Genomic DNA, 52,417 nt, shown 5'->3' on the forward strand with positions numbered 1-52,417 from the left:
CATCACCCTGGCCACCGACGCCTACGGCCCCGTGGCCGACAACGCCGGCGGCATCGCCGAGATGAGCGGCCTGGGCGCTGAGGTCCGCACCCGCACCGACGCCCTGGACTCCCTGGGCAACACCACCGCCGCCACCGGCAAGGGCTTTGCCATCGGCTCCGCCGCCCTCACCGCCCTGGCCCTGCTGGTCAGCTATGTGGATGTGGTCAACGTAAAGCTGTCCACCATGGGCAATGGCCGGGTGCTGGACCTTTCCCTCACCAACCCCGCCGTGCTGGTGGGCATCTTCATCGGCGCCATGCTGACCTTCGTGTTCGCCGCCCTCACCATGAGCGGCGTGCAGCGGGCCGCCCAGTCCATCGTGGTGGAGGTCCGCCGCCAGTTCAGAGAGATCGCCGGCATCATGGAGGGTAAGGCCGACCCGGACTATGCCTCCTGCGTGGACCTGTGCACCCGGGGCGCTCTGCATGAGATGGTGGCCCCCTCCCTTCTGGCCATCGTGGTGCCCGTTGTCACCGGTCTGATCCTGGGCGCTGAGGCCGTTGTGGGCCTGCTGGGCGGCATCACCGTCACCGGTTTCGTGGTGGCCGTGTTCATGTCCAACGCCGGCGGCGCCTGGGACAACGCCAAGAAGTACATCGAGGGCGGCACCCACGGCGGCAAGGGCTCTGACTGCCACAAGGCCGCCGTCATCGGCGACACCGTGGGCGACCCCTTCAAGGACACTTCCGGCCCCTCCCTCAACATCCTCATCAAGCTCTGCTCCACCGTGTCCATCGTGTTCTCCGGCCTGATCGTCAAGTTCTCCATCTTCGGATAACCCGCCCATATAAAAAGAGCGCCTGCTGTGCAGGCGCTCTTTTTTGCGTTTTTCTGTTCAGCTCTTGTTCTTCTTCACCCGGATGATGACCCAGGCGACGCCCGCCGCCAGCAGCACGGCCACCACCACGTCGGCAATCATCAGCCCGGTCTCCCAGGGTGCGGCGGTGTAGGAGATGATGGTGCCGGGTACGATGCCGTTCATGGCATTGGAGTGTACCACGGTATAGAGAATGTCGTGGCAGGACTCGCGGAGGTTGTTCAGCGCCGTGGGGCTGGAGGTGTCCTCCAACCCCTTCATGGCGTCGGTGGACAGAATCAGGTCGGTGCCTGCGGCAATGGCCTGGTCGGGATACATGTACTCATACAGGTCGAAGTCGGTGATAGCCAGGCCCTCAAAGCCCCACTCGTCCCGGAGTACGGTCTGCATCAGGGCCTCCGAGCCGCCGGCCCAGGTGGCGCCCAGCCGGTTGTAGGAGCTCATCACCGCCGTACAGCCCGCCATCTCCTGCTGGGACATGGTGCCAAGCTCGTCGGAGATATAGTTCACGGTCTGGGCCGCATTCTTCACGGTGTACTCAAAGGGCTTGAGGTAGATCTCCCGCATGGCCTGCTCGTTGACCCAGGAGCTGACGCCGTTGTTGACCCGGTTGGTCTCCTGGTCGTTGACGGCAAAGTGCTTGATAGTGCAGTAGACGCCCTTGCTGCCGGCGCCTGACACGGTGGCCGCCCCCATCACACCGGAGAGGAATGGGTCCTCGGAGTAGTACTCGAAGTTGCGGCCGCCGAAGGGGCTGCGGTGGATATTTATGGCCGGGGCGTACCAGCCGGTGACACCGTTGTCAATGGCCTCGTTGCCCACCATCACGCCCATCCGGTAGGCCAGGTCGGCGTTCCAGGTGGAGGCGATGACCACCTCGGAGGGGTAGGAGGTGCAGCTGAGAGAGGTCATGTAGGAGTTGATGCCGGCAGGGCCGTCGTAGTCCTCCGTGGCAGGCTTGCCGATGGAGGACATCTCCACGGTGGCGTACATGCCGTTGAGCACCAGCTTGACCATGTCCTTCTCCTCCATCTGGTCCAGCAGCAGGTCCCAGGAGGGGTCGTCGTAGGGCAGGCCCCGCAGGTCGATGAGGGACAGGCCGTTGTCCGCGCCGGTGGTGGGCTTCTCCGCCTCCGGGTCCTGGTGGTCGGCGGCCTTATAGGCCTGGTAGCCCTCGATGACCGCGTCGCTGGCCGTCAGGTCCGCGCCGGTGGGCGCGGTGGGGAAGGTGCCGGCGAAGTCGGAGCGGCTCATGTTCTCCCTGTTCTTTCTGCTGTCCATCCTGCTGTCCAAGTTCTGCTACGACATCAGCTGGCGCGCCTGCCTGTTCTGCACCGCGGCGGGGTACACCATCCAGCACCTGGCCTCGGTGTGCTACGACCTGGCCACCACCCTGGGCGGCTTTGAGCACGCCGCCCAGTTCTACAGCGACAGCACTGTGGACATCAGCCCCTTCTCCGCCCTCATCTTTGTAGAGGTCTACGCCCTGGTGTACTGGTGCCTGTACCAGATCTTCGGCCGGAGGCTGAAAAAGGACGAGGTCATCACCATCAAAAGCCCAGCCCTGCTGGCTCTGCTGGTGCTCATCCTGCTGGTGGAGATCATCCTCAACGCCTTTGTGGTCTACCGCAAGTATGAGAGCCTGGACCTGGTGTACTACCTTTCCGGCTCCCTGACCAACATCATCTGCAGTATCTCGGTGCTGGTCCTCCAGTTCAGCCTGCTGCTCAGCAAGTCTCTGGAGGATGAGCTGGAGGTAGTCAACCAGATGCGGCGCCAGGAGCAGAAGCAGTATCAGATCTCCAAGGACACCATTGACCTCATCAACATGAAGTGCCACGACATGAAGCACCAGATCCACAACATCAGCAAGCAGGCCGCCATCGACCCCGCCGCCCTGCGGGAGATGGAGGAGACTATCTCCATCTATGACTCAATCGTCAAGACGGGCAACCAGGCCCTGGACATCATCTTGGCGGAAAAGAGCCTGTACTGCCAGAAAAACGGTATTTTTATCAGCTATATGGCCGACGGGGCCAAACTGGGCTTCATGAGCGACCCGGACATCTACTCCCTCTTCGGCAACATACTGGACAACGCCATCCAGACCGTGATCCAGCTGGAGCAGGACAAGCGGGTCATCGGCGTCACCATCCGGGCCGAGGGGGAGCTGCTGTCCATCAACTCCCACAACTATTACAGCGGCGACGTCCACATGGAGCACGGCCTGCCCGTCACCAGCAAGACGGACAAGAATTATCACGGCTTCGGCGTGAAGAGCATGGTGATGATCGTGGAGAAATACGGCGGGAGCATCTCCTTTGACGCCCGTGACCAGATCTTCAATCTTAACATTCTTCTGCCGCTCTCCGGCGGCGGCCAGGCCGTCTGAGCCGGAGACCAGGGAGGTCCCGCCATGAAAAATCTGACAAGAGAAAAGATCAGCAGGCTGCGCCGTACCCTGCTGCCCATTATGGCCCTGCTGCTGGCCCTATCCTGCACCCTGACTGCCGGCATGTACGCCAACGCCTCCACTCTCAACAGCCTGTTCGGCCGGGGCGCGCGGACGGTCAAGCCCCTGGAACAGGCGGAGGCGCTGGACGCGGACTACTACACCCAGGCGTACAGCTCCAAGTCCGAGTCCCTGGCCGCCGCCCAGGAGTTGTCCGCAGAGATCAGCGACGAGGGGATCGTGCTGCTGAAAAACGACGGCCTTCTCCCGCTGTCGGACAGCGCCGCCCTCTCTCCCTTTGGGCTGCGGTACTGCCGGCCCTTTTACGGCGGCAGCGGCTCCTCCGCCATCGGCGACGACGGTGCCCACACGATCAGCCCCGCCCAGGGGCTGCGCACCGTCTTTTCCTCCCTCAACACTGTCCTGGAGGAGCGGCTCTTTCAGGCCGCCGGGGCCTCCGAGGAGATCGAGGAGAATCCCAGCCTGACCGCCGCCACGCCGCTCCAGGCCCCCGGAAAATGGACCATTCTATACGAGTTCTCCCCCGACGTCTACACGGATCTGGCGGACACCTGCGCCGGCACGGTGGGCGTGGTGTTTCTGGGCCGCCAGACCGGCGAGGACTGTGACGCCTCCGTCTCGGTCTACGATGACGGCACGCCCCATATGCTGGCCGTCACCACTGCCGAGCAGGCCCTCATCTCCTTTGCCAAGGCCAACTGCGATGGGGTCGTGGTGGTGCTGGCCTCCTCCTCGCCCATGGAGGTATCGGAACTGGAAAACGACCCCGGCGTTGACGCCATCGTCTGGCTGGGCGGCGCGGGCAGCACGGGCTATGGCTCCCTGGCCCGGGTCCTCTCCGGCCAGGTGAATCCCTCCGGGCGGCTGCCCGACCTGTGGGCCGCTGATTTCAAGCGGTCTCCCACTTTCGCCAACCAGGACGACGGCTCCGACGCCTTTGTCTACACCAACGCCGACACCACTCTGGTCAACCGGGACAGCTGGGAGGAGCATGCAGGCGCCCCCTTCCGGGAGTATGAGGAGGGCATCTATCTGGGCTACCGGTACTATGAGACTGCCTGGGATACCGGTTTTCTGGGGGACTATTATGACCCTGTCTCCGGCGTGCTCTGCCCCTTTGGCTACGGCCTGAGCTACACCTCCTTTTCCCAGGAGATCGTGAACTTCTCCGACCGGGGCGAGGATATCTCCCTCACCGTCCGGGTGACCAACACCGGCACAAACTATGCCGGAAAAGAGGTGGTCCAGGTCTATTTCACCCCGCCCTACACCGATTTAGACCGGGAATATGCAATTGAGAAGTCCACAGCGGTGCTGGTCCAGTTCGCCAAGACAGATCTGCTGGCCCCGGGGGAGTATCAGGATGTCTCCCTCTCTTTCTCCAAGGAGGACATGGCCTCCTACTGTTATACCCGGGACAACGGCGACGGCTCCACCGGCTGCTACATGCTGGAGGCGGGGGCGTACGTCATCTCCATCCGGGCCAACTCCCACGACGTGCTGGACAGCCGGACCACCGCAGTGCCAGGCACCATCTGGTATGACAATAGCAACCCCCGCCAGTCCGAGCTGGACGCCCAGGCAGAGCTAAACGACAGCGGGGACCCCCTGTCTCTCCCCAGCAGCGGCGGACAGGCCGCGGTCAACCAGTTTGAGCAGCTCAACACCTACATGTCCGATCCGGCTGTCAGCGGCGCGGTATGCCTCTCCCGGGCCGACTGGGCCGGGACCCAGCCCACCGCGCCCACGGACGCCGACCGCGCCGCCTCCGATACGGTCAGAGCCTGGATCACCGCCGCAGACACCACCAAGCCGGACTCTGCCGGCAGCGGGGAACACGAGACGGGTTCCGCTCCCATCTCAGGGGCGGAAAACGGCCTGGTGCTGGCCGACCTGCGGGGCAAGCGGTACTGGGACCCTATGTGGACGCTGCTGCTGGACCAGCTCACCTATGACGACCCGGAGGCGCTGCGGCTGTGCCTCTTTCAGGCCGCCTACGGCACCGGCGCTCTCCCCGCTATCGGCAAGCCGGAGTCGGTGGAACACGACGGCCCTCAGGGGCTCACCATGGCCGACGTCAACGGCCAGAACTGGATCAAGGGTGTGTGCGGCTACCCCGCCGCGCCGGTGATGGCCGCCGCCTGGAATCCGGAGCTGATGTATGATTTCGGCTATATGGTGGGCCAGGAGGCCCTTCTCTCCGGCATCAACGGCTGGTATGCCCCCGGGCTGAACATCCGCCGCACCCCCTTTGGCGGCCGCTCCTCCGAGTATTTCAGCGAAGATCCCCTGCTCTCCGGTGTGCTGGGGGCGCGGGTCATCTCGGGCGCAGGGGACGCGGGTCTGAGCTGCGCGGCGAAGCATTTTGTCCTCATGGACACGGAGGCCCACAAGAATCCCCATACCTGCGTCTGGCTCACCGAACAGGCCCTGCGGGAGATCTATCTGCGGCCCTATGAGATCGCCCTCAAGACATCCCGCAAGACCATCCGCTACATTGGCGAGAAGGACGGCGTCACCCGCACCCGCACCATGCGGGCCGGCGACTTTCTCATGGCGGGGGACTGCGCCGTGGGCGCCCTGTGGTCGGCCGCCAACCCCGCCCTGCTCACCGGCGTGGTCCGGGGGGAGTGGGGCTTTCAGGGTACCATTCTCTCCGACATGCACCTGAGCGGCAGCGACAGCCAGGTGGACCGGCTCCTCCGGGCCGGGTGCGACCTGCTCATGTCCACTTCCTCCGGCACGGCACTCAATCTGTCCGACAGCCAGTCTCCCGACAGCCAGCTGCTGCTGCGCAGAGCGGTGAGAGACCTGTGCTACACCCTGGTCAACTCCAATCTCATGCAGGGCGCCGCGCCCGGGTCCCTCATTCAGTCTGCTCCCGCCCCCTGGGAGCTGTGTCTGATGGCGTTCGACTGCGCCGTCGCCCTCGCCCTGCTGGCCATGGGCGGCCTGCTCATCTGGACGGTCTGGTATGCCCACAAACGGCTTTAACTGGCAGTCCTTCCCATTCTGGACGGACTGCCAGTATTTCATTTCCGGTTCATTCCGCGTTTTAGACAAGTTGAGCCCATCGTTTTTGTGTATAAAGTTGAAAACCTCCCGGAGAGATTGACATTTTTCATACTTTATGCTACTCTTTGGCCGAGTTAAGTTCCATATAGGTGTGTTACTGGCAACAGGCACTAACCTTCTGCTATTGCATACATGTTAACGTGATATGTAATAGTTGTCGGTTAGTGCTTTTTTCGCGTAGAGCGGCCGGCAGGAACAAATCGCACTATGTGATCAGGAGGTAGCACAATGAGGGAAAAATTCTTCGGCGTACTGCAGCGGGTGGGCAGGTCCTTTATGCTCCCCATCGCCATCCTGCCGGTGGCAGGACTGCTGCTGGGCCTGGGCAGCTCGTTCACCAACGAGACCACCCTGGCCACCTACAATCTGCTGGGGGTCATGGGCCCCGGCACCGTCCCCTACTTCATCTTCTCGGTTCTGAGCAAGTGCGGCGGCGTTATCTTTGATAACCTGCCCCTCATCTTCGCCATCGGCGTGGCCATCGGCATGGCACGGCAGGAAAAGGAAGTGGCCGCCCTGGCCGCCGCAGTCTCCTTCCTGGTGATGCACTCGGCCATCTCCGCCATGATCACCCTGACCGGCGGCACAGAAAACCTGCTGGAGGGCTCCACCGCCTCGGTGCTGGGCATCACCTCCCTCCAGATGGGCGCCTTCGGCGGCATCATCGTGGGCCTGGGCGTGGCCGCCCTCCACAACCGGTTCTACAAGATCCAGATGCCCCAGGTGCTCTCCTTCTTCGGCGGCACCCGGTTCGTGCCCATCATCAGCACCCTGGTCTTCGCCCTGGTGGGCATCCTCATGTTCTTTGTCTGGCAGCCCATCCAGGAGGGCATCAACGCCCTGGGCATGGTGGTGTACAGCTCCGGCTACTTCGGCACCTTCCTGTTCGGCATGATCAAGCGGCTGCTCATCCCCTTCGGCCTGCACCACGTGTTCTACCTGCCCTTCTGGCAGACCGCCGTGGGCGGCACCATGGAGGTGGCGGGCACCGTGGTATCCGGCGCTCAGAACATCTTCTTCGCCCAGCTGGCCGACCCCACTGTCACCCACTTCTCCACCGCGGGCACCTGGTGCTTCACCGGTGAGTTCGTGCTCTACATCTTCGGCTTCCCCGGAGCGGCCCTGGCCATGTACCGCTGCGCCAAGCCGGAACGGAAAAAGCAGGTGGGCGGCCTGCTCCTCTCCGCCGCCCTCACCTCCATCCTCACCGGCATCACCGAGCCCCTGGAGTTCTCCTTCCTGTTCGTGGCCCCCGTACTGTTCGTCATCAGCTCGGTCTTTGCAGGTCTTGCCTACATGCTGTGCCACATTCTCAACATCACCGTGGGCCTCACCTTCTCCGGCGGCTTCATCGACCTGGCCCTGTTCGGTATCCTGCAGGGCAACGAAAAGACCAGCTGGCTGCTGATCATCCCCCTGGGCATCGTCTTCTTCCTGGTGTACTACTTCCTGTTCTCCTTCCTCATCAAGAAGTTCAACTTCAAGACCCCCGGCCGTGAGGAGGGCGATCAGGAGACCAAGCTGTACACCAAGGCCGACTACAACGCCCGGAAGGCCGGCGAGGCCGGCGGCGACCAGGTGTCCGCCGCCATCGCCCAGGGCCTGGGCGGCGCGGCCAACATCAAGGACGTGGACTGCTGCGCCACCCGCCTGCGCTGTACCGTCGTGGACGGCGGCAAGGTGGATCAGGCCATCCTCAAGTCCACCGGCGCGGCCGGCGTGGTCCAGAAGGGCCAGGGCGTCCAGGTGGTGTACGGTCCCCAGGTGAATATCATCAAGGCCAACCTGGAAGACTACCTGCGCAGCGGCGCGGCCCAGCAGGCCGCCCCCGCCGTGGAGACAGCCCCCGCTGAGTCCTCCGCCCCGGAGGCGCCCGCAGCCCACGGCGCCCTGGTCAAGACCATTGTCATCGGCAGCCCCTTCCACGGGGAGTCCGCCCCCATCACCGCCTCCCCCGACCCGGCCTTTGCCGAGAAGATGATGGGCGACGGCGCCACCGTCATCCCCTGCGAGGGCGTGGTCACCGCCCCCTGCGACGCCACCATCAGCTTTGTCTTTGACACCAACCACGCCATCGGCCTGGAGCTGGAGGACGGCGTGGAGATGCTCATCCACGTGGGCATCAATACCGTGGCCCTCAAGGGTCAGGGCTTCCACGCCCTGGTCAAGGAGGGCGACCAGGTGAAGAAGAGTGACCGCCTGCTGGAGTTCGACCTGGACTTCATCCGGGAGAACGCCACCTCCGTGTCCTCCCCGGTGCTCTTCACCTCCATGGAGGACAACCAGGAGCTGCGGCTGCTGAAGGCCGGCCACGTGGAGCACGGCGAGGATCTGCTGGCCCTGGATATCTACGAGTCCTGATAAAACAAGCGCGTTATCTGTGTAGGAGCGTGAGCGTGTGTACCGCATTACAAAAGTTCTCAACCACAACACCGTCCTGGCCCTGAACCAGGAGGACAACCAGGAGAATCTGGTCATGGGCAAGGGGGTGGGCTTTGGCCGCAAGCCGGGAGAGCGGGTGGATTTTGCCCCCGACGCCACGGTGTACCAGCTCTCCCAGAAGTGCGACCGGGGCAACCCCAGGGACTTGGTCAAGCGCATCGATCCGCTCTACCTCAATATCGCAAACACCATCATTCTGGACGCCAAGAACACCTTCGGCCAGGTGGATACCAGCATCCTCATCCCCATGGCCGACCACATCGCCTTTGCCGCCCAGCGTATCCGGAAAAACGCCCCCATCGGCAACCCCCTGACACCGGACATCAAGGCCCTCTTCCCCGACGAGTTTCAGGTGGCCCGCCGGGGCGGAGACGTGATCTGGGAGCAGACCGGCCTCCGGTTCAGCGACGACGAGCTGGGCTACATCGCCCTGCACATCCACTCCTCCCTGGAGTCCATGCAGGTCTCCCAGGCCATGCAGACCGCGGGCATCATCCGGGCGTGCGTGGACCTGGTCCAGCAGGCCACCGGCGTGAATCTGGACGTCAACTCCCTGTCCTACAACCGGCTGATGAGCCACATCAAATACATGGCCGCCCGGCTCCTGAAGGGCGAGCGGCTGAGCATGGACGTCAACCACATCATGCGGGTGTCCTGCCCCCGGGCCTTTGACATCTCCGAGCAGATCTGCCGCCAGCTGGAGCGCACCCTGGGCCGTCAGGTGGACGAGGCGGAGATCGGTTACCTGGCCATGCATGTGCAGCGCGTGTTCGACACAGAGGGGCGGACCGGCTCCGCCGCTCTGAAGCAATAGATGTAATCCCATATGAAATAAAACATAAAAAGGAGTCTTGCTGTTATGAAGAGCTTTACCTATGTCATTCAGGATCCCCTGGGTATCCACGCCCGTCCCGCCGGCCTGCTGGTCAAGGCCGCCAAGGAGTTTGCCGACACCACCATCACCCTGACCAAGGGGGACAAGACCGTGAAGGGCACCCAGCTGATGAAGCTGATGGGCCTGGGCGTCAAGACCGGCGACTCCATCACCGTGGAGGCCGAGGGCCCCTCCGAGGACGCCGCCATTGCCGCTATGGAGCAGTTCTTCAAGACCAATCTGTAAATTGTAAATAGACAGGTTCAGCGTCCCGCCCGCTGTCCCTCCGGGGCGGCGGGCGGTTTTGCTTTCATTTCGGAAAGGAGCACAGCATATGAAGATCTTACAGGGCCAGGGCGTGTCCAAGGGCATCGAACAGGGTACGCTCTGCTTTTATCACCGGGCCAGCGCCGTGGTGGAGCAGCAGCTCGCCCAGGACCCCGCCGCGGAGCGGGCGCGGCTGGAGGCCGCCAGAGCCCAGGCTATGGAGCAGCTGGAGGAGATGGCGGAAAAGGCCCGTGCCCAGGCCGGCGACGACGCCGCCACCCTCTTTGAGACCCACGCCATGTTTTTGGAGGACGAGGACTTCACCGGCGCCATGGACGAGCAGCTGGAGGAGGGGTACACCGCCGAGTACGCCGCTCAGCAGGCCGGGGAGCAGTTTGCCGCCATGCTGGCCGCTATGGACGACCCCTACATGCAGGCCCGGGCCGCCGACGTGCGGGACGTGACCGGCCGGCTGGTGAACATCCTCACCGGTGTGGCCCAGGGTGGCATCGACTCGGAGGTGCCGGTGATCCTGGCCGCCGACGACCTGGCCCCCTCCGAGACCATCCAGCTGGACAAGAGCAAGATCCTGGCCATTGCCACCCGGGGCGGCTCGGGCAACAGCCACACCGCCATTCTGGCCCGCACCATGGGCATCCCCGCCGTGTGCGGCCTGGGGGACGCCCTGAGCGAGGACCTGGACGGCAGAGAGGCCTACATCGTGGGCGAGACCGGTCAGATCATCCTGGACCCGGACGGGGAGACCCTGGCCGAGCTGGAGACCCGGCAGCAGAAGCAGACCGAGCTGCGGGAGCTGATGCGCAGCATGGTGGGCCAGAAGGACGTGACCCTGGACGGCCGGGAGATGATGGTCTACTGCAACATCGGCTCCCCCGACGACGTGCCCGCTGTACTCGCCAACGACGGCCAGGGCGTGGGCCTGTTCCGCTCCGAGTTCCTCTACCTGGCCGCCGACGACTACCCCACCGAGGAGGAGCAGTTCCGTGCCTACAAGCAGGTGGCCGCCGCCATGAAGGGCAAGCGGGTGGTCATCCGCACCCTGGACATCGGCGCGGACAAGCAGGTGGACTACTTCCACCTCAACAAGGAGGAGAACCCGGCCATGGGCCTGCGGGCCATCCGCATCTGTCTCAACCGGCCCGAGGTGTTCCGCACCCAGCTGCGCGCCCTCTACCGTGCCAGCGCCTACGGCAAGGTGGCCATCATGTTCCCCATGATCGCCAGCGTGTGGGAGGTCAAGGAGTGCCGCGAGATCTGCCGGAAGGTGATGGATGAGCTGAAGGCCGAGGGCGTCCCCTTCAACCCGGACACGGAGATCGGCATTATGATCGAGACCCCGGCGGCAGTGTTCATGGCCGAGGAGCTGGCCGGGCTGGTGGACTTCTTCTCCGTGGGCACCAACGACCTAACCCAGTACACCCTGGCCTGCGACCGGCAGTGCAACGACTTGGGCCGGTTCTTTGACCCCCACCACCCCGCTGTGCTGCGGGCCCTGAAGGCCACGGCCGACGCCGCCCACAAGGCGGGCATCTGGGTGGGCATCTGCGGCGAGCTGGGCGCTGACCTGGAGCTGCTGCCCACCTTCCTGGCCATGGGCATTGACGAGCTGAGCGTGAGCCCCTCCGCCGTGCTCCCCCTCCGGGCCGCCATCCGGAAGAGCACCGCCAAGGACTGCGACTTGGACCTGCTCAAGGGCTGATTGCTCTGAATCCATCAAAAATCCCCGCCGGCGCGCTGCGCCGGCGGGGATTTTTTGATTTCAAATTGTATTGTCTTGCGGTGGCATTACTGTTTGTACTTGTCCGGGTTCTTCTTCTGGTCCTTGCCGCGGACCACAATCCAGACCACTCCGGCCACGATCAGCACGCCCACCACCACGTCCAGGGCCACCATCCAGGTCATCCACAGGGGCATGATGTCCACAATAGTGGAGTTGGCGGACAGGCCGTTCATGGCGGCGCTGTGGCTGACGGTGTAGCAGATGTCATGGGCGGCGTTGCGCAGGTAGGTCATGATCTGGGGGTCGTTCTGGTAGCCGTCAATGTTGTACAGGTCCTCGCTGGTGTTCATCCACATGTCGGTACCGGCCTGGAGGCCCGCCTTGATGTCCATGTAGTCGGGCAGGCCGGCCATGTCGGTGATGACCAGGCCGTTGAAGCCCCACTCGTCCCGCAGCAGGTCGGTGAGCAGCTCATGGCTGGCGCCGCACCATTTGACGCCCACACGGTTGAAGGCGTTCATCATGGCGTAGGTGTGGCCCTCCTTCACCGCGGCCTCGAAGGGCACCAGGTAGAGCTCACGGGCGGCCTGCTCGTTGAAGAAGGTGGCGATGCCGTCCTTGGAGCCCTTGATGCCGTTGGTCTCGTCGATGACGCCCTCGGTGTCGTTGAAGGCGAAGTGCTTGACGTAGCAGAACAGGCCCTTGCTCTGGGCGCCCAGCACGGTGTTGGCGCCCATCTGGCCGCTGATAAAGCCGTCCTCGGAGTAGTACTCGAAGTTACGACCGCTGTAGGGGTTGCGGTGGATGTTCATGGCGGGGGCGTACCAGCCCTGGATGTTGGCGTACATGGCGTCGTTGCCCACGGACACGCCCATTTCATAGGCAAGCTCCGTGTTCCAGGTGGAGGCGATGACCACCTCAGTGGGGTAGGCCATGCCCTGGGTGCCGCCCACCAGGGTGGCGGAGATGCCGGCAGGGCCGTCCTTCTCCACGGTGGCGGGCTTGAGGATGTAGTCCAGGCTGGGGGTGCCGTAGCCACCCATGCGCACCATGTAGATCAGGTCGGCGGGGCTGATGGTGTCCAGCAGCTCGTCCCAGGCGGGGTCGTCATAGTCCACGTCGATGAAGTCGGCCAGGGTCAGCTGCACCTCGGGGGTGACGCCGGAGGCGGGCATGGTGTAGGAATCCTGGTCTTCGGTGTACTGGGGCTGGAGGGCGTCGATGATCTCCTGGGGCAGGTCGATATAGTGCTCGCCGGTGGTCTCGTCGGTGCTGTCGCAGAAGGCCACGGGGAAGGTGTCCACCCAGTTGCTGCGGCTCAGGTAGACAAAGTCGGAGTACTCATCATAGCTGGAGATGTCGGCATAGCCGAACAGGTTGGTCACGGCGGTGCCGGTGGCGCTGTCCACCGCGTAGGTGGTGGTGTCCAGGCTGGCGTTGGTCCACTTGGCGGTCATGGACACGTCGCCGTCGGCGGTCATACCGTCGGCAGTGGTGTAGCCCTTGGCGGCCAGGATGTTGTTCAGGGCGTCGTGGGCGTCGGTGCCAACGGTGAAGTAGTAGTCGCCGGCGTCCAGGATGAAGGTCTTGGCGGTGCGGTAGTCGTAGGACTTGAGCTGCTCCTTGGGCACGTCAATCTGGACGGTCTGGCTCTCACCGGGGGCCAGGGCGCCGGTCTTGGCAAAGCCGCACAGCTCCACGGAGGCCTTCTCCACGCCGTTGTCCATGTCGTACTGGGTGTAGGGAGACTGGAAGTAGACCTGGACCACGTCCTTGCCGGTGTAGGTGTCGCCGGTGTTGGTGACGGTCACGGACACGGTGAAGCTGTCGTCATTCTCCTCCATGGAGAAGTCGCTGTAGGCAAACTGAGTGTAGCTCAGACCGTAGCCGAAGGGGTAGAGGACGGTGGAGGCGTAGTCGTAATCGCCGGCGTTGCCGGTGCCCATGACCGCGTCCTCGTACCGGGTCTCATAGTACCGGTAGCCCACATAGATGCCCTCGGCGTACACGATGTACTGGTCGGACTCGTTGGAGAAGCCGTTGTTGATCCAGAAGTTGGCGCCCGCGTTCTGGGCGGCGGGAGAGCTGGAGGCGTCGTAGGCGTAGGTGTCCACCAGGCGGCCGGAGGGCACCACGTCGCCCACCAGGGCGTCGGCCACGGCGTAGAGGCCGGTCTGGCCCACGCCGCCGATCCACAGGGCGGCCTTGATGTTGTCATAGTCGGCCAGCCAACCCAGCTCCATGGCGTTGTTGGCGTTGATGAGCACCACCACGTTGTCGAACTGCTCGTTGACAGCGGCGAGCATATCAGCCTCTTCGGTGCTCAGCTCCAGGTAGTTGCCGGAGTTGCCCTCCACGCCCTCGGTCTCGGCGAAGTTGACGGCGGTCAGGTCGGAGCCCTCGCCGCCGGAGCGGGAGATGACCACAATGGCCGCGTCGCCGTAGTCGGCGAAGGAGCTGCCGGCGGCGGACTCCACATCAGCCCAGGGCACCTCGTTGATGGAGAACTGGCCGCCGCGCCAGTTGGGGGCGCTGCGGGTGTACCCGTCGGCGCTCTTCTGCTGGTAGAAGTCCCACAGGGTGGGGTTGACGGTGAGGCTGGCGGACTCCAGAGCGGTCTTCAGGTCGGCCACGGTGGTGGTATCCACGCTGCCGGAGCCGGTGCCGCCGTAGACCATGTTCACAGAGGAGACGGAGAACACGCTGACCTTGCTGTCCTTGGCCAGGGGCAGGCCGCCGTTGTTCTCCAGGAGGACCATACCCTCGGCCTCCAGGGTCTCGGCCACCTGGCCGCTGTGCTCGGTCAGCTCTTCCTCAGTGTCAAAGTCGCAGGGATAGTAGGTGCTGTCCTCGGTGGACTCGCCGGTCTCCACGATCTTGTAGGTGCTGTGGTTGAAGAAGGTGGAGATAAGGCCCCGGTAGTTGAGGGCCAGCAGGTTGCAGATCATCAGTGTCACAAGCACGATGGCCATGATGGGAATCAGGATGGCCATAAAACGGCGGTTGGACATCCGCTTCTTTTTCATTTCATTTCATCCCCCTTTGATATGTTTCCGCGGATGGCGCCCTCCGCGAACCTTGCACACAGTATACAAAGGGGCTCGGGCACGGTGCAACCGTTTTGACATAACTGCCCGTTTTTGCAGCATATTCCTGTTCTCGGCTACTCCAGGGGGAAGAGCAGCCTCAGGTTGAACACCTGATTTTCCACCGAGATATCCATCTCGCCGCCGTACTTCTGGGCGATCATGCGGATGCTCTTCATGCCGAAGCCGTGGTACTGCTTGTCCGCCTTGGTGGTGACGGGCAGGCCGCCGGAGAACTGGGGCGTCTGGGGGCAGTAGTTGTAGAACTGGAGGGACACGAACATGCCCTTGCGCTTGGCGATGATGCCCACCACCCGCTTCTCCTCGTCCTCCACCTGGGAGAGAGCCTCCACCGCGTTGTCGATGGCGTTGCCGAAGAGGGAGTAGATGTCCTGCTCTGCCATGAAGGACATCTCCCCGCCGTCCACGATGCAGGTGAGCTTGATGTGGTTCTTGTTGCACATGAGGCTCTTCTCGGTGAGGATGACGTCGATGGTCTTGTTGCCCGTCTCCACCGCGGAGTCGTAGATGGAGATCACGTCCTCCATCTCCCGGATGGACGCCTCGTCCAGCGAGCTGCTCCGGCCGATCTGGCGGATCTGGTGGCGCAGATCGTGGCACTTGACGTTGATGAAGTCCAGGTTTTCCTTGAACATGTCGTACTGCTTTTTCTCCTGCTCGTAGAGGCTGTTGACCGTGTCCAGCTCCCGCTCCAGCTGCCGCTTGGACAGCAGGGAGAACTGGACGTACAGGGCCAGGAGGCAGCAGAGGATATTGTAGATGGAGGCCACGCTCACGTAGAAGGAGTTGTTGTTCTCGTAGCTGTAATAGGTGACCACCGCGCTGATGACCACGTCCACCAGCACCACCAGGGCCACCAGCACCAGCATGGAGGTGCTGCGGATGCGCAGGTCCTCGTTTTTCCGGATCATGGAGCCGAAGGTGATGGTCATGAGCCAGTAGACGATGCAGTAGGCGTCCACGTACACCAGGGTGAGGAACAGCCCGGACAGCCGCGCAGCGCTCTCGCCGTACACCTCCACAGGCAGCCCGGCGTTGAGGCCGGTGACCACCACAATGAAGTTGTACAGCTCAAAGGCGATATGCTGCACCGTGTATGCCGCCACGGCACAGAAGAACACGTGGAGGAAGGGCTCCCGGAAGCACAGCATCAGCGCCCCCACCGACACGGCGAACAGGGCGAAGAAGAGCACCGAGCTGTACAGGGCGTTGTACCCGAAGATGGGCGCGGCCACCGAGGCGGCCATACACAGCAGGGCCGCCAGGGCAAAGCGGACGGGGTAGTGGTCCTTTTTCTTCAGGCGGAAGGTGAAGAGAAATTCGGCCGCCAGAATCTCGGCCATAAAGACCGACTTGTACCAGAACAACTGGGTCACTTCATACATGGCTATTCAATGCTCCCGATGTACTCATTGAGCGCGCTGAGGAAGGGCTTCCGCCTGGCGTGGCTGATGGCCAGCCAGTCCTCCCCCACCAGCACGCTGAAGTCCTTTACCTGCCGGACATAGCGCAGATTCACCAGGTAGCAGCTGTTGCACTTGGCAAAGGTCTTCTCCGGCAGAAGGGGCTCGATCTTCTTCAGAGAGCCGTATCCGGTGTAGTTGCGCTCCCTGGTATGGTAGGTCACCTGGTGCTGCATGACCTCGATGTAGGTCACCTCCGAGCACTTCAGGCACACCACCCCGTTCTCCGTGGGCACCACCAGCTCCCGCTCCTGGCGGCTCTCCAGCCGCTTGACCGCCCGGTCCAGCTTGATGGAAAAGGGGAAATAGGTCACCGGCTTGACGATGAAGTCCAGGGCGTCCACCTCGTAGCCCTTCACGGCAAAGTTGGCCATGTTGGTCACAAAGATCAGGATCACGCTTCTGTTCATCTCCCGCAGGCGGCGGGCGGCCTCCATGCCGTCCAGGCCGGGCAGCTCGATGTCCATGAATACCAGGTCGAAGCTGGCCTTGTAGCCGGTGAGAAAGTCCAGCGCATCGTTGAAAATAACGCTGTTGCAGACGAGCCCCTGCTCCTGGGCGTAGCGGTCCAGATAGGACACCAGCAGCCCCGCGGCCTGCGGGTCGTCCTCCACGATGGCAATGTTCAGCATCCCCGTTCCCCCATTTCCTCGTTTTTCTCCCGCCATGCCTGGGCACAGCCTCTTACCGGGCTATTATTCTATCACGCCCGCTTCTCACAGCGCAAACCTTTTTTCCCTTCTCTCCTCCCCCTGGGAGAAAGGCCTTGCTACACCCGCCCCCACTTTGCTATACTTACCTCACAGAGAGGAGGGCGCTCTATGGCCTTTGAGATTGTGAAATACTTTCCCGGCGGCACCAGCATCGGCTTCACCGAGGACAGGAACGGACGCTGGTGCGTCCAGGAGCGGGTTTTTCTCTGGACCCGGCGGCCCACCAGCGGGAGCTGCCTTGTCCGGCTCTCGGAGCTGGCCCAGCGGTACGGCCGGGACAAGGTCATGGCGGACTTTGTCACTGTGTACGGCGCGGTGGGCGCCAAGCCCGCCCGCGGGGATCTGCTCCCCAATGACGCCGTGCTGGAGCTCATCACCCGCCTCTCCTCCGCCTACACCGCCGCTCCCGGGGACAGCGTGCGGGCGGACAGGCTCTTCACCACCCTCTACCTGATCATGATCGCCCGGGAGAACAGGGCCGGAGACGCCCTGGGCAAGCGCGCGGAGCGGCTGGGGGCCCATCTGGTGCTGGAGGAGGGGCGCACGCCGGAGGAGGCGACCGCCTTTTCCGCCGGGAAGACGCCCCAGGACCTCAGCGCCCTGTGCCAGTCCTACGGCTTTTAAGGAGGAACATCATGTCAATCCACTGGAATCTTCCCGCCCGGATCCCCGTCCTGCTGGACGGCGACCCGGGCCATGACGACGCCATGGCCTGGATGCTGGCCAAGGCCTCGCCCGCCCTGGACATCAGAGGTATCACCTCCGTCTGCGGCAACCAGGCCATCGAAAAGACCACCTACAATGCCCTGCGGGTCATGACGCTGCTGGGCATCCACGCGCCCATGGCCAAGGGCCGCCCCGGCCCGCTGGTGGCCGAGCCCATGGCGGCCCCCAGCGTCCACGGGGAGTCGGGGCTGGACGGCCCCGCCCTGCCCGAGCCTGACCGGGAGCCGCTGTCCTGCTCCGCCGCCGAGCTGATGGCAAAGGTTCTGGCAGAGAGCAAGGAGCCGGTGTACCTGGTGCCCACCGGGCCCCTGACCAATGTGGCCTCCCTGCTCCTGTCCCACCCGGAGCTGAAGGAGAAGATCGGCGGCATCTCCCTCATGGGCGGCGGCATCTCCCACGGCAACTGGACCCCTGCCGCCGAGTTCAACATTCTGGTGGACCCGGAGGCCGCCGACATCGTGTTCCGCTCCGGGGTACCCATCACCATGGCCGGGCTGGACGTGACGGAAAAGGCCCTCATCTTCCCCGAGGACTTTGAACGGGTGCGCTCCGTGGGCAACCCGGTGGCCCTGATCGTGGCGGAGTGGCTGGTGTTCTTCTACCGCTTCCACCGGGAGAAGGGCTACGCCGGCGCCCCCGTCCACGACGCGGTGGCCGTGGCCGCTCTGGTGGCCCCGGAGCTGTTCACCGTGGAGGAGATGCACGTGGACATCGAGGTGGCCGGGGACTACACCCGGGGCGCCACCGTGGGCGACCGGTACCACATCACCGCCGCCGCCCCCAACGCCCGGGTCATCACAGGCGTGGACCGGGACGGCTTTGCCGACCTGCTGGTGGCGGCTGTGAAAACCTATGGGGAGGGACAGGCATGAACAGGAAACCCGTTATCATCGACTGCGACCCGGGCATTGACGACGCCATGGCCCTGCTGGCCGCCTTCCGGGCCCCTGAGCTGGACATCCGGGCCATTACCCCCGTTGCGGGCAACGTGCCTCTGCACTATACCGCCCCCAACACGCTGAAGATTCTGGCCCTGGGCGGACGGGAGGAGATCCCGGTGTACCCCGGCGCGGACCGCCCCCTCACCGGCCAGGTCCGGGAGGCCAGCGAGGTCCACGGCGCCGACGGCCTCATGGGCTGGCCCATGCCCGAGCCCAGGTCCGTGCTCCGGGAGGAGAAGGCCTGGGACGCCATCTACCGGGAGGCCCGGGCGCTGGAAGGCCGGCTGGAGATCGTGGCCACCGGTCCCCTGACCAACCTGGCCATCGCCTTGGCCAAGTACCCCGACCTGCCCCAATATGTCAAAAAGCTGACCGTCATGGGGGGCGGCGCCTGCTTCGGCAACGCCACGCCCGCCGCTGAGTTCAATATCTACGCCGACCCGGAGGCCGCTGAGATGGTATTCCGCGCCGGAATCCCCATTGCCCTGTGCGGCCTGGACGTGTGCCACCGTGCCCACCTGACGGAGGCGGAAGTGGCCCAGCTGGAATCCTTCGGTACGGTGCAGGCCGCCTTCTGCGCCGCGCTCAGCCGTCAGGAGCTGTCCTGGGCCGTGCCCTACGGCACCCCCGGCGCACCCATGCACGACCCCTGCGCCATGCTGTGCGCCATTGACCCCACCCTGTTCCACTCTGTCCACTGCTGGGTGGGCGTGGAGCGGGCCGGTACTTACACCCGGGGCAAGACCGTCACCGACGCCTTCAGCGACGCCAAGCGCACCCCCAACACCGATCTGGTGCTGGACGTGGACCGGCCCAGGTTTGTCCGGCGGCTGCTGGACCTGTTGAGCGAATACGGAAGATAATCAAAAAAAGGAAGGATCTCTGTGAATACCGCGCGGATTGATCGTGTATTGGAAAACATGGAGCGGGCGGGGCTGGAGCAGATCATCGTCACCTCCACCGCCTCGGTCTACTATCTCACCGGCTACTGGGTGGAGCCCATGGAGCGGATGCTGGCCCTCTATCTCCGCCGGGGCGCTGCCCCCGTGCTCTTCGGCAACGAGCTCTTCGCCCTCCAGCCCCAGGAGGGGCTGGAGCTGGTGCTCCACACCGACAGCGACGACCCCACTGCCCAGCTGTGCGCCGCTCTGGCCCCCGGCGCCCTGGGTGTGGACAAGTTCTGGCCCAGCAAGTTCCTCATGGCCCTGCTCACCGCCCGGCCCGACGTGCGCCCCGTGCCCGGCTCCGCGCCGGTGGACGACGCCCGCACCTGCAAGGACGCCGACGAGATCGCCGCCCTCCGCGCCGCCTCCCGCATCAACGACCAGGTGGTCACCGCCGCCATCGCCGCCCTGAAGGAGGGCGTGCGGGAGGACGAGATGGCCGCCCTGGTGGAGCAGCTGTTCCGGGACCACGGCGGCGAGCGGTCCTCCGAGGGGCAGCTGGTCTGCTTCGGCCCCAACGGCGCCGACCCCCACCACGGCCCCAACGGTACCCGCCTGAAGGCGGGCGACTCGGTGGTGCTGGACCTGTTCAACCCCATCGGCCGCTACTGGTGCGACATGACCCGTACGGTGTTTTTCCGCTCTGTCAGCGACGAGGGCCGCCGGGTCTATGAGACGGTCAGGGCCGCCAACGCCGCCGCCGAGGCCATGATCCGCCCCGGCGTGCTGCTGTGCGACGTGGACCGTGCCGCCCGCTCGGTCATTGAAGACGCGGGATACGGCCCCTACTTCACCCACCGGTTGGGCCACGGCTGCGGCCTGGAGTGCCATGAACCCCCAGACAACAGCCCGGTGAGCATGGCGCCCGTCCGGCCCGGCATGGTGTTCTCGGTGGAGCCGGGCATCTACCTGCCCGGGAAACTGGGGGTGCGCATCGAGGACCTGGTGCTGGTCACCGAAGACGGCTGCGAGGTGCTCAACCACGCCGGGAAAGAACTGCAAATCGTGTGAAAAAGAGGTGGAGAGCGCTGCTCTCCACCTCTTTTTATGTGTTCTGGTTCTGCCAGTCCGCCGGATAGACGAAATAGAGGAACCGGGCGTGCCCCGTCACAGAAAAACGGATGGCGCTGCCCCTGGGGATATAGATGACCTCCCCCGGCCCGGCGGACACGGTGCCCCGGTCGGTCCGGATGTCCAGCCGCCCCTCAATCACATAGTCCATCTCGTCGTAGTTCAGCTTCCAGGGGAAGGTGGTGTCGGTCATCTCCATGATGCCCGCACCCAGCCGGGGGCTTTCGTCAAGCGTGAACAGGTCCCGGGTGTATACCCTGTCCCCTGCCCGGCCGGTGTCCATCCGGTGCTCCTCCGTCACCCGCAGCTGGGGCACGGGAACTTTTTTTACCGTCTCCCCCGATGCCTCTCCCAGCTTTTCCAGCAGCACCTGGCGTACCAGGGCCTCCAGCGCCTGTTTATCCACGGTTTGCCTCCTTTCTGGTCAGCACCATGGCCACCGCCACGGCGGACACGCCGCCCACCAGCTTGCCCACGATCATGGGAAAAATCATGGACGAGTCAAAGCCGGCGGTAAAGCCCAGGTGGTCGCCGAACACAAAGGCGGCGGACACGGCGAAGGCCACGTTGATGACCTTGCCCCGGTGGTCCATATCCTTCATCATGCCGAACATGGGGATGTTGTTGGCCAGAGTGGCCACCAGACCGGCGGCGGCCATGTCGTTCATGCCCAGCAGGTGACCCAGCTTCATCAACGGCTTGCGGAACACCTTGGTGATGACGTACACCAGGGGGAACGCTCCCGCCAGCACCACGGCGATGTCGCCCACCACGGTGAAGCCCTCCTCGATGGGGGTGAGGCCGGGCAGGATGGTGATGGGGGTCAATTTCTGGACGATGGCAATGGCCAGGCCCACGGTGATGAGGATGACCACTGCCCGGCCGAACACCTGAAAGCCCTTCACCATGCCGCCCGGGATCTTCCACAGGCCGATGGCGATGAGCACGGCGATGAGGACGATGGGGATCAGGTTGCGCAGCACCATGCCGATGTTAAACCCGGCGGCCAGGCCCCCCACCAGAGCGCCCAGGGGGATGGTGACCACCCCCGCCAGCACGCCGGAGGCCAGGGCGGGCCGGTCCTCCTTTTGGATGATGCCCAGGCCCACGGGGATGGTAAACACGATGGTGGGCCCCAGCATGGCGCCCACGATGAGCCCGCCGAACTGCCCCGCCTCCTCAGTGAGGGCCAGCTCTTTGGCCAGGGGCGCGCCGCCCATGTCGTTGGCCAGAATGGTGCCCACGAACATGGCCGGGTCGGCCCCCAGGAACTGGTACACCGGCACCACCACCGGCCGCAGCACGTCGGCCAGCACCGGCGCCAGGCAGATGATGCCGATCATGGACAGCGCCAGGGCGCCCATATTCAGAATGCCCTCTTCAAATTTCTCCCCCAGGCCGAAGCGGTTGCCCAGAATCCGGTCCACCGCGCCCAGGACCATGAAGAGGACCATTAGATAGATGATGATCTCGTTGATGGACAAATTCATTGCCCCTTTCCTGTTCTCTCAGGGCTAGGTCTGGTCCACGATGCCCACCACGGCGGCGTCCACCGGGGCGTCCTTCCCGGCGGCCACACGGGCCGCGCCGCCGGTGGCCACCAGCACCCGCTCCCCCTCCCCCGCGCCCACGCAGTCGGCGCAGATGAGGAGCTGTTCCCCCACCCGGACAGTGAGAAAGGACTTGCCCAGCAGACCGGGGGACTTCTTGGTGGACCAGATGTTACCCTCTACCGTACCCAGCAGCACGGCCGCCCCCTCCTCTCCGGATACCCAGCTCCCGCAGCTCCCGCTCCATGGCGGTGAAACGGATATAGATCCCCCGCTCGGCGGTGCGGGCGTATTGCTTGTACTCCAGGGCCCCGTCGGCCAGGTAGACCCGCCGCCCCTCCAACAGGGCCAGCAGGACGGTCCGCTCCTCCTCCGTCAAGGCCACGCCCAGGGAGAGCAGTGCCATCTGCTCGATGGGGAGGCGGGTGATGATCAGGTCTCCGCCCCGCTCCTCCAGCGTCACAGGCCCTCTCCCCCTGTCACGGGGATGGCCCGGTCTCCCTTGCGGAAGCCGCAGGCGTTGGCCTCGTCGTAGTCCAGGTGGACGGCAGTGGAGAATTTGGGGGAAATGCGCACCTCCACCGCTTCAAAGGTGACGGGCCGGCTGGTGAGGGTGCGGAGCCGGATGTCCTGCTTGTCGGACAGGCCCCATCGCGCCGCATCCTGGGGCGTCATGTGGATGTGCCGCTTGGCGGCGATGACCCCCTGCTTCAGGGTGATCTCCCCCGCCGGTCCCCGGAGGATAATGCCCGGCGTACCGGCTGTGTCTCCTGAGATGCGCACCGGCGGCGCAATGCCCAGAGATACCCCGTCGGTGAGGGAGATCTCTACCTGGCTCTCGGGCCGCTCGGGGCCCAGCACCACCACGTTGCTCAGCTGGCCCTTGGGCCCCACCAGCGTCACCCGCTCGCTACAGACGAACTGTCCCGGCTGGGACAGTCCCCGCACCTTTTCCAGCCGGTGGCCCGGTCCGAACAGGGCCTCCACATGGGCCCGGCACAGGTGGACATGCCGCCCGCTGGCCTCCAAAGGCACGGTCAGCCGCTCCACCACCGCCTCCGCCAGCCGTTCCAGCGCTGTGTGTTCCATTTACTTCACCTCCCGGGGGTACTTCCCCGCCTTGAGCTTGATCATCATGATCCACATCAGGGAGGACAGGCGGTTGAGCCCCAGGATGATGTCCGTCCGCTCCACGCCGCCGGCGTCCCGGAAAGCGGCATAGGCCGCCAGCTCGGTGCGCCGAACCACGGTGCGCACCTTGTTCACCGCCAGGATGGCGGGGGAGTCGGTGTAGTGGGGCATGAAGTGGGGCTGGCCCAGGTATCTGTCCGGGTAGTGGGAGTACTCCCGCAGCTCATCCGGGCCGTACCCGCACAGTCTGATCTCCCCCACCGGCTCGTCCAGCACGTCGAAGCGGATGAACCGCCGCACAAAGGCCAGCACCTCCTCCAGCTCCTCCGCCAGGGCGGGATAGCCCGCCCCGGCGCAGGTCTGCTGGGCCAGGAGGATTTCCGCCTCCAGGCTGTCGATGCAGCCCCGGAAGGCGATGCGGGGGTGGTCCTTGTCCACCAGAATATTGCCCTTCAGGTGGGTCATGTGCTCCGGCTTCTCGGCCAGCACCGCCCCGGACAGAGTGCGGTACTTGGGGCGCTGCCCCGTCTCCCCGGAATTGCCCTGGGGGTAGACCACCTCCACCCCCTTCTCTCTCAGCCAGTCCCGGGCGGCGGGGGTGAGGACCTCCCCCGCCCGCACCACCACCGGGCCCCGTGCGCCTCCGTTCGACATCCGGCGCACGTCCTCCTCGGTCAGCAGCGCCATGGCTTACTGCCCGTCGTACTCGCCCTTGCCGTGGGGCAGGACGGAGTCCACCTCGGCGTGGGGGCGGGGGATGACGTGGACGCTCACCAGCTCGCCCACCTTCTCCGCCGCAGCGGCGCCCGCGTCGGTGGCCGCCTTGACGGCCCCCACGTCGCCCCGGACCATCACGGTCACCAGGCCGCCGCCCACCTGCTCCTTGCCCACCAGCTGGACATTGGCCGCCTTCACCATGGCGTCCGCCGCCTCAATGGCGGCCACCAGGCCCCGGGTCTCCACCATACCAAGTGCATTCGTATTTGCCATTTTCCTGTCTCCTTTTCCGTTTTGCGCCCCGCTCCGGGGACGTTCTGTATGATTCCCACTCTGGGGCACGCTCTGCCCCTCGGGTGTTTTTTCCACATCCGGCCGGCCCATGGTGGAAACAGCCGCCTTCCTGCTCTCGGGCCGGGCGGCGTTCTCCCGCTTTGCGCGGGCCTTTTTTTCCACTTTTTCCTCCGCCGCTCTCACCGGCATGTGGGGCGCGCCTCCCACCGTTCCGGCCGGTTCGCCGTTGAGGGCGGTCACCGGGTGCTCCATGGACTCCTCCCCCTCCGCCCCGGCGGGCTTGGCCGCCATCAGGCTGTTGGTCAGGTTCTGCACCTCCTGCAAAAGGTGCTCCTGGGGGTTGAGCAGCACGCCGTCGGCGTTGACCTCGCTCATACGTTCAGCCTCCTCATGATCAGGCGCACCAGCTCGTCCATGGCGGCGGCGTCAACTGTCCCCCGGGTTCCCGCGTCCGCCCGGCAGGCCTGGCCGCCCCGGAGGTCCTCCAGCTCTTTGACGCCCCAGGCCACCCGCTTGATGTTGATGAGGTCCAGGGGGCCGATGTTGTTGGAGCTGGAGGAGCCGCCCACTGCGCCGCAGCCCAGGGTGAGGGCGGGGAACAGGCAGGTGCTGGCGCCGATGCCGCCCAGGGAGGAGGGCGTGTTCACCAGCACCCGGCTGGCGGGCACGGCGGCGGCGAACTTCTTCACCACGTTCTCGTCCTCGGCGTGGATGGAGAAGGTGTGGCCCGCGCCCTCCCACTCCAGAATCTCCACGCACCGGCGGAGGGCGGCCTCCTCGTCGGGTTCCACATAGAGGGCCAGAATCAGCCCCAGCTTCTCGTTGGAGTAGGGGTAGCCGGGGCCCACGCCGGTCTCCCGTGCCACCAGCACCCGGGTACCCGCCGGGATGCCGGTCAACCCGGCCAGTGCGGCCACCTGCTCCACACTCTTGCCCACAATGGCCGGGTTCATGGTGCCGTTGGGCCGGAGGATGCACTTGGACAGGGCCTTGTGCTGCCCGTCGCTGAGGATGCAGGCCCCCTGGCGCGTCAGCTCCGCCGTAACGGTGCTCTCCATCTCCCGGGTGACCACGATGCTCTGCTCGCTGGCGCAGATGGTGCCGTTGTCAAAGGTCTTGGAGTCCAGAATCCGCTTCACCGCCATGGGCACGTCTGCGGTGCGGTGGATATAGGCCGGGCCGTTGCCCGCGCCCACGCCGATGGCCGGGGTGCCCGAGGAGTAGGCCGCCTTGACCATGGCCCCGCCGCCGGTGGCCAGGATGAGCCGGGTGTCCCGGTGCTTCATCAGGGCGCTGGTGGCCTCCATGGTGGGGGTGGAGATGCAGGAGATGCTCCCTGCGGGCGCCCCCGCCCCCTCCGCCGCCCGGCGGACCACCGCCACCGTCTCCCGGATACAGTTGAGGGCGCTGGGGTGGGGGGAGAAGATGATGGGGCTGCCCGCCTTGAGGCAGATCATGGCCTTGTAGATGACGGTGGAGGTGGGGTTGGTGGAGGGCACCAGCCCGGCCACGATGCCCACGGGCACGCCGATGTCGATGATGCGCTTCTCCCGGTCCTCGGCCAGGATACCGATGGTGCGCTCGTTTTTGATGGCCTCGTAGAGGGTGAGGGCGGCGAAGCGGTTTTTCAGCTCCTTGTCCTCCTTCCTGCCGAAGCCGGTCTCCTCCACCGCCATGGCGGCCAGCCGCCCGGCGTGTTCCGCGCCCGCCGCCGAGATGGCGGCCACAATCTTGTCGATCTGGGCCTGGTCCATCCGGGCCAGTGCCCGCTGGGCCTCTTTGGCCGTCTTAATCAGGTCCCGGACCTCCTGGACCGACTGTAAATCCTTATCCAGCTGCATGGAATCCCTCCTATATTTCCCGGGGTCTGGCCGCTACCGCCTTTACCGCCTCAGCAAAGGCGGCGCAGGCGGCGTTGCAGGCGCTCTGGGTGCCGGTGAGCAGGCCGCCGCCGAAGTTGGTCTCGCTGGGCGGCGCATAGAAGGCCGTCAGCTCCACGTCCGCCGCCTTCAGCGCCTCGTCCAGCCCCACCACCGCCTCCAGAGGCGGGGCGATGAGATAGGCCAGTGCCTCCCCCTCGGCCACCCCAGCCGTCTGGGACAGATAGGTGCCCGTGCGGGAGACAGTGTGGGCAAAATACACCACCGAGCCGTCCTCGTTGGCGGAGCGGAAGCCGCCGGCCTCCTGGAGGAAGGCCACCGCCGCCCGCAGGCCGCTCTGGACCTCCGCCGGGTTGGGCCCGGCCAGGATGCCGATGACCTCGCCCGCCAGCTTGGTGGAGGCGTTGGCCGCGCCCGCGTACAGGCTCCGGCCGTACACCACCTCCACGGCGGCGGCCTTGGTGGCCTCGTCCAGGGCGCAGTAGGTCATGTCGTCGCAGTCGGTGGTAAGAATGCCGATGGAGCGGTGGCCGTCGGGCAGGGCCAGCTGCCTGGCCAGCCCCTCGCTGACGTTGGCGATGGTGTGGGTGGCCAGTACCTTGACCGGAATCAGTTCATCAATCATGGTTTCGCCCCCTTACAGCTTCAGATCAATGCCGGAGGCTTTCTTCTCCAGCATGGTGTGAATCAATTCGGCAATATGAGCTCCTGCTTCTACCGCAGTCGTTCCCTGGCGGTGGATGTTGGAGACCACGGTGCGCTTGGACTCGGGGATGCCGATGTGGGGCTGGTAGGTGAGATAGGCGGACATGGACTCGGCGGTCACCAGTCCGGGCCTCTCCCCCACCAGCATGCACACCACCTCCGCGCCGGTCAGGTCGCCGATGTGGTCGGAGGCGCCCACCCGGCAGAACTTGACGAACAGAGCCGGGCCAACCTCCAACCCGTAGGCCTTCAGGCCACCCCGGATGGCTTCCAGGCAGTCCAGGGCGTTGGCCTCGATAGCGGCGGAGCTGAGGCCGTCCCCCACCACCAGGGCTACCCTGGGCTTCTGTCCCAGGGTCTGGCGGATGATGGCCTGGTTGGCCTCGTCAAACCGGCGGCCCTTGTCGGGCCGGGTCAAATACTCGTCCTTATCCTTGCACAGGGTCTGCACCGGCACAAAGCCGCCCTTCTTTACAAATGCCTCGTCCACCATGGAGAAGCAGGAGTCCTGGGCCGCCGCGTGGTCGGCCCGGAAGCGGAGCATGGTGGCGGTCTTGTACCGGGCGCCCGCCCGGCCCAGGCCGATGCGTGCGGGGGTCTTCTGCTTCAGGTCCAGAAATGCCCTCCCGTTTCTGGGGTTGTCCACCAGATACTGCCGCCGCAGGTCGGTCTGGGTGATATCCGGGATGGCCGCGGCAGGGTCAATGTTCCTGGCCGCCGGACGGGTCACCCCCTGGGGCTCCATGGGGTGGTAGTCGCTCCCCTTCACCTGGGGTGTGGGTGCCTGTCCGGCAACCTCGGCGATCATGCGCTCAATGAGGGCGCGCAGTTCCTTATCGTTCATATCGTCCTCACAAACTCCATATTCTTCGCCCCGCCGTAAACGGCAGGGCTCATTCATTCCGTTGTTCGTCCTCCCCCCAATGAACCCACTTTCGCTGGGCTTCGTTGGGGACCCCAGGGCCTCCTTACCCCAGCAGCACGGAGCCGTCCCCGGCCAGCTCGGTCAGTTTTCCGTCCCGCACAAAGCCCATCTTCTCCAGCCAGTCCTGGAAGGGCTTGATGGCGGTCAGGCCGAAGAGCTCCCGCAGGGCGGCGGTCTCGTGGAAGCCGGTGGTCTGGTAGTTGAGCATCACGTCGTCGCCGTGGGGGATGCCCATGAAGTAGTTGCACCCGGCGGCGGTGAGGAGGACCGCCAGGTCCTCGATGTCGTTCTGGTCGGCCTTCATGTGGTTGGTGTAGCAGGCGTCGCAGCCCATGGGCACGCCGGTCAGCTTGCCCATGAAGTGATCCTCCAATCCAGCCCGTATTACTTGCTTGGAATTATACAGATATTCGGGGCCGATGAAGCCCACAACCGTGTTCACCAGGAAGGGCTGGAACCGCTTGGCAAAGCCGTAGCACCGGGCCTCCATCACCACCTGGTCGGCGCCGTGGTGGGCCTCGGAACTGAGCTCGGAGCCCTGGCCGGTCTCAAAGTACATCACGTTGGGGCCGGTGGCGGTGCCCTCCCGGAGGGCCAGCTGCCGGGCCTCCTCGATGAGCTTGCCGTCCAGGCCGAAGGCCTCGTTTCCCTTCTGGCTGCCCGCGATGGACTGGAAGATCAGGTCGCAGGGCGCCCCCTGCCTCACCGCGTCCATCTGGGTGGTCACGTGGGCCAGAACGCAGATCTGGGTGGGGATCTCCCAGCGGGTGCGGATCTCGTGGAACCGGTCCAGCACCCGCCGCACGCTCTCCACGCTGTCGTCCACCGGGTTGAGGCCCAGCACCGCGTCCCCCGCGCCGAAGGTCAGGCCCTCCAGCAGGGAGGCCATGATGCCGTCGGGGTCGTCGGTGGGGTGGTTGGGCTGGAGGCGGCAGGACAGGGTGCCCTCCTCGCCGATGGTGGTGTTGCAGGTGGCGGTGACCCGCAGCTTTCTGGCCGCGTAGATCAGGTCCAGGTTGCTCATAATCTTGGTCACGGCGGCGATCATCTCGGCGGTCAGGCCCCGGGAGATGCGGCGGATGTCCGCGCCGGTGTGCTTCTCGTCCAGCAGCCACTCCCGCAGCTCGGACACGGTCCAGTTGCGGATTTCGCCGTAAATTTTCTCGTTCACATCGTCCTGGATGATGCGGGTGACCTCGTCCTCCTCATAGGGCACAGCGGGGTTCTCCCGCAGGTCGGACAGCAGCAGGTTGGCCGTCACCACTTTGGCCGCCACCCGCTCCTCGGCGTTCTCGGCGGCAATGCCCGCCAGCCGGTCCCCCGACTTCTCCTCGTTGGCCTTGGCCAGCACGTCCTTCACCGATTGGAATGTATACACATGGCCGTGCAGGCTGGTTTTCAGTATCATAATCTGTTTCCCCCTATTGGCTGATATTTGAAGCTCCCTGGGACTGGAAGGCCAGGGTCTTCACCACCACCGGCAGCACCGCGCCGCCGGCCACCGGCGCGCCGATGTCCAGATAGTCCCCGCTGCCGGCGCTGATGCCGTCCAGGCAGAGGATGGCCCCCTCCGCCCCCAGCAGAGGCCAGAGGGTCTGGCCCAGCACCTTGGCCATGTCCCCCTCCACCGCAATGACGGGGAACATGCCCCGCTCCAGCAGCGGCTCCATGCCGGCCCTGATGCCCCTGGCCAGGTCCTGGATTCTGCCGTAGGCCGGGTTGGGCTCCCCTCTCAGGCTGAGGGCAATCTGGGTCATGCCCCCCTGGTCGGCAAACCAGCCCGCCTTCTCCCGGAGGGCGGCGGCCAGCTTGTCCCCGTCCCGCTCCTCGTCCGCCGTCAGCCGGAGCACGGGCAGGTTTTTCAGCGGGAAGGACACATTACGGTAGAAGATGGTGGAGCCGGACACCTGGGTGGAGTGGCTGCCCGCCCCCACCACGGTGGCCCGGATGGTCTCGGCGCCACGGACGATGCCCGCCCGCTGAAAGGCGGGAGATGCGGCGATGGCTCTGCCCAGCAGGACGCCAATGTCCCCATAGGCAAAGGCGTCCCCCGGCGGCGACCAGATGCAGTCGGCCACTCCGCCGGAGAAGGACACCCCGTCCACGCTTTTGGGCGGCGTCCAGGCGGTGTCCCGGGTCATGAGGGCCTCCAGCAGGCCGTCCGGCGGTGTCAGCCCTGCCGCCTGCTCCAGGGCCCGGGTCAGGGCGGACACCACCGGTTCCAGGCCGCACTCCTCCGCCCGGTCCCCCAGGCTGGGGATGGGTATACCGGGCACCGCCGCCCCCAGCCGCTCCAGAGCTGGGGAGACGTAGGCGATGCGCCCCCGCTCGGTCTTGATGAGCCGCCCGCCCACGTCCAGGCAGCCGGTGGCCGTCAGGGTCCCATTTTCGTAGAGGGCCAGGTTGGAGGTGCCTCCGCCGATGTCAAAGTGTAATATTCTTTTGTGATGTTCCTTGGAGTATTCATCTATCCCCGCCCCGCGGGCCGCCAGAATGGATTCCAGGTCCGGTCCGGCGGTGGCCACCACAAAGTCCCCGGCGAAGTCGGACAGGGCGGCAAGCACCTGCTTGGCGTTTTCCTTCCTGGCGGTCTCGCCGGTGATGATGACCGCGCCAGTGGAGATGTCCGCCTGCCGAAAGCCCGATCTGCGGTACTCTTCCGCCACAATGGCCCGCACCCCTTCGGCGTCAATCGCCGTCTCGGAGAGAAGGGGAGTGAAGTGGATGGCGCTGCGGTAGAGCACCTCCTTCTCCCCGATGGCGATGCGGGGCACGGAGAAGGGCCCCGCCCGGTTCTCCAGGGTCAGGCGGGAGATGACCAGCTGGGTCGTAGATGTTCCAATGTCGATGCCCACGGACAGGAGCTGCTCGGGCGCCATCTACATCAGCTCCTTCAGGATGGCTTTCAAATCCTCCCGGGTGACGGGCCGGGGATTGCCCGGGGCGCACACGTCGGCCAGGGCGGCCCGGGCGATGCCGTCCAGGTCGGCCAGCAGGGTCTGGCTCTCCACGCCGCAGTCGGTGAGCTTCTCCGGCATGCCCAGCCCCGCCCGCATCCGCTTGACGCCGCCGATCAGGGCCCTGGGGCTCTTGGCCAGGCCGCACAGCCCGGCAAGCCGGGCGTACTGGTCCGCCGCGTCTTTGTCGGCGCTGTTGAAGGCCATGACGTGGGGCAGGAGCATGGCGTTGAGCCGCCCGTGGGGAATGTGATACCTGCCCCCCAGGGCGTGGGCCAGGGCGTGGCAGATGCCCAGCCCGGCGGCGTTGAAGGAGATGCCCGCCAGGCAGGAGGCCAGCAGCATCTCCCCCTTGGCGCTGCTGTCCCCGGCGTGGGCATGGCTCAGGCTGCGCCAGGCCATGGCAAAGGCCTTCTCTCCCATGGCGTCGCTGAAGGGTGTGGACCGCTTTGCCACACAGCCCTCGGCGGCGTGGGTGAGCACGTCCATGCCCGTGTCCGCCGTCACCGCCGGAGGCACTCCGGCAAGCAGGGATGCGTCCAGCACCGCACAGTCGGGCAGCAGGGCGTCGTCCACCAGGGGGTACTTGATCCCCGCGTCCGCGTCGGTGAGAACGGCGAAGGAGGTGACCTCCGACCCGGTGCCCGCCGTGGTGGGGATACACCACAGCTCCGGGGGCGGATTTCCCCCGGCGAAGTGGCGCATGGCCTTGGCGCAGTCCATGGGGGAGCCGCCGCCGAAGGCCAGCACGGTGTCCGGCCCGAAGGCCCGCAGGGCGTGGACCCCCTGGGCCACCAGTTTGAGGGACGGGTCCGGCTTCACCTGGTCAAATACGCTGATCTCACAGCCCTTCAGCCGCTCCTTTATCTTTTCCAGCAGCCCGGATTTATGGGCGAGAAATTCGTCCGTCACAATGAGCACCCGCCGCCCCGCCAGCTCCTCCAGAGCCGCCAGGGCGTCCGGGCCGAACTTGATCTCCGGCCTGATCGCAAAAAGCTCCATGTTTTCTGCCTGCCTTTTCCTCAGATGGGGTTAGTATTGCGGAATTTTCAAAAAATATAGCCCCGGCGGAAAAATTTCCGCCGGGGCAAAAACAGGAGGCCTCCAGATATCCGGAGGCCTCCTGTCACATTCTTCAATTGTCTTTACCAGGTGCAGCGCACAATGCACTTGAGGGTCTGGCCGTCCACCGTAGCGGTGACCGTGGTGGTGCCCTTGGACACGGCGGTGACCGTGCCGTCGCCGGAGATGGTGGCCACGGAGGAATCGCCGATGCTCCAGGTGGGGGTGGAGCTGGTTCCGCTCACCTTGAGCTGCCACTTGGCCCCGGCCTTGTCCAGGGTAAAGTCGGTGCGGTTGAGGGACAACGTGGTGGTGCTGCTGCCGCCCGAGCCGGTGGAGCCGCCAGAGCTGGCCCCGCTGGTGACCGAGTTGTACACTCTGCAGGTCTGGGTATACCCTCCGGCCATGGTGGCGGTGATGGTGGCGGTGCCGGTCTTGCCGGCCGGGCTCACCTTGCCGTTTTCATCCACAGTGACGATGGAGGGGTCGCTGCTCTCCCAGGTGATGGTGCCGGTGGAGCCGGCGGGAGAGAAGGTGACCTTCAAGGTCACAGGATCGGGGTACTTGTTGCTCAGACTGAACTCGCTCAGGCTGAGGGTGAAGCCGGTGGCGGTCTGTCCCTGGGGGATCTCATCGCCGCCCTCGGGGCTCTGGGACCCGCTGGGCTGGGGCTGGGCGGAGTCGGAGGGCTGGGGCTCGGCGCTGTCGCTGGGGGCGGGTGTGTTGCTGGTCACGGGGTTGGGGTCCGGGTCCACCGCCTGCTCTCCCCTGTGAATAAAGGGCCCGATAATGGTAACCACAATATAGATGGCGGCGGCGATGAGGGCCAGGGAGATGATCCAGCCCACGATCTGGAGGGGCGTGGGGCCGCCGCCGTAGCCGCCGCCCCGGGTATTGGTCTTCAGGCGCTTGCCGCCCTTGTGGCGGGGCTCGTCCTCGTCGTAGACCTCGTCCTCGTACTCCTCATCGTCGTAATCCTCTCTGGATTTGGCGCGGCGGTACTCCTCCTGCTCCTCGCAGAAGGGGCAGCGCTTATAGGTAACGGCGTAATACTCGCCGCAGTTTTCGCAGCGGACTGTCTCGTTTCTCGCCCCTGTGGGCTTCTTGGCGGCCATGTACATCCCTCCGTCATTTTGGTGTCGTAATCACCTCTAATCTTACACGCTGCGGCAGGAATCGTCAACGGTCTAACGCAAATTGTACGTTATTTTTTATATCTTATGTCTACCCATAAAAGGAAAGTCCAGGATTGATTATCCAGTCCCCATCCGATATAATGTCTGTTGAACCATTTAATGAAACAGGAGCTGAGGCCTGATGAAGGGTTCCATGACCGCTGCGGCGGTACACAAGCAGTATGAGGAGGGCATCTCCGCCCTCCGGCGTCAGATCGGGGACGGGGCGCTGCGGCAGCGCTTTGCCGCCGAGGCGGACGCCTTTTTCCGCGCCTGCGCGCTGGGCGTGTGGGGCCGGGACGGCAACGCCCTCACCCCCCGCCACGTGGAGTACTACAACGCGGTGTACACCAAGGGGAATCCGGTGCCCTCCATTCTGTTCTGGGAGCTGTCCTCCGCGGTAGCGGAGTACCCCGGCTTTCAGCCTCCCGGCTTCTTTGCCCGGATGCGGGCCAGCGACAAGGTGTCCGGCGGAAAGCTGTCCCGCCGGTTCGTGGACCTGATGACCCTGATGCTGCTGCTCTTCGCGGCGGTGGACGACATCGTCAGCGAGGAGGAGGCCGGGTTTGTCAACCACTGCGCCGACACCCTGCTGGCCCTGTGCGACCGGGACGGTCTGAAGGGGGACAAGGCCCCTCTGGACGTCAGCGACTTCATCACCCGCCGTCCCGCCGCCCCCAAGCCGGACACTCCCTCCCCCGCCGCTCAGGGCGAGGGCGCGCCCCAGGCCCAGTCCTCCGCCCAGCCCAGGGAGGAGGCGGAGCCCGCCCCCAGTCTGGAAGAGCTCCTGGCTGAGCTGGACAGCCTGTGCGGCCTGGAGAAGGTGAAAAAGGACGTCAAGAGCCTGATCAACCTGGTCAAGGTGCGCAAAATGCGCCAGGAGCACGACCTGCCCGTGCCCCCCATGAGCCTGCACCTGGTGTTTATGGGCAATCCGGGCACCGGCAAGACCACGGTGGCCCGCCTGCTGGCCAAGATCTACCACGCCATCGGCGTGCTGTCCAAGGGCCAGCTGGTGGAGGTGGACCGGTCCGGTCTGGTGGCCGGATTTGTGGGCCAGACGGCCATCAAGACCAGCGAGGTCATCCAGAAGGCCCTGGGCGGCGTGCTCTTCATCGACGAGGCCTACGCCCTGGCCAACCAGGACTCCCCCAACGACTTCGGCAAGGAGGCCATTGAGGCCCTGCTCAAGGGAATGGAGGACCACCGGGCCGATCTGATCGTCATCGTGGCCGGGTACACCGAGCTGATGAGCAACTTTATCAACGCCAATCCCGGCCTGGAGAGCCGGTTCAACAAGTATTTCTACTTTGAGGACTACAACGGCGGCGAGCTGATGGAGATCTTCCGCTCCATGTGCAAGAAGAACGGCTACACCCTGGACCAGGAGACGGACAAGTTTGCCGCCGAGGGCTTTGCCCAGCTCTACGAGGAGCGGGACGAGAACTTCGGCAACGCCCGGGACGTGCGCAACGTCTTTGAGCGGGCGGTGGCCCGCCAGGCCGACAGGGTGGCGGCCATGGAGAACCCAGGCAAGGAGGACTTGATGGCCATCACGGTCTCCGACCTGGAGGAGGATGACGAGCCGGAGGAGACCCCCGGCCAGGCCATCGCCCGGGACGCCGCCCCCCTGCCTACGGAAGACGGCGGCACAGGTGAGAGATCTTAAGACAGGATGAAACGGGGACGGGCCTGACGGCCCGTCCCCGTTTGTTCCTATGCTTGATTTTACTCAGGCCTTCTCAGACACAAAGTTCTGGAGGATCTGGGCCACCTCGGCCCGGGTGGCGGTGGCGGCAGGCATCAGCTTTCCGTTGCTGCCCTGCACCACGCCGGCGCCGCAGGCCCACTGGATGGCGGCGGCGGCGTAGGGGGAGACCTGGTCGCCGTCCTGGTAGGCGGACAGGTCGGCGGCGGCGGACACGTCCTGGCCCTTGTACTTGGCGTAGCGCCACAGCATGGTCACCAGCTGCTCGCGGGTGATGCTGTCGTCAGGGGCAAAGCGGCCGTCGGAGTAGCCGTCCACGATGCCGTTGGCCTTGGCCCAGTACACCGCGTCGGTGTACCAGCTGCCGACGGTCACGTCGGGGAACTGCTGGGCGGGGATGGTCACAGCGGGCTTCTTCTCCATGTTGTAGAGGATCTGCGCCAGCATGGCCCGGGACAGGTTGTCCATGGGTCCGAACTTGCCGTTGCCGTAGCCGTTCATGAGGCTTTTGGTCAGGACATAGTCGATGGCGTCGTGATACCACAGGGAGGTGTTCACATCGCTGTAAGCGGTGCTGGGGCAGTTGTCGCTGTGGTCGCCCTGCTGGGCGGTGAACACGGCGGCAACGGTCACGTTGGACGCGGGCATGCGGAAGGTGTACTTGCCGTCCTTCTCGGTGACGGCCACCGCGCCGCCCTTTCTGTCGGTGACGGTCAGGCTGGAGAGCTGGTAGCCCTCATCGGCGGCGACGGTCAGGGTGACGGTGCTGCCCTGGGCGGCCCAGGCGGGCTGAGCCTTCACGGTTCCGTTGGCCGCTTTCTCCACGGTCACGGAGTAGGTGGTGACGGTGGGGACGTCGGGGATGCCGGGCGTCTCCTCCTTGTAGATGAGGTACTGCTCACGCTTGGCGCCGAAGGCGTCCAGACCGGCCTGGAACTTGGCGCGGATCTCGGCCACGGTCTTGCCGGCCTTGATGTCGTCCTTCATCCAGGTGTTGCCCACCGTGTTGTCGAACTCAGCGGTGAACATCTGGGCGGTGTCGTCGGGGAAGAGCTTGTTGAGGGTGGTCAGGATGGTCAGGGCGGTGTCCACGGGGGAATAGGCGTGCTCATCGGCGATGTGGAGCTGGGCGCCGTAGCAGGCCTTGTTGGGGTACTTGACGGCAGCGGCCTCCGTGGTGTTGTTCCAGGGGGTCATGGCCGCCATGCGGAAGTGGACGCCGGGAAGGCCGGCCTCCTTGAGGGCGGTCACGAACTCGGTCATCTTGGGCTGAATGAAGGGCGCGCCAAAGAACTCATAGGCCTTGGTGGTGCCCCAGCCGGAGCACATGCCCTTCTGGTCGTCGGCGGAGGCGGCCCAGTCGCCGGTGCCCTCCAGCCAGCCGATACCGGCGTAGGTCAGCAGGGTGGTGGCAGTGGGGATCTTGGGGTCGGACATGACGAACTGCAGGCCGGTCTCATCGTAGTACATCTCCCGGTCCCAGTTCTCCATGGGGATCACGGTCAGGTCCAGCTTCTCCAGAGAGGCGCCGGAGGCGTGGCCCTCGGCCTTGATCATCTCCGCCAGCTCGCCCAGTGTCATGCCGTAGCGAGTGGGCAGGGCGTAGCCCTGGCCCATGGTCTCGCTCTCCCAGACGGGGCCGTCATAGGTATCGCCGCCCAGGGGGTTGGGCCGGTCCAGCACCACAAAGGGCACGCCGTTCTCCGCGCAGGAGAGCATGCAGTCCGCCATCAGGTACACCCGGGAGTTGGCGCGGGTTCCGGAGTCCTGCATGTCAAAGAGCAGGATATCCACGTCCTTGAGCTGCTCGGCGGTGGGGCCGTTGTCGGTCAGGCGGTAGACAGGCAGGCCGGTGCCCTTCTGGCTGACCGGGCTGTCGGTGTAGCTGCCGGCTTCGGAGGTCTGGAACTCTCCCCGCAGGCCGGTGCCGGTGCTGAACAGGGTGGTCAGGTTGACGCCGTTGGCGATCAGGGTGTCCGCCAGGTGGTTCAGGTCCTTGTCCACGCTGGTCTGGTCGGCCACCAGGCCCACTTTCTTGTCCTTCAGCAGATCCATGTGGTTGGCCAGCAGGTTCTCATAGCCCAGGGTGACAACGGGCTGGGCGGTGGTGACCGGCGTCTTGTCCGCGGGAGTGTCGTACTCCTTCATCAGGTACTTGTCCCGGATGGTGAGATAGTCGGCCATCTCGGTCTTCATGCGGGCCAGCATCTCGTTGGTCTTGGCCAGGATCTGCTCCTTGTCCGCCCCCTTGGGGAAGGCCTGGATCTCCTCCCGGACCCAGCTCACACCCACGCGGGTGTCCACCGAGTTGGGCATATTGAAGGCCTCGGCGCCCTCGCCGCCGTACATGGTCTGGAGGGTCAGGAACAGGGCCACCTGCATCTGGATGGGAGAGCAGGCCCGCTTGTCGGTGATGTGGATCTGGACGCCGTGGGAGAGCTGGTTGGTATAGCTGGTGGGCGTCTGGTTGGCGCTGTACGTGGTGATGGAGGCCGCCCGGAACCGCACCCCGGGCAGCTCCAGCTCGTTCATCCGCTGGGCCAGGTCGATGGGGTCGATGTAGGGGGCGCTGATGAGCTCAAAGGCCTTGGTGGTGCCGCGGCCCTCATTGATGGTGGGGCCCTCAAACCAGACGGTACCGGTGTAGAGCAGGGCCGCCTCCCAGGTGGGCATATTGGGGGAGGGCAGGATAAAGCCCATGCCGGTCTCATCCCAGTACATATCCCGGGTGTACCCCTCGCAGGGGATGACGGTCAGGTCGCAGTCGGCCAGGGAGATCTTGTTGGCCATGCTGGGGTCGTCCCAGTTCCAGTCGGCGGGGGCAGTGGTGGTCGCGCCGTACTCATTGGCGGTGCTGCCGGGAGCGCCGGTGGTCCAGTAGTTCTTGTATCCCTCGCCCTGGTACAGCTTGGCCAGCTCGCCCATGGTCAGGCCGTAGCGGGAGGGCAGGGGGTAGCGGCTGATGCCGCTGGCGTTCTCCGGGGTGGTCATGGTGCCCTCCACCACGCCGCTGCTGATGGTGCTGGGCCGGTCCAGGACGATGAACTCCACATGGTGGTCCTCGCCCTTGGCCTCGTAGTACCTGTTGGCCTCCACGCAGGCGGTCATCACGTCGGCCAGGGTGTACATGTAAGTCCAGGTCTTGCTTCCGATCTCCTGCAGATCGAACAGGATCACGTCCACGGGCTCATACCACTTGCCGTTGTTGCCGGTCAGCATGGCCATGGTGGGCCGGCTGGGGCTCTTGGGGTCGGTGAACTCCGGGTCCAGAGGCGCCGGGTTCTCAAAGCCCATGTCGTTCAGGTGCTCGGCGATGGTGCCGCCGGCATAGAGGCTCCAGGCGGGCAGGCCGGTGGTGGGGTCCTGGAAGTGGGGCACCGCGGCGCCGGCCTGATAGGCGCCCCGCACGCCGTGCTCACCGCCGAACAGGCACACCAGATTGATGTCCGGATCGGCGGCCAGCTTGTCGGCCATGTGGTCCATGTTCTTGTCCACACACACCTGGTTGGTGACCAGGGCCACATTCTTTCCCTTCAGATGCTCTTTCCAGGTCTCACTCTCCAGCAGCACCTCGGCGCCGATCTTTACGCCGTCCGTACTGCTGCTCTTCGTCTCCGCGGTTGCTGAGCCGGCAGCCGCGGCGCCCGGGGCAAAGAGGCTCATGCTCAGTGCCGCCGAGAGGACCAGGCCCAGTATCCTTTCCCATTTTCGTTTCATGTTCTTTCCGCCCTTTTCTTAGAGTTTGGCTCCCGTTGCGGAGCACTCACATACTATCTCACCGGGCGGATTGTATCAATAAGTTTGGGCCTTTTCGAAATTTAGTACCGTGCATCGGAATTTTCCGGCCTTTTATATGCAAATTATCGAAACATTTCCGATAATTCGCCGCACGTTTTATTCAATTTGTACACTTCCCCATGGGGTAGGCTCATGCGCCGCCATACAGCAAGGGAGCGGATGGAATGGCCTCCATCCGCTCCCTTCTCTCTGAAAAAAACATCTCACCCCATAAGCCCGCCGATCAGGCCGGCCAGGGGAATATACCCGATGGGCAGGAAAATGGCGGGCAGCATGTTGCCCACCCGGATCTTCTCCTTGGGCAGGCCCAGCATATTCAGGCCGATGCCCACGATGATGGTGCCGCCCACGGCGTTCATCTCGGTGACCACCGCCGGGTCCATCCCCTGTCCCACCAGGGCGAAGATGAGGGTCAGGCCCCCCTGGTAGAGCAGCAGCGGGATGGCGGAAAAGGCCACGCCCACCCCCATGGCGGCGGCAAAGGTGATGGCGGTGACGCCGTCGATGACGCCTTTGGAGATGAGGATGTCGTACTTGCCCAGCATACCCGCCTGCATGGAGCCGTTGATGGCCATGGCCCCCACGCAGAAGAGGACCGAGGCGGTGACAAAGCCCTCCACAAAACGGCTGTTGTTGTCCCCCCGGATCAGCTTCCGGCGGAGCAGATCCCCCAGGCCGTCCATCCGCTTCTCAATGTCCAGGGCCTCCCCCAGCAGGGTGCCCACCACCATGCACACGATGACGCACAGGGTGTCCGCCGTACCCACCATGCCCGAGATACCGATACCCAGCACGCACAGCCCCAGGGCGCAGGTGAGGATGGAGGCGAACCGGGCGCTGATTCTGTTCTTGAACACCAGGCCCAGGGCGCTGCCCAGCAGGATCAGCGCCACATTGATAATGGTAGCCAGCATGGATTTTCCCCCGTTTGCTTTTACACTTTACATCAATAGCTTTTTTATCATACGCCCTGATCTGCCGTTTGTCAAAATGTTTCTGCCCTCATGTCCCCCTTGTCCCGTGAATAAGCTATCCAGGAAGGGGGCGTGAACCTTGAAACTCAACCGCTCGTCCATGCTGTACGGCACACTGGTGCTCACCCTCACCAGCATCATTTCCCAGGTGCTGGGGTTCGTGTACCGGATCTTTCTCTCCCGCCTCATCGGCGCGGAGGTGATGGGCCTCTACCAGCTCATCATGCCGGTGTACTCTGTGATCATGTCCCTCACCGCCATCGGGCTGACGGTGGCGGTGTCCAACCTTTCGGCGGAGTACCAGGCCCTGGGCAACCCCAGGGCCGTGGTCCAGCTGCTCCGAAAGGCCCTCACCGCCTTTCTGGTGCTCTTTGCCCTGGTGGCGGGGGTGACCGTCCTGCTGTACGACCCCATCTCCGTCCACCTGCTGGGGGACGCCCGCACCCAGCTGGGCCTGCTGCTGCTGCTCCCCTGCATCCTCCTCACCGGCATCGAGAACCTCCACAAGCACTACTTCTACGGCACGGGCAATATCCGTCCCCCCGCCGCCGTGGAGCTGACCGAGCAGCTCATCCGCACCGGCGCGGTGCTGGGCCTGCTGGTGCTGCTGCTGCCCCAGTATCCGGAGCGGGTGGTGGGCATCATCGTGGCGGGCATGTGCTGTTCCGAGCTGTTCTCCTCTGTCACACTGGTGATCCTCTTCCGGTGGCACATGGGCCGCCCTTCCGCCCTGGCCGGTCCCGGCGAGGAGCCCCGCCGCCTCTCCCGCCGGATGGGCGCCATCGCCCTTCCCATCGCCGCCACCGCCCTGCTGGGCAACCTGATGGGCTCGGCCAACGCCGTGCTCATCCCCCAGCGGCTGGTCCACGCGGGCATGGACGTGTCCGCCGCCATGAGCGCCTTCGGCGTACTGTGCGGTATGACGGTGCCCATGCTCTGCCTGCCCACCGCCTTTATCGGCGCCATGGGGCTGGTGCTGGTGCCCAAGCTGTCCCAGAGCGTGGCCCTGGGACGGATGGACGAGGTCCGCCGCCGCATCCACAAGGCCCTGCTGGCCACCTCCGTGCTGGTCATGCCCGCTCTGGCCATTCTGGTGGTGCTGGGACCCACCATCGGCGTCTATCTCTTCCGGGAGGCCACCGTGGGCCGGTACATGGTCCCCCTGTCGGTGGGGGTGCTGCTGTCCTGCTACCAGTCGGTGCTCTCCGGCGTTCTCAGCGGCATCGGCCGCCAGGCCGCAGCCGCCCGCAGCTCCCTGCTCTGTGGCGGGGTGCAGCTGGGCTGCACCTGGGTGCTCATGGGCCTGCCCGGCGTGGGGCTGGGAGGCTACGTGGCCGGATTCGTCCTCAGCTCCGCCCTGGGCTCCCTGCTCAACTACTGGGAAGTCTCCCGCCGCACAGGCTTAAAATCGCGTCTCTTCCAGTGGTGCACCGCCCCCGCCCTGTCCGCCCTGCTCATGGGGCTGGTCATCAACCTGCTCTTCCGCATCCTGCTGGACGCGGGTATGGACAGCGCCGCCGCCTGCCTGGCGTGCATCCTGTTCGGCGGGGTTCTCTATCTGGCCGCTCTCTCTGCCCAGGGCGTCCGCCCCTCCCGGCTGTTCCGGCTCAGATAACGTTTTTCTGACAAATTTCCTCGCTCTTGTCCTGCCGCCCCGGTTTGTGCTATGATATTCATCAGCACCAACACACCGCCGGGAGGCATATACCATGAACAGCACCATGCAAAAACCGTCCAACTCCACCCGCCCCAGACTGCCCAGAGAGCTGCGGCTGCCCGCCGTACTGGCCGCCGTGGTGGTGATCCTGCTGCTGGTCCGCGCCGTGCTGTCCGCCCTTGCGCCGGGCGGCCCCAGCGCCGCCGGGACGCTGCCGGATGAGGTCCCCGACGCGCCGGAGTGGGTAACCCGGGAGCTGCTGCCCATCAACCAGTACTCCCGCCCTGGGGAAAAGCTGACGGCCGTCAACGGCGTGGTGGTCCACTACACCGGCAACCCAGGCACCACTGCCGAGCAGAACCGGAGCTACTTTGCCGGTCTGGCCGAGACCGGCGAGACCTTTGCCAGCAGCAACTTTGTCATCGGCCTGGACGGGGAGATCCTGGAGTGCGTACCCCTGGACGAGGTGGCCTACGCCTCCAGCCAGCGCAATTACGACACACTGTCCATCGAGGTCTGCCACCCGGATGACACCGGCGCATTCAACCAGGCCTCCTATGACGCCCTGGTCAAGCTGGTCCAGTGGCTGATCGACACCTACCACCTGGACCGGGACCAGATCCTCCGCCACTACGATGTGACCGGCAAGGAGTGCCCCCGGTACTACGTCCAGCATCCCGAGGCCTGGGAAGCCTTTCTGGACGATCTGACGTTTTAAGCAAAACACGGGCCTGCCGGGAGAAGTCCCGGCAGGCCCGTGTTCGATTCCGCATACGCGTTCGGCGGTCTCTACAGCGCCTCTCTTGTAACTGCGGGCAGGGCTCCCCCGGCAGTGAGCAGCCCCAGCAGGCCCTCGAACTCCACGCCCTCCAGCGGAGGCGTGGCCAGAGCCAGGGTGCGGCTCACGCACTGCTGCACAAAGGCCGCCGCGTCTGCCGCTGCCTGCCCCAGAGACGCGCCCCGCAGCAGGCCGCCCAGCAGCACCGCAGCGAAGAGATCTCCTGTCCCGGGGAAGCTGCCCTGCTCCCGATGGGTCAGGGCCAGCTCCATTCTGCCGGTGGCGTGGTCCAGGCTGGCCGCGCCCACCCGTTCCCCGCCGTCGGATACGCCGGTGAGCACCACCGACCGCCTGCCCTCCAGGGAGAGCCGCTCCAGCCAGGCGCGGACGGTCTCCCGGTCCGGAGACGCCTGGTACTCCTCCCCCAGCAGCAGGGCCGCCTCGGTCAGGTTGGGGGTGATCACGTCCGCCTGGGCGGCCAGGTCCCCCATCCGGGCACACAGCTCCGGCGTGCAGGTCCGGTAGGCCCGGCCGTGGTCCCCCATCACCGGGTCCACCAGCACCAGGGTCTTCTCCCGCCGAAACCGCCAGATGGCGGTCTGGAGCAGGCCGATCTGCCGCTCTGAGCCCAGAAAGCCGCTGTATATGGCGTCGGGCGCCACCCCCAGCTCCGCCCAGTGGGCCGCCACCCGGCCCATCTGCTCCGTCAGGTCCAGGAACACCGCGTGCTCCGACGCCGGAAAGGCCGTGTGGGCCGAGAGATAGGCTGTCAGCATGGGGTTGCACTGGCACCCCATGGCGGAGAGCACCGGCAGGATCACCGTCAGCGAACACCGGCCTACGCCGGACATATCATGGACTGCCGCCACCCTGGGCGCGCGCTTCATATGCCTCACATCCTCGCCGCCGGAGCCTCCGGCGTTGTTTTCATTTTCTGCGTTGGATACCATTATAGTGTGTTTTCCCCTCCGGTTCAATTGACAATTTTGCCGCGCAATGCTAAAATACCTCCAGTTCCTTTGTCTCTTTTCCTGGCAGCAGCAAATTTCAATACGCAGGTATGGCGGAATTGGCAGACGTGCAGGATTTAGATATTGTCACCTCAGTAAAATCTTTTGAAAACAGATATCTTTAACGAGGGGGTAATGTTAATGGGAGACCTAATAAAGCAGAAGGCTAAATTGCCAACACGACCTGCAAAGAGTCCCGATAAGACGGAAACCTGGGCAGGAAAACATACGGCTCGTGTTACTCAAATCTTTAATCAATCAGATGGCTCCACAGTCAAGACAACAAGAAAAATCAACAAAGATGGAACCATAACAGATAAAGTCGAACACCGTCATAAGTAACAACATTCTTTTGTTTTATGCCTGTAGTCTAAGCTGCGTGTTTGTACTGTAGCTTTTAGCCTTGCGGATTTCTATGTAGTAACGTCATTTCCTTATTTTCAATAAAGGCAAAAGGCAGACAGCCCACCCTGTCACCTGTTTTTATTGACGCGGATCAAGCATAACGCACCGCCTCGGGCGCCCCTCCCCGAGTAAAAATAGAGGGGAACTAAATACGCGGGTATGGCGGAATTGGCAGACGTGCAGGATTTAGGTTCCTGTGCCGCAAGGCGTGTGGGTTCGACCCCCACTACCCGTACCAACTCGCCGCAAGCGATGCATCGCTTGCGGCGAGTATTTTATTTTATGGTAAACCGTATTCCACATCCCCATAGGCGTACGGCACACTCCGTGTACCGTATAAGAGCTCCCTCTGCGGCTCACACCGGCCCCGGCCGGCGCATAGCATGGACTGCGGCCCATCTTCCACCGGGCCGCCGGAAAGGAGGCGCGCCATGGGTACGCTCTGGCAGAAGCGGCTTGCCAGCCTTTTATGTGTAAAAAGTCTTGTGACTCTGGTGCTGACAGTGGTTTTCGCTTTCTCTGTCCTTACGGAGCGGATCTCCGGGCAGGATTTCCTGACTGTATTCTCCGTTATCATCGCCTTTTACTTCGGCACGCAGAGCGAGCGGCTCAACGGTATGCTGGGCGGCGGGCAGGACAGCTGAACCGCCCCCGCAACAGCAGAAAACGGGTCCGCCATACGGCGGACCCGTTTTCCTGTGTGTGTAAGAAAAGAGAGGGAGGAGGGAAAACTTCTGTCATCTGCTGACACTAAGAGAATACCATGTTTTCCCCGCAAAATATTGACTATTTTTTAAAGAACCTGTGAACAAATTGAAAACAAGTCCGGGCAGAAACGCTCAGAAACGATTAAGGGGCACGGAGCCGTCGTCTTCCCCCTTCTCGATGGCCTTCACCACCGCGTAGTAGCCGTAGTTGTCGTTGACCTTGATGTAAAACCGCTCCCCCACATGCCTGCCCAGCAGGGCGGCGCCTACGGGAGACTCCTTGCTGATGCGGCCGTGGAGGGCGTCCTGCCGCATGGTGGTGACCACCTGGTAGGTCTCGGTCTCGTCGTCCTCCTCCAGGTAAACCGTGACCTTGTCGTAGAGCCCCACCGTATCCGGCGCGGCCTGGTCGGAGATGACCACCGCGGTGCGGATCATGTTCTCCAGGAACCGGATGCGGCTCTCGTTCCGGTTTTTCTCCTGCTTGGCCGCCTTATACTCAAAATTCTCGCTGAGATCGCCAAACCCCCTGGCCTCCTTTACCGCCTCCAGCAGCTTGGGCCGCAGGGTGATCCGCCGGTAATCCAGCTCCTCCCGCATCATCTGGAGATCCTTCCGGGTCAGTTCGTTGTGCATTTCGCCGCTTCCTTTTCATGGTTTTTCTCCGTCCGGCGTCGGGCCGTGGCCGGCTGTGCGCGCCGCTTCCGTGCCCCCGATTATAGCACATTCCACTTCCGCGGTCAAAGACCGGCATCCACTTTCCCGTTGACAAGTTTCGACCCGTTCTTATAAAATATAGGTTATGTAAATTTCTATCTGACGGACGATATCCTTTTCTCCGCCGCCTCAGGAGGACTCCCATGGCAACCATCAAGGAAATCGCACGACTGGCGGGCGTCTCCCGCGGCACTGTGGACCGCGTGCTCAACAACCGCCCCGGCGTCAAGCCGGAGACCGCTCAGGCCGTCCGGAACATTATGGAGGAACTGAACTACCGCCCCAATCTGGCGGGAAAGATCCTGGCCGCCGGCAAGCAGCGTCTCAGGCTGGGCTTTCTCATTCCGGACGGGCCGGAGTTTATTTTTTATCAGGACATCCTCCGCTCAGCCCGGAAAAAGGCGGCGGAACTGGAGGATCTGGGAATCGAGGTGCTTTTCTACCTCATCTCCTCTCTGGCCCCCCAGGCCCTGGCCCCGGTCCTGGAGCAGATCCAGGCCGACGAGTTGTCCGGCCTGGCCCTGAACCCCTCCGGCAATCCCCAGCTTCTGGCCCTGGCCCGCTCCTTTGCCGACCGCCATGCCCCCGTGGTGTTCTACAATATGGACGAGCCGGGAGAGCCGCGGCTGTGCTATGTGGGCTGCGACTACCGGAAGGCGGGACATGTGGCCGCCGGGCTGTGCGCCATGGCCATTGGCGGCGTGGGAACCGTGGCCATGATCACTATTTTCACCGCAACAGTCCCCAGCTTCGCGGAGCGGGCCGACGGCTTCATCAGCGAACTGCGGCAGAACTACCCCGGCATCCATCTGCTCAACGGCGGCGCCCCCACCGTCTTTTTCCACAACGATTACTCCGCCGTCCACCAGCTCTTCCGGGACCATCCGGAACTCAGCGCGGTTTACATCGTCAATCCGGGTGACTTCTCCGTCTGCCGCGAGGCCAAGCGGGCAGCCGGCGACCGCCCCCTGCGCATCATCACCAACGACCTGGTTCCCGCCCAGCGGGAGATGCTGCGGGAGGGCGTCATCACCGTGACCCTGGGCCAGCAGCCCGAGCTCCAGGGCTCCCTTCCCCTCCAGCTGCTCTATGAGGCCCTGGTCTACGGCACGGCCCCCTCCTCCAGCTGCCTCTATACCCAGCTGAATATCTACCTGCCCCAGAATGTGTGCCCTCTCCCGGCCTGACCTTTTTTCCGCGCTTTTTCCTCGCAGCACCGTCTGCGCCTCTCCCCATCCGGCGGCGGCGTTCTTTATATTTTTCCTGAAATTTACTTGGTATTTTTGTGTAAAAGAGATAATCTTGTTTCAGCTATTCCGCCGATATTGACAGCAGCCCAGAATGTTATTCATATATCCGCAATGTGCCCGGGCACGTTTTTTTAGTCTATTGTAATGTGCTCGAGCACGAACAAAGGACTGTGAGGAGAGGAACGGAATGGAAAATGCACGGCAGAAAAAGCCCATGAGCAACAAATCCTTTGTCCGCATCTGGACCATTGTGCTCGCTGTTGTCCTGGTACTGGCCCTGGCGCTGAATATCGCCCTGGGTATTTTCAGCAGCTATGTGGACAACTATCTGGGCGGCGGGACCTTTACCATCGTCAACGCCGAGGGCACTGAGAGCTGGGACACCCAGTACGCCAAGTCTGACTATGCCTCCGCTGACGAGACCAACGCCGCCGCTGCGGATATGGTGGTGGAGCTGGAGCAGGAGGGTATCGTGCTCATGAAGAACAACGGCGCCCTGCCTCTGGATCTGTCCAGCGAGAGCAAGGTGACCCTGCTGGGCCGGGACGCCGCCGACCCGGTGTACGGCGGCTCGGGCTCCGGTTCGGTGGACGCCTCCACTGCCGTGGACGCCAAGTCCGGTCTGGAGAACGCCGGCTTTGAGGTCAACGGCACGGTCTACGACCTGCTGTCCGCCTACGCCTCCGACAGCAGCCACCCCAAGGCCAACATCGTGATGGACAAGCCCGACGAGTCCTCCTACTACATCGGCGAGATGCCGGTGGAGAACTACACCGACGAGGCCGTGGCCAGCTTTGCCTCGTACAACGGCGCCGCCATCGTGATGATCGGCCGGGGCGGCGGCGAGGGCGGCGACCTGGCCCGGGACATGGAGGGCTGGGACGACAACTATGTGAAGGGCCAGCACCAGCTGGAGCTCAACCAGGACGAGAAGGACGTCATTGAGCTGGCCAAGGCCAACTTTGACAAGGTCATCGTCCTCATCAACGCCTCCACCACCATGGAGCTGGGCATTCTGGAGGACGACCCCGACGTGGACGCCATCGTGTGGATCGGCTCCCCCGGTCAGACCGGCTTTACCGCTGTGGGCCAGGTGCTCTCCGGCGAGGTGAACCCCTCCGGCAAGACCGCCGACCTGTGGGCTGCCGACTTCACCAAGGACCCCTCCTTTGTCAACTTCGGTTCCTATCAGTACGAGAACGTCACCACCGACACCTCCACCTGCAACGGCTACTTCGTGCAGTATGAGGAGGGCATCTACGTGGGCTACCGGTACTACGAGACCGCCGCCGTGGAGGGCTTCATCGACTACGACCAGGCCGTTGTCTACCCCTTCGGCTACGGCCTGAGCTACACCACCTTTGACTGGGCCGTCACCAACCAGGAGCTGGGCGGCGTGGACGGCAACATCACCGTGGACGTGACCGTCACCAACACCGGCTCTGTGGCGGGCAAGGATGTGGTGGAGCTCTACTACTCCGCCCCCTACTATGCCGACCGTGGCATTGAGAAGTCCAGCGTGGTGCTGGGCGACTTCGCCAAGACCGGCCTGCTCCAGCCCGGCGAGAGCGAGACCGTCACCCTGACCCTGGCCGTGGAGGACATGGCCTCCTACGACTACAAGACCGAGAAGGCCTATGTGCTGGATGAGGGCGAGTACACCATCACCCTCCAGTCCGATTCCCACACCGTCAATGAGGGCTGCGAGCCCATCTCCTACACCCTGTCCTCCCGCACCGTGTTCAGCGGCGACAACCACCGCTCCTCCGACCTGGCCGCCGTCACCAACCAGTTTGACGATGTGTCCGCCATGTTCACCGACACCCCCACCGAGGGCTACGCCCTGAACATGAGCCGCTCCGACTTCGCCGGCACCTTCCCCACCGCGCCCGTGGGCGCCGACCTGGTGGCCAGCGACGAGATCGTGACCGGGTACAACGCCTATGATCCCTCTCAGCACCTGGATGACAGCCTGACCATGCCCACCACCGGCGCGGACAACGGAGTTTCCCTCATCGACCTGCGGGGTAAGGACTATGACGACCCCCTGTGGCAGGACCTGCTGGACCAGCTGACCGTCCAGGACATGCTGACCGTCATCCTCACCGGCGCTTACCACACCGAGATGGTCCAGTCGGTCTCCAAGCCCAACGCTGTGGACCTGGACGGCCCCGCCGGCATCAGCCAGTTCATGGGCGGCCTCCACGGCACCGCCTACACCTCTGAGGTGGTCATCGCCTCCAGCTGGAACAAGGGGCTGGCCTACCGCATGGGCGTCATGGTGGGCAACGAGGCCCTGTCCATGAACGTCAACGGCTGGTACGCCCCCGCCATGAACATGCACCGCTCCCCCTTCGCGGGCCGCAATTTTGAGTACTATTCCGAGGACCCCGTCCTCTCCGGCGCCATGGGTACCGCCGTGGTCTCCGGCGCCCAGAGCAAGGGCGTGTACTGCTTCATCAAGCACTTCGCCCTCAACGACCAGGAGAGCCACCGCACCGACGCCGGCGGCGCCCAGGGCGTGGCCAGCTGGGCCAACGAGCAGGCCATCCGTGAGATCTACCTCAAGCCCTTTGAGATGACCGTCAAGGACGGCGGCGCTGAGATGACCTACATCTCCGACGAGAACGGCACTCTGTCCACCAAGTGGCTGCCCCCCCTGGCGGTGATGAGCTCCTTCAACCGCATCGGCACCACCTGGGCCGGCGGCTCCAAGGCCCTCATGACCAATGTGCTCCGGAACGAGTGGGGCTTTGTGGGCTACGCCATCACCGACTTCAACCTGTACAATTACATGTACCCCGACATGGGCGTGGCCGCCGGCACCGACCTGATGCTCACCTTCACCCCCATGAAGAGCATGGCGGACACCACCTCCGCCACCTCCGTCACCAACATGCGCAACGCCATGCACAACATCCTCTACACTGTGGCCAACTCCAACGCCATGAACGGTATCGCCCCCGGCGCCGAGATGGTGTACCACATGTCCACCTGGCGTGTGGTGCAGATCGCCGTGGACGTAGTGCTGGGCGTGCTCTACGTGGCCGCCATCGCCTGGGTGGTGGTCCGTGTGAAAAAGCACAAGAATGACCCTGTGGACGCGGCCGACACCGCCCCCAAGGCCTGATCTTCCATCCTTCCAAGACAACGAAAAACCGGCACACACTTCACGTGTGTGCCGGTTTTTTATCGTCCGCTCAGTGCTCGTGGCCGCAGCTGCCGCAGCACCCGCCGCAGGCAAAGCCCTCCACAGCCTCAGGGTCCACGCCCTGCTTCTTGTAGTAGTCCGCCAGGGCGGCCTTGATGGCCTCCTCGGCCAGCACGGAACAGTGGAGCTTGTGTCCGGGCAGGCCGTCCAGAGCCTCGGCCACCGCCGCGTTGGTCAGCTGCATGGCCTCGGCCACCGGCTTGCCCTTGATCATCTCGGTGGCCATGGAGGAGGACGCAATGGCCGAACCGCAGCCAAAGGTCTTGAACTTCACATCGGTGATCACGTCGTTGTCGATCTTCAGGTACATCTTCATGATGTCGCCGCACTTGGGGTTGCCCACCTGGCCCACGCCGTCGGCGTCGGGGATCTCGCCCACGTTGCGGGGGTGCTCAAAATGGTCCATGACCTTCTCGGAATACAGCATATCTTGTCTCTCCTTTTCTCACTCGTCCAGGTCCCAGGTGGGCCGGCCGGTCTCCTTGTCCCACACGGGGGACATGTCGCGCAGGTAGGTCACCGCCTTGGGCACCTCCCGCAGGATGGTATCAACGTCTTCTTCGGTGGTCTCCCGGCCCAGGCTCAGGCGGAGGGAGCCGTGGGCGATGGCGTGGGGCAGGCCGATGGCCAGCAGCACGTGGGAGGGGTCCAGGGATGCGGAGGAACAGGCGGAGCCAGAGGAGGCACAGATACCGGCCCGGTCCAGCTGGAGGAGGAGCGCCTCTCCCTCCACGCCCTCAAACACCAGGGACGCGGTGCCGGGCAGCCGGTGGTCCCGGGCGCCGGTGACACGGCTGTAGGGCAGGGCGGACAGGCCGTCCAGCAGCTTGTCCCGCAGGGCGGAGAGACAGCGGCTCTCCTCCTCCAGGCCGCCCACCGCCTCCCGGAGGGCGGCGGCCAGGCCCACGGCGGCAGCCACGTTCTCCGTGCCCGACCGGCGGCCCTTCTCCTGCCCGCCGCCGTGGATGAGGGGCGGCAGCCGGAGGGGCTTGCGCATGTAGAGCACGCCGATGCCCCGGGGGCCGTAGATCTTGTGGCCGGAGAGGGACAGCAGGTCCACCTTCCAGTCCTCCACGTTGACCGGGATATGGCCCACGGCCTGGACCGCGTCGGTGTGGAAGAGCACCCCCGCCTCCCGGGCGATGGCGCCGATCTCGGCGATGGGCTCCACGGTGCCGATCTCGTTGTTGGCCGCCATCACGGAGATCAGGATGGTGTCCGGCCGGATGGCCGCCTTCACGGCGTCAGGGTCCACCCGGCCCTGGCTGTCAACCGGGAGATAGGTCACCTCATAGCCCTGCTTCTCCAGCCACTGGGCGGTGTGGAGCACGGCGTGGTGCTCGATGGCGGTGGTGATGATGTGCTTTCCCTTCTTCTGCCGCAGCTCCGCCACGCCCTTCAGGGCCCAGTTGTCCGCCTCGGTGCCGCCGGAGGTGAAGTAGATCTCCTCGGGCTTGGCCCCCAGACAGGCGGCGATCTCCGCCCGGGCCTGCTCCAGGTCGCTCTTGGCCTCCTGGGCGAAGCGGTAGAGGCTGGAGGGGTTGCCGTACTGCTGCTGGAAATAGGGTGTCATGGCCTTCAGAGCCGTATCGGAAAGGGCCGTGGTGGCCGCGTGGTCGGCATAGATCAATCTGGTCATGGATATACTCCTCTCAAAGGCTGATTTCTCAATCCTTATAATTCCTATCTGTTTACTATGATTATAAGAACACCGCGCCAAAAAGTCAAGCCCTTTCGAAAATTTTCTCACCCGCGCCCGTTTATTTCAGCCGCCGCCATTTCTTAACCAAACTTTAATTGACTTGCTCCGCGCCCCAATGGTATATTGAGCTTACCCTTGCAAATCCTTCCGACTGGAGCGGACAGAATGGATAAAAAATTACTGAAAAGCATTCTCCTGATCATCACATACGCGGTTCTCCTGGTGCTCTTTATCATCCAATTCAACGAGGTACGCAACCTGTTCTGGACTGTGCTGGGCCTGTTCCAGCCCCTGTTCATCGGCTTTGCCATCGCCTTTGTGCTCAACCGGCCCTGTCAGCTCTTCTCCCGGCTCTACGACCGGGGACTGGGCAGGACAAAGGCCAAAAACCTCTCCAGGCCTTTGGCCGTGCTCACCTCCTACCTTCTCCTGTTCGTGCTCATCATCGCCTTTTTCTCCCTGGTGCTCCCCAAGCTGGTGGACAGCATCCAACTCTTCCTGAGCAGCATCAACGGCTACATGCTCAACGTGCAGAAGTGGCTCAATGAACAGGAGTGGCTCTCTCCCCTCTTCTCCTCCCTCCATCTGGAGAATCTGAATCTCTCCACCTTCAGCGACCTGATCAAGGGGGCCCTCAACGGCGTGGTGGACACCCTGACCACCGCCGTGCCCCAGCTGCTGACCATCACCAGCAACATCATCTCCATCGTGGTCACCGGCTTCCTGTCCATCATCTTCTCGGTATACATGCTCTCGGGCAAGGCCACCCTGCTCTCCCAGTGCCGCCGGGTGCTCAAGGCCTACGCGCCGCCCAAGGTGGAGGCCTGGGTCACCGACGTGGTCCACCTGACCGCCAATACCTTCACCGCCTTTGTCAGCGGGCAGCTCATTGAGGCCTGCATTCTGGGCGGCCTCACCGCCCTGGGCATGCTCTTCATCCAGGCCGACTACGCCCCCCTCATCGGCGTCATTGTGGGCACCACCGCCCTCATCCCCATGGTGGGCGCGTTTTTGGGCGGCGCGGTGGCCGCCGTGCTGCTCATCATGGTCTCACCTCTGAAGACCCTGATCTTTCTGATCTTCCTTCTGTGCCTTCAGCAGTTCGAGGGCAACGTGATCTACCCCCGTGTGGTGGGCAGCAACGTGGGTCTGCCCGCCATCTGGGTGCTGGCCGCCGTCACGGTGGGCGGCGGACTGTTCCAGTTCGTGGGCATTCTGGTCAGCGTACCGGTGGCCTCCGTGCTCTACACCCTGCTCCGTCGGGATGTTCACCGGCGGCTGGGAGAATCCAAGGTCTGATAAATAGGAACCCCCCGGCATAGCCGGGGGTTTGATAAGGTAGAATAAGTTTCGCAAAAAGAAAAAGAGACATGGTTTGCAGATCTCTGGTAGAATGAAGTCGCGACAC

Annotated in this window: 42 protein-coding genes and 1 tRNA gene; 19 read left to right on the top strand and 24 right to left on the bottom strand. The window is 64.2% G+C overall.

From position 1 onward, the window contains the following. A partial coding sequence (locus tag Q0K23_RS06370; RefSeq protein WP_294519432.1) for a sodium/proton-translocating pyrophosphatase occupies positions 1-820 on the top strand: 820 nt, incomplete at its 5' end. A 57-nt stretch (positions 821-877) separates the two neighbouring features. On the opposite strand, the gene Q0K23_RS06375 is transcribed toward Q0K23_RS06370, so the two are convergent. Continuing rightward, positions 878-2,140: a glycoside hydrolase family 3 protein gene (locus Q0K23_RS06375; RefSeq protein WP_294519434.1), complete on the bottom strand. Its 1,263-nt coding sequence runs from the start codon at positions 2,138-2,140 to the stop codon at positions 878-880. Between Q0K23_RS06375 and Q0K23_RS06380 the strand changes: the two genes are divergently transcribed. The 6 genes from Q0K23_RS06380 to ptsP all read left to right on the top strand — a co-directional run bounded on the left by Q0K23_RS06380 (position 2,088) and on the right by ptsP (position 11,710). Continuing rightward, a complete protein-coding gene (locus Q0K23_RS06380; RefSeq protein WP_294519436.1) occupies positions 2,088-3,251 on the top strand; it encodes an ATP-binding protein in 1,164 nt (387 codons plus the stop codon). The genes Q0K23_RS06375 and Q0K23_RS06380 overlap by 53 nt on opposite strands. Positions 3,252-3,275: 24 nt before the next feature. Further along, positions 3,276-6,326, top strand: a complete 3,051-nt coding sequence (locus Q0K23_RS06385; RefSeq protein WP_294519437.1) for a glycoside hydrolase family 3 C-terminal domain-containing protein — start codon at positions 3,276-3,278, stop codon at positions 6,324-6,326. A gap of 309 nt (positions 6,327-6,635) precedes the next feature. Then, positions 6,636-8,768 (top strand): PTS transporter subunit IIABC, encoded by a 2,133-nt coding sequence (locus tag Q0K23_RS06390; protein ID WP_294519438.1) that lies wholly within the window; start codon positions 6,636-6,638, stop codon positions 8,766-8,768. Positions 8,769-8,805: 37 nt separating this feature from the next. Beyond that, positions 8,806-9,663, top strand: coding sequence for a PRD domain-containing protein (locus Q0K23_RS06395; protein WP_294519440.1), 858 nt, complete (start codon positions 8,806-8,808; stop codon positions 9,661-9,663). A 45-nt stretch (positions 9,664-9,708) separates the two neighbouring features. Next, the gene (locus tag Q0K23_RS06400; protein WP_294519442.1) at positions 9,709-9,969 is read left to right on the top strand and encodes an HPr family phosphocarrier protein; all 261 of its coding nucleotides are present in this window, start codon (positions 9,709-9,711) and stop codon (positions 9,967-9,969) included. 88 nt (positions 9,970-10,057) lie between these two features. Next, positions 10,058-11,710 carry a phosphoenolpyruvate--protein phosphotransferase gene (gene ptsP, locus Q0K23_RS06405; RefSeq protein ID WP_294519445.1) on the top strand — a complete coding sequence of 551 codons (1,653 nt, stop codon included), beginning with the start codon at positions 10,058-10,060 and terminating at the stop codon, positions 11,708-11,710. 86 nt (positions 11,711-11,796) lie between these two features. Here the strand turns inward: ptsP and Q0K23_RS06410 are convergent, their stop codons facing one another. The 3 genes from Q0K23_RS06410 to Q0K23_RS06420 all read right to left on the bottom strand — a co-directional run bounded on the left by Q0K23_RS06410 (position 11,797) and on the right by Q0K23_RS06420 (position 16,933). Continuing rightward, complete coding sequence (locus Q0K23_RS06410; RefSeq protein ID WP_294519447.1) at positions 11,797-14,757, bottom strand: glycoside hydrolase family 3 N-terminal domain-containing protein; 2,961 nt, start codon at positions 14,755-14,757, stop codon at positions 11,797-11,799. A gap of 137 nt (positions 14,758-14,894) precedes the next feature. After that, positions 14,895-16,223 carry an ATP-binding protein gene (locus tag Q0K23_RS06415; RefSeq protein WP_294519449.1) on the bottom strand — a complete coding sequence of 443 codons (1,329 nt, stop codon included), beginning with the start codon at positions 16,221-16,223 and terminating at the stop codon, positions 14,895-14,897. 2 nt (positions 16,224-16,225) lie between these two features. Beyond that, on the bottom strand, positions 16,226-16,933 hold the full coding sequence (locus Q0K23_RS06420; RefSeq protein ID WP_294519451.1) for a LytTR family DNA-binding domain-containing protein: 708 nt from the start codon (positions 16,931-16,933) through the stop codon (positions 16,226-16,228). 189 nt (positions 16,934-17,122) lie between these two features. On the opposite strand from Q0K23_RS06420, the gene Q0K23_RS06425 reads away from it, so the two are divergent. Genes Q0K23_RS06425 through Q0K23_RS06440 form a run of 4 tightly spaced genes read left to right on the top strand, consistent with a single transcriptional unit; the run spans position 17,123 to position 20,636 of the window. After that, complete coding sequence (locus tag Q0K23_RS06425) at positions 17,123-17,638, top strand: DUF7004 family protein (protein WP_294519454.1); 516 nt, start codon at positions 17,123-17,125, stop codon at positions 17,636-17,638. Positions 17,639-17,649: 11 nt separating this feature from the next. Continuing rightward, entirely contained in the window at positions 17,650-18,612 is a 963-nt protein-coding gene (locus Q0K23_RS06430) for a nucleoside hydrolase (protein ID WP_294519456.1), read from the top strand. Next, positions 18,609-19,544 (top strand): nucleoside hydrolase, encoded by a 936-nt coding sequence (locus Q0K23_RS06435; protein ID WP_294519458.1) that lies wholly within the window; start codon positions 18,609-18,611, stop codon positions 19,542-19,544. Before Q0K23_RS06430 ends, Q0K23_RS06435 begins: the two co-directional genes overlap by 4 nt. 21 nt (positions 19,545-19,565) lie before the next feature. Continuing rightward, a complete protein-coding gene (locus Q0K23_RS06440) occupies positions 19,566-20,636 on the top strand; it encodes a Xaa-Pro peptidase family protein (RefSeq protein ID WP_294519460.1) in 1,071 nt (356 codons plus the stop codon). 34 nt (positions 20,637-20,670) lie between these two features. On the opposite strand, the gene Q0K23_RS06445 is transcribed toward Q0K23_RS06440, so the two are convergent. From Q0K23_RS06445 to Q0K23_RS06510, 14 genes are all read right to left on the bottom strand, one after another. After that, positions 20,671-21,102 carry a cupin domain-containing protein gene (locus Q0K23_RS06445; protein ID WP_294519462.1) on the bottom strand — a complete coding sequence of 144 codons (432 nt, stop codon included), beginning with the start codon at positions 21,100-21,102 and terminating at the stop codon, positions 20,671-20,673. Beyond that, complete coding sequence (eutH, locus tag Q0K23_RS06450; protein WP_294519531.1) at positions 21,095-22,180, bottom strand: ethanolamine utilization protein EutH; 1,086 nt, start codon at positions 22,178-22,180, stop codon at positions 21,095-21,097. The genes Q0K23_RS06445 and eutH overlap by 8 nt, the downstream gene beginning before the upstream one ends. A 30-nt stretch (positions 22,181-22,210) precedes the next feature. Continuing rightward, positions 22,211-22,444 carry a EutN/CcmL family microcompartment protein gene (locus tag Q0K23_RS06455; protein ID WP_294519464.1) on the bottom strand — a complete coding sequence of 78 codons (234 nt, stop codon included), beginning with the start codon at positions 22,442-22,444 and terminating at the stop codon, positions 22,211-22,213. Next, on the bottom strand, positions 22,419-22,709 hold the full coding sequence (locus Q0K23_RS06460; protein ID WP_294519466.1) for a hypothetical protein: 291 nt from the start codon (positions 22,707-22,709) through the stop codon (positions 22,419-22,421). The genes Q0K23_RS06455 and Q0K23_RS06460 overlap by 26 nt, the downstream gene beginning before the upstream one ends. After that, a complete protein-coding gene (gene pduL / locus Q0K23_RS06465) occupies positions 22,706-23,335 on the bottom strand; it encodes a phosphate propanoyltransferase (RefSeq protein ID WP_294519468.1) in 630 nt (209 codons plus the stop codon). The genes Q0K23_RS06460 and pduL overlap by 4 nt, the downstream gene beginning before the upstream one ends. After that, the gene (locus Q0K23_RS06470; RefSeq protein ID WP_294519470.1) at positions 23,336-24,031 is read right to left on the bottom strand and encodes an ATP-binding protein; all 696 of its coding nucleotides are present in this window, start codon (positions 24,029-24,031) and stop codon (positions 23,336-23,338) included. A 36-nt stretch (positions 24,032-24,067) separates the two neighbouring features. Further along, positions 24,068-24,367: an ethanolamine utilization microcompartment protein EutM gene (gene eutM, locus Q0K23_RS06475; RefSeq protein WP_148319385.1), complete on the bottom strand. Its 300-nt coding sequence runs from the start codon at positions 24,365-24,367 to the stop codon at positions 24,068-24,070. Between the two features lie 392 nt (positions 24,368-24,759). Further along, the gene (locus tag Q0K23_RS06480; RefSeq protein WP_294519472.1) at positions 24,760-26,229 is read right to left on the bottom strand and encodes an acetaldehyde dehydrogenase (acetylating); all 1,470 of its coding nucleotides are present in this window, start codon (positions 26,227-26,229) and stop codon (positions 24,760-24,762) included. 10 nt (positions 26,230-26,239) lie between these two features. Next, on the bottom strand, positions 26,240-26,893 hold the full coding sequence (eutL, locus tag Q0K23_RS06485; protein WP_294519475.1) for an ethanolamine utilization microcompartment protein EutL: 654 nt from the start codon (positions 26,891-26,893) through the stop codon (positions 26,240-26,242). Between the two features lie 12 nt (positions 26,894-26,905). Then, a complete protein-coding gene (gene eutC, locus Q0K23_RS06490) occupies positions 26,906-27,817 on the bottom strand; it encodes an ethanolamine ammonia-lyase subunit EutC (protein WP_294519478.1) in 912 nt (303 codons plus the stop codon). Positions 27,818-27,941: 124 nt separating this feature from the next. After that, complete coding sequence (locus Q0K23_RS06495) at positions 27,942-29,306, bottom strand: ethanolamine ammonia-lyase subunit EutB (RefSeq protein ID WP_294519481.1); 1,365 nt, start codon at positions 29,304-29,306, stop codon at positions 27,942-27,944. 13 nt (positions 29,307-29,319) lie between these two features. Beyond that, complete coding sequence (locus tag Q0K23_RS06500; RefSeq protein ID WP_294519484.1) at positions 29,320-30,777, bottom strand: ethanolamine ammonia-lyase reactivating factor EutA; 1,458 nt, start codon at positions 30,775-30,777, stop codon at positions 29,320-29,322. Beyond that, on the bottom strand, positions 30,778-31,857 hold the full coding sequence (locus Q0K23_RS06505) for a 1-propanol dehydrogenase PduQ (RefSeq protein ID WP_294519487.1): 1,080 nt from the start codon (positions 31,855-31,857) through the stop codon (positions 30,778-30,780). A 143-nt stretch (positions 31,858-32,000) separates the two neighbouring features. Beyond that, positions 32,001-33,032, bottom strand: coding sequence for an Ig-like domain-containing protein (locus tag Q0K23_RS06510; protein ID WP_294519490.1), 1,032 nt, complete (start codon positions 33,030-33,032; stop codon positions 32,001-32,003). Positions 33,033-33,234: 202 nt separating this feature from the next. On the opposite strand from Q0K23_RS06510, the gene Q0K23_RS06515 reads away from it, so the two are divergent. Beyond that, positions 33,235-34,761: an AAA family ATPase gene (locus tag Q0K23_RS06515; protein ID WP_294519492.1), complete on the top strand. Its 1,527-nt coding sequence runs from the start codon at positions 33,235-33,237 to the stop codon at positions 34,759-34,761. A 63-nt stretch (positions 34,762-34,824) separates the two neighbouring features. Here Q0K23_RS06515 and Q0K23_RS06520 read toward each other — a convergent pair whose 3' ends face one another. Both Q0K23_RS06520 and Q0K23_RS06525 read right to left on the bottom strand, forming a co-directional pair. Then, the gene (locus tag Q0K23_RS06520) at positions 34,825-38,517 is read right to left on the bottom strand and encodes an exo-beta-N-acetylmuramidase NamZ domain-containing protein (protein ID WP_294519494.1); all 3,693 of its coding nucleotides are present in this window, start codon (positions 38,515-38,517) and stop codon (positions 34,825-34,827) included. Positions 38,518-38,801: 284 nt separating this feature from the next. After that, positions 38,802-39,512: a DUF554 domain-containing protein gene (locus tag Q0K23_RS06525; protein ID WP_294519496.1), complete on the bottom strand. Its 711-nt coding sequence runs from the start codon at positions 39,510-39,512 to the stop codon at positions 38,802-38,804. 139 nt (positions 39,513-39,651) lie between these two features. Between Q0K23_RS06525 and Q0K23_RS06530 the strand changes: the two genes are divergently transcribed. Then, a complete protein-coding gene (locus Q0K23_RS06530; protein ID WP_294519498.1) occupies positions 39,652-41,187 on the top strand; it encodes a polysaccharide biosynthesis C-terminal domain-containing protein in 1,536 nt (511 codons plus the stop codon). Between the two features lie 94 nt (positions 41,188-41,281). After that, positions 41,282-41,947, top strand: coding sequence for an N-acetylmuramoyl-L-alanine amidase family protein (locus Q0K23_RS06535; RefSeq protein WP_294519501.1), 666 nt, complete (start codon positions 41,282-41,284; stop codon positions 41,945-41,947). A gap of 71 nt (positions 41,948-42,018) precedes the next feature. On the opposite strand, the gene Q0K23_RS06540 is transcribed toward Q0K23_RS06535, so the two are convergent. Next, on the bottom strand, positions 42,019-42,894 hold the full coding sequence (locus tag Q0K23_RS06540) for a pyridoxamine kinase (RefSeq protein ID WP_294519505.1): 876 nt from the start codon (positions 42,892-42,894) through the stop codon (positions 42,019-42,021). A gap of 681 nt (positions 42,895-43,575) precedes the next feature. Here Q0K23_RS06540 and Q0K23_RS06545 point away from each other — a divergent pair. Together Q0K23_RS06545 and Q0K23_RS06550 are read left to right on the top strand one after the other, a co-directional pair. Then, positions 43,576-43,660: transfer RNA gene (locus tag Q0K23_RS06545), tRNA-Leu, on the top strand. A gap of 193 nt (positions 43,661-43,853) precedes the next feature. Continuing rightward, a complete protein-coding gene (locus Q0K23_RS06550; RefSeq protein ID WP_294519508.1) occupies positions 43,854-44,066 on the top strand; it encodes a hypothetical protein in 213 nt (70 codons plus the stop codon). A 195-nt stretch (positions 44,067-44,261) separates the two neighbouring features. On the opposite strand, the gene Q0K23_RS06555 is transcribed toward Q0K23_RS06550, so the two are convergent. Beyond that, positions 44,262-44,765, bottom strand: a complete 504-nt coding sequence (locus Q0K23_RS06555; RefSeq protein ID WP_294519511.1) for a GreA/GreB family elongation factor — start codon at positions 44,763-44,765, stop codon at positions 44,262-44,264. A gap of 224 nt (positions 44,766-44,989) precedes the next feature. Here Q0K23_RS06555 and Q0K23_RS06560 point away from each other — a divergent pair, with 224 nt between their 5' ends. Continuing rightward, positions 44,990-46,033, top strand: coding sequence for a substrate-binding domain-containing protein (locus Q0K23_RS06560; RefSeq protein WP_294519514.1), 1,044 nt, complete (start codon positions 44,990-44,992; stop codon positions 46,031-46,033). Between the two features lie 250 nt (positions 46,034-46,283). Next, complete coding sequence (locus Q0K23_RS06565; RefSeq protein WP_294519517.1) at positions 46,284-49,226, top strand: glycoside hydrolase family 3 C-terminal domain-containing protein; 2,943 nt, start codon at positions 46,284-46,286, stop codon at positions 49,224-49,226. A 70-nt stretch (positions 49,227-49,296) separates the two neighbouring features. Here the strand turns inward: Q0K23_RS06565 and nifU are convergent, their stop codons facing one another. Beyond that, positions 49,297-49,734, bottom strand: coding sequence for a Fe-S cluster assembly scaffold protein NifU (gene nifU, locus Q0K23_RS06570; RefSeq protein ID WP_294519521.1), 438 nt, complete (start codon positions 49,732-49,734; stop codon positions 49,297-49,299). Between the two features lie 18 nt (positions 49,735-49,752). Beyond that, a complete protein-coding gene (nifS, locus tag Q0K23_RS06575; protein WP_294519524.1) occupies positions 49,753-50,946 on the bottom strand; it encodes a cysteine desulfurase NifS in 1,194 nt (397 codons plus the stop codon). Positions 50,947-51,174: 228 nt separating this feature from the next. Here nifS and Q0K23_RS06580 point away from each other — a divergent pair, with 228 nt between their 5' ends. Beyond that, positions 51,175-52,308 (top strand): AI-2E family transporter, encoded by a 1,134-nt coding sequence (locus tag Q0K23_RS06580; RefSeq protein WP_294519528.1) that lies wholly within the window; start codon positions 51,175-51,177, stop codon positions 52,306-52,308. Positions 52,309-52,417: the final 109 nt, after the last annotated feature.

It is taken from the genome of uncultured Pseudoflavonifractor sp., from assembly GCF_944387275.1.
GTDB lineage: Bacteria > Bacillota > Clostridia > Oscillospirales > Oscillospiraceae > Pseudoflavonifractor > Pseudoflavonifractor intestinihominis.

Excerpts from the sequence above, each read along its gene's own strand:
- Q0K23_RS06535 (WP_294519501.1), top strand. The coding sequence starts at position 41,282 with ATGAACAGCACCATGCAAAAACCGTCCAACTCCACCCGCCCCAGACTG.
- eutM (WP_148319385.1), bottom strand. The coding sequence starts at position 24,367 with ATGGCAAATACGAATGCACTTGGTATGGTGGAGACCCGGGGCCTGGTG.
- Q0K23_RS06505 (WP_294519487.1), bottom strand. The coding sequence starts at position 31,857 with ATGGAGCTTTTTGCGATCAGGCCGGAGATCAAGTTCGGCCCGGACGCC.
- Q0K23_RS06500 (WP_294519484.1), bottom strand. The coding sequence starts at position 30,777 with ATGGCGCCCGAGCAGCTCCTGTCCGTGGGCATCGACATTGGAACATCT.
- Q0K23_RS06430 (WP_294519456.1), top strand. The coding sequence starts at position 17,650 with ATGTCAATCCACTGGAATCTTCCCGCCCGGATCCCCGTCCTGCTGGAC.
- Q0K23_RS06510 (WP_294519490.1), bottom strand. The coding sequence starts at position 33,032 with ATGGCCGCCAAGAAGCCCACAGGGGCGAGAAACGAGACAGTCCGCTGC.
- Q0K23_RS06495 (WP_294519481.1), bottom strand. The coding sequence starts at position 29,306 with ATGATACTGAAAACCAGCCTGCACGGCCATGTGTATACATTCCAATCG.
- nifS (WP_294519524.1), bottom strand. The coding sequence starts at position 50,946 with ATGACCAGATTGATCTATGCCGACCACGCGGCCACCACGGCCCTTTCC.
- Q0K23_RS06390 (WP_294519438.1), top strand. The coding sequence starts at position 6,636 with ATGAGGGAAAAATTCTTCGGCGTACTGCAGCGGGTGGGCAGGTCCTTT.
- Q0K23_RS06565 (WP_294519517.1), top strand. The coding sequence starts at position 46,284 with ATGGAAAATGCACGGCAGAAAAAGCCCATGAGCAACAAATCCTTTGTC.
- Q0K23_RS06410 (WP_294519447.1), bottom strand. The coding sequence starts at position 14,757 with ATGAAAAAGAAGCGGATGTCCAACCGCCGTTTTATGGCCATCCTGATT.
- Q0K23_RS06425 (WP_294519454.1), top strand. The coding sequence starts at position 17,123 with ATGGCCTTTGAGATTGTGAAATACTTTCCCGGCGGCACCAGCATCGGC.
- Q0K23_RS06480 (WP_294519472.1), bottom strand. The coding sequence starts at position 26,229 with ATGCAGCTGGATAAGGATTTACAGTCGGTCCAGGAGGTCCGGGACCTG.
- eutL (WP_294519475.1), bottom strand. The coding sequence starts at position 26,893 with ATGATTGATGAACTGATTCCGGTCAAGGTACTGGCCACCCACACCATC.
- Q0K23_RS06385 (WP_294519437.1), top strand. The coding sequence starts at position 3,276 with ATGAAAAATCTGACAAGAGAAAAGATCAGCAGGCTGCGCCGTACCCTG.
- Q0K23_RS06580 (WP_294519528.1), top strand. The coding sequence starts at position 51,175 with ATGGATAAAAAATTACTGAAAAGCATTCTCCTGATCATCACATACGCG.
- Q0K23_RS06470 (WP_294519470.1), bottom strand. The coding sequence starts at position 24,031 with ATGTCGAACGGAGGCGCACGGGGCCCGGTGGTGGTGCGGGCGGGGGAG.
- Q0K23_RS06550 (WP_294519508.1), top strand. The coding sequence starts at position 43,854 with ATGGGTACGCTCTGGCAGAAGCGGCTTGCCAGCCTTTTATGTGTAAAA.
- Q0K23_RS06420 (WP_294519451.1), bottom strand. The coding sequence starts at position 16,933 with ATGCTGAACATTGCCATCGTGGAGGACGACCCGCAGGCCGCGGGGCTG.
- Q0K23_RS06515 (WP_294519492.1), top strand. The coding sequence starts at position 33,235 with ATGAAGGGTTCCATGACCGCTGCGGCGGTACACAAGCAGTATGAGGAG.
- Q0K23_RS06435 (WP_294519458.1), top strand. The coding sequence starts at position 18,609 with ATGAACAGGAAACCCGTTATCATCGACTGCGACCCGGGCATTGACGAC.
- pduL (WP_294519468.1), bottom strand. The coding sequence starts at position 23,335 with ATGGAACACACAGCGCTGGAACGGCTGGCGGAGGCGGTGGTGGAGCGG.
- Q0K23_RS06375 (WP_294519434.1), bottom strand. The coding sequence starts at position 2,140 with ATGGACAGCAGAAAGAACAGGGAGAACATGAGCCGCTCCGACTTCGCC.
- eutC (WP_294519478.1), bottom strand. The coding sequence starts at position 27,817 with ATGAACGATAAGGAACTGCGCGCCCTCATTGAGCGCATGATCGCCGAG.
- Q0K23_RS06560 (WP_294519514.1), top strand. The coding sequence starts at position 44,990 with ATGGCAACCATCAAGGAAATCGCACGACTGGCGGGCGTCTCCCGCGGC.
- Q0K23_RS06525 (WP_294519496.1), bottom strand. The coding sequence starts at position 39,512 with ATGCTGGCTACCATTATCAATGTGGCGCTGATCCTGCTGGGCAGCGCC.
- Q0K23_RS06415 (WP_294519449.1), bottom strand. The coding sequence starts at position 16,223 with ATGTATGAAGTGACCCAGTTGTTCTGGTACAAGTCGGTCTTTATGGCC.
- Q0K23_RS06520 (WP_294519494.1), bottom strand. The coding sequence starts at position 38,517 with ATGAAACGAAAATGGGAAAGGATACTGGGCCTGGTCCTCTCGGCGGCA.
- nifU (WP_294519521.1), bottom strand. The coding sequence starts at position 49,734 with ATGCTGTATTCCGAGAAGGTCATGGACCATTTTGAGCACCCCCGCAAC.
- ptsP (WP_294519445.1), top strand. The coding sequence starts at position 10,058 with ATGAAGATCTTACAGGGCCAGGGCGTGTCCAAGGGCATCGAACAGGGT.
- Q0K23_RS06400 (WP_294519442.1), top strand. The coding sequence starts at position 9,709 with ATGAAGAGCTTTACCTATGTCATTCAGGATCCCCTGGGTATCCACGCC.
- Q0K23_RS06555 (WP_294519511.1), bottom strand. The coding sequence starts at position 44,765 with ATGCACAACGAACTGACCCGGAAGGATCTCCAGATGATGCGGGAGGAG.
- Q0K23_RS06540 (WP_294519505.1), bottom strand. The coding sequence starts at position 42,894 with ATGAAGCGCGCGCCCAGGGTGGCGGCAGTCCATGATATGTCCGGCGTA.